The organism is Mesorhizobium sp. M0145, from assembly GCF_040322355.1.
Classification (GTDB): Bacteria; Pseudomonadota; Alphaproteobacteria; order Rhizobiales; family Rhizobiaceae; genus Mesorhizobium.
In genome coordinates, this window is record NZ_JAMYTK010000031.1 from 1 (window position 1) to 55930 (window position 55930).

54 protein-coding genes and 1 pseudogene (1 of these 55 cut by a window edge) are annotated in these 55930 nt (G+C 61.3%); 32 read left to right on the forward strand and 23 right to left on the reverse strand.

What is annotated here, in order from left to right; genetic code table 11:
* A pseudogene (locus NKJ28_RS28815) lies at positions 1-163 on the reverse strand (S-(hydroxymethyl)glutathione dehydrogenase); the annotation flags it as partial.
* Positions 164-403: 240 nt separating this feature from the next.
* On the opposite strand from NKJ28_RS28815, the gene NKJ28_RS28820 reads away from it, so the two are divergent.
* The 5 genes from NKJ28_RS28820 (at position 404) to NKJ28_RS28840 (ending at position 5026) form a co-directional block, all read left to right on the forward strand.
* Positions 404-1654, forward strand: coding sequence for a lanthanide ABC transporter ABC transporter substrate-binding protein PedA1 (locus NKJ28_RS28820; protein ID WP_031212313.1), 1251 nt, complete (start codon positions 404-406; stop codon positions 1652-1654).
* A 21-nt stretch (positions 1655-1675) separates the two neighbouring features.
* Positions 1676-2641 (forward strand): YVTN family beta-propeller repeat protein, encoded by a 966-nt coding sequence (locus NKJ28_RS28825; protein ID WP_352541893.1) that lies wholly within the window; start codon positions 1676-1678, stop codon positions 2639-2641.
* 98 nt (positions 2642-2739) lie between these two features.
* A complete protein-coding gene (locus tag NKJ28_RS28830) occupies positions 2740-3525 on the forward strand; it encodes a lanthanide ABC transporter ATP-binding protein PedB/LutE (protein ID WP_352637970.1) in 786 nt (261 codons plus the stop codon).
* A gap of 11 nt (positions 3526-3536) precedes the next feature.
* On the forward strand, positions 3537-4397 hold the full coding sequence (locus tag NKJ28_RS28835) for a lanthanide ABC transporter permease protein PedC (RefSeq protein ID WP_352638028.1): 861 nt from the start codon (positions 3537-3539) through the stop codon (positions 4395-4397).
* Positions 4397-5026: a hypothetical protein gene (locus tag NKJ28_RS28840; protein WP_352637972.1), complete on the forward strand. Its 630-nt coding sequence runs from the start codon at positions 4397-4399 to the stop codon at positions 5024-5026. Before NKJ28_RS28835 ends, NKJ28_RS28840 begins: the two co-directional genes overlap by 1 nt.
* A gap of 27 nt (positions 5027-5053) precedes the next feature.
* On the opposite strand, the gene NKJ28_RS28845 is transcribed toward NKJ28_RS28840, so the two are convergent.
* The 4 genes from NKJ28_RS28845 to NKJ28_RS28860 all read right to left on the reverse strand — a co-directional run bounded on the left by NKJ28_RS28845 (position 5054) and on the right by NKJ28_RS28860 (position 8326).
* A complete protein-coding gene (locus tag NKJ28_RS28845; RefSeq protein WP_023678847.1) occupies positions 5054-5254 on the reverse strand; it encodes a hypothetical protein in 201 nt (66 codons plus the stop codon).
* A 268-nt stretch (positions 5255-5522) separates the two neighbouring features.
* The gene (locus NKJ28_RS28850) at positions 5523-6338 is read right to left on the reverse strand and encodes an oxidoreductase (protein ID WP_352638029.1); all 816 of its coding nucleotides are present in this window, start codon (positions 6336-6338) and stop codon (positions 5523-5525) included.
* A 67-nt stretch (positions 6339-6405) separates the two neighbouring features.
* Complete coding sequence (fabF, locus tag NKJ28_RS28855) at positions 6406-7710, reverse strand: beta-ketoacyl-ACP synthase II (RefSeq protein WP_352637973.1); 1305 nt, start codon at positions 7708-7710, stop codon at positions 6406-6408.
* Positions 7711-7747: 37 nt separating this feature from the next.
* Complete coding sequence (locus tag NKJ28_RS28860) at positions 7748-8326, reverse strand: TetR/AcrR family transcriptional regulator (protein ID WP_352637974.1); 579 nt, start codon at positions 8324-8326, stop codon at positions 7748-7750.
* A 79-nt stretch (positions 8327-8405) separates the two neighbouring features.
* Here NKJ28_RS28860 and NKJ28_RS28865 point away from each other — a divergent pair, with 79 nt between their 5' ends.
* Positions 8406-8768 (forward strand): hypothetical protein, encoded by a 363-nt coding sequence (locus tag NKJ28_RS28865; RefSeq protein WP_352637975.1) that lies wholly within the window; start codon positions 8406-8408, stop codon positions 8766-8768.
* 111 nt (positions 8769-8879) lie between these two features.
* Complete coding sequence (locus NKJ28_RS28870) at positions 8880-9338, forward strand: nuclear transport factor 2 family protein (protein WP_352637977.1); 459 nt, start codon at positions 8880-8882, stop codon at positions 9336-9338.
* Between the two features lie 210 nt (positions 9339-9548).
* Here the strand turns inward: NKJ28_RS28870 and NKJ28_RS28875 are convergent, their stop codons facing one another.
* Complete coding sequence (locus NKJ28_RS28875) at positions 9549-10508, reverse strand: LysR family transcriptional regulator (RefSeq protein WP_352637978.1); 960 nt, start codon at positions 10506-10508, stop codon at positions 9549-9551.
* 123 nt (positions 10509-10631) lie between these two features.
* Between NKJ28_RS28875 and NKJ28_RS28880 the strand changes: the two genes are divergently transcribed.
* The 10 genes from NKJ28_RS28880 to gph all read left to right on the forward strand — a co-directional run bounded on the left by NKJ28_RS28880 (position 10632) and on the right by gph (position 20619).
* The gene (locus NKJ28_RS28880; RefSeq protein WP_352637980.1) at positions 10632-11678 is read left to right on the forward strand and encodes a class 1 fructose-bisphosphatase; all 1047 of its coding nucleotides are present in this window, start codon (positions 10632-10634) and stop codon (positions 11676-11678) included.
* 5 nt (positions 11679-11683) lie between these two features.
* Positions 11684-12556, forward strand: coding sequence for a phosphoribulokinase (locus tag NKJ28_RS28885; RefSeq protein ID WP_023678839.1), 873 nt, complete (start codon positions 11684-11686; stop codon positions 12554-12556).
* A gap of 10 nt (positions 12557-12566) precedes the next feature.
* Positions 12567-14588 (forward strand): transketolase, encoded by a 2022-nt coding sequence (tkt, locus tag NKJ28_RS28890; protein ID WP_352637981.1) that lies wholly within the window; start codon positions 12567-12569, stop codon positions 14586-14588.
* Positions 14589-14598: 10 nt separating this feature from the next.
* Positions 14599-15678 carry a class II fructose-bisphosphate aldolase gene (gene fba, locus NKJ28_RS28895; RefSeq protein ID WP_352637983.1) on the forward strand — a complete coding sequence of 360 codons (1080 nt, stop codon included), beginning with the start codon at positions 14599-14601 and terminating at the stop codon, positions 15676-15678.
* A 22-nt stretch (positions 15679-15700) separates the two neighbouring features.
* Positions 15701-17194: a ribulose-bisphosphate carboxylase large subunit gene (locus NKJ28_RS28900; RefSeq protein ID WP_502902227.1), complete on the forward strand. Its 1494-nt coding sequence runs from the start codon at positions 15701-15703 to the stop codon at positions 17192-17194.
* Positions 17195-17212: 18 nt separating this feature from the next.
* Positions 17213-17647: a ribulose bisphosphate carboxylase small subunit gene (locus tag NKJ28_RS28905; RefSeq protein ID WP_023678835.1), complete on the forward strand. Its 435-nt coding sequence runs from the start codon at positions 17213-17215 to the stop codon at positions 17645-17647.
* A gap of 7 nt (positions 17648-17654) precedes the next feature.
* Positions 17655-18593, forward strand: coding sequence for a CbbX protein (gene cbbX, locus NKJ28_RS28910; protein WP_352637985.1), 939 nt, complete (start codon positions 17655-17657; stop codon positions 18591-18593).
* A 62-nt stretch (positions 18594-18655) separates the two neighbouring features.
* Complete coding sequence (gene rpe, locus NKJ28_RS28915) at positions 18656-19342, forward strand: ribulose-phosphate 3-epimerase (protein ID WP_352637987.1); 687 nt, start codon at positions 18656-18658, stop codon at positions 19340-19342.
* A gap of 21 nt (positions 19343-19363) precedes the next feature.
* Positions 19364-19921, forward strand: coding sequence for a thioredoxin family protein (locus NKJ28_RS28920; protein ID WP_352637988.1), 558 nt, complete (start codon positions 19364-19366; stop codon positions 19919-19921).
* A complete protein-coding gene (gph, locus tag NKJ28_RS28925) occupies positions 19918-20619 on the forward strand; it encodes a phosphoglycolate phosphatase (RefSeq protein WP_352637989.1) in 702 nt (233 codons plus the stop codon). Before NKJ28_RS28920 ends, gph begins: the two co-directional genes overlap by 4 nt.
* Before the next feature lie 60 nt (positions 20620-20679).
* On the opposite strand, the gene NKJ28_RS28930 is transcribed toward gph, so the two are convergent.
* Entirely contained in the window at positions 20680-21060 is a 381-nt protein-coding gene (locus NKJ28_RS28930) for a c-type cytochrome (RefSeq protein WP_352450669.1), read from the reverse strand.
* Between the two features lie 618 nt (positions 21061-21678).
* Between NKJ28_RS28930 and NKJ28_RS28935 the strand changes: the two genes are divergently transcribed.
* The 3 genes from NKJ28_RS28935 to NKJ28_RS28945 are packed head-to-tail and all read left to right on the forward strand — an operon-like array spanning position 21679 to position 24168.
* On the forward strand, positions 21679-22665 hold the full coding sequence (locus NKJ28_RS28935; protein ID WP_352637991.1) for an ABC transporter substrate-binding protein: 987 nt from the start codon (positions 21679-21681) through the stop codon (positions 22663-22665).
* The gene (locus tag NKJ28_RS28940; protein ID WP_352593998.1) at positions 22662-23459 is read left to right on the forward strand and encodes an ABC transporter permease; all 798 of its coding nucleotides are present in this window, start codon (positions 22662-22664) and stop codon (positions 23457-23459) included. Before NKJ28_RS28935 ends, NKJ28_RS28940 begins: the two co-directional genes overlap by 4 nt.
* Entirely contained in the window at positions 23428-24168 is a 741-nt protein-coding gene (locus NKJ28_RS28945; RefSeq protein WP_352638032.1) for an ABC transporter ATP-binding protein, read from the forward strand. The genes NKJ28_RS28940 and NKJ28_RS28945 overlap by 32 nt, the downstream gene beginning before the upstream one ends.
* A 101-nt stretch (positions 24169-24269) precedes the next feature.
* Here the strand turns inward: NKJ28_RS28945 and NKJ28_RS28950 are convergent, their stop codons facing one another.
* Complete coding sequence (locus NKJ28_RS28950; RefSeq protein ID WP_502899115.1) at positions 24270-24623, reverse strand: hypothetical protein; 354 nt, start codon at positions 24621-24623, stop codon at positions 24270-24272.
* Positions 24624-25294: 671 nt separating this feature from the next.
* Here NKJ28_RS28950 and NKJ28_RS28955 point away from each other — a divergent pair.
* From NKJ28_RS28955 to pqqE, 7 genes are all read left to right on the forward strand, one after another.
* Positions 25295-27196, forward strand: a complete 1902-nt coding sequence (locus NKJ28_RS28955; RefSeq protein ID WP_352455603.1) for a methanol/ethanol family PQQ-dependent dehydrogenase — start codon at positions 25295-25297, stop codon at positions 27194-27196.
* Between the two features lie 154 nt (positions 27197-27350).
* The gene (locus NKJ28_RS28960) at positions 27351-27875 is read left to right on the forward strand and encodes a c-type cytochrome, methanol metabolism-related (protein ID WP_352622911.1); all 525 of its coding nucleotides are present in this window, start codon (positions 27351-27353) and stop codon (positions 27873-27875) included.
* A gap of 1 nt (position 27876) precedes the next feature.
* Positions 27877-28740 carry a substrate-binding domain-containing protein gene (locus NKJ28_RS28965; protein WP_352637995.1) on the forward strand — a complete coding sequence of 288 codons (864 nt, stop codon included), beginning with the start codon at positions 27877-27879 and terminating at the stop codon, positions 28738-28740.
* Positions 28741-29203: 463 nt separating this feature from the next.
* Positions 29204-30142 (forward strand): pyrroloquinoline quinone biosynthesis protein PqqB, encoded by a 939-nt coding sequence (gene pqqB / locus NKJ28_RS28970; protein ID WP_352637997.1) that lies wholly within the window; start codon positions 29204-29206, stop codon positions 30140-30142.
* Complete coding sequence (pqqC, locus tag NKJ28_RS28975) at positions 30139-30897, forward strand: pyrroloquinoline-quinone synthase PqqC (RefSeq protein WP_352637999.1); 759 nt, start codon at positions 30139-30141, stop codon at positions 30895-30897. Before pqqB ends, pqqC begins: the two co-directional genes overlap by 4 nt.
* Positions 30894-31190, forward strand: coding sequence for a pyrroloquinoline quinone biosynthesis peptide chaperone PqqD (gene pqqD / locus NKJ28_RS28980; protein WP_352638000.1), 297 nt, complete (start codon positions 30894-30896; stop codon positions 31188-31190). Before pqqC ends, pqqD begins: the two co-directional genes overlap by 4 nt.
* Positions 31187-32308, forward strand: a complete 1122-nt coding sequence (pqqE, locus tag NKJ28_RS28985) for a pyrroloquinoline quinone biosynthesis protein PqqE (protein WP_352620316.1) — start codon at positions 31187-31189, stop codon at positions 32306-32308. Before pqqD ends, pqqE begins: the two co-directional genes overlap by 4 nt.
* Before the next feature lie 21 nt (positions 32309-32329).
* On the opposite strand, the gene fghA is transcribed toward pqqE, so the two are convergent.
* The 5 genes from fghA to NKJ28_RS29010 form a co-directional block, all read right to left on the reverse strand.
* Positions 32330-33181 (reverse strand): S-formylglutathione hydrolase, encoded by an 852-nt coding sequence (gene fghA / locus NKJ28_RS28990; RefSeq protein WP_352450659.1) that lies wholly within the window; start codon positions 33179-33181, stop codon positions 32330-32332.
* A gap of 457 nt (positions 33182-33638) precedes the next feature.
* Positions 33639-35093: an aldehyde dehydrogenase family protein gene (locus tag NKJ28_RS28995; RefSeq protein ID WP_352638002.1), complete on the reverse strand. Its 1455-nt coding sequence runs from the start codon at positions 35091-35093 to the stop codon at positions 33639-33641.
* Positions 35090-36364 (reverse strand): NAD(P)/FAD-dependent oxidoreductase, encoded by a 1275-nt coding sequence (locus NKJ28_RS29000; RefSeq protein ID WP_352638003.1) that lies wholly within the window; start codon positions 36362-36364, stop codon positions 35090-35092. Before NKJ28_RS29000 ends, NKJ28_RS28995 begins: the two co-directional genes overlap by 4 nt.
* Positions 36365-36420: 56 nt before the next feature.
* The gene (locus tag NKJ28_RS29005; protein WP_352638005.1) at positions 36421-37599 is read right to left on the reverse strand and encodes an alanine racemase; all 1179 of its coding nucleotides are present in this window, start codon (positions 37597-37599) and stop codon (positions 36421-36423) included.
* Positions 37600-37610: 11 nt separating this feature from the next.
* Positions 37611-38648 carry a GNAT family N-acetyltransferase gene (locus NKJ28_RS29010; protein ID WP_352638007.1) on the reverse strand — a complete coding sequence of 346 codons (1038 nt, stop codon included), beginning with the start codon at positions 38646-38648 and terminating at the stop codon, positions 37611-37613.
* A gap of 54 nt (positions 38649-38702) precedes the next feature.
* Here NKJ28_RS29010 and NKJ28_RS29015 point away from each other — a divergent pair, with 54 nt between their 5' ends.
* Complete coding sequence (locus tag NKJ28_RS29015) at positions 38703-39641, forward strand: ornithine cyclodeaminase family protein (protein WP_352638033.1); 939 nt, start codon at positions 38703-38705, stop codon at positions 39639-39641.
* A 146-nt stretch (positions 39642-39787) separates the two neighbouring features.
* On the opposite strand, the gene NKJ28_RS29020 is transcribed toward NKJ28_RS29015, so the two are convergent.
* The 6 genes from NKJ28_RS29020 to NKJ28_RS29045 all read right to left on the reverse strand — a co-directional run bounded on the left by NKJ28_RS29020 (position 39788) and on the right by NKJ28_RS29045 (position 47032).
* Entirely contained in the window at positions 39788-41119 is a 1332-nt protein-coding gene (locus tag NKJ28_RS29020) for an NAD(P)/FAD-dependent oxidoreductase (RefSeq protein WP_502899112.1), read from the reverse strand.
* Between the two features lie 30 nt (positions 41120-41149).
* Positions 41150-42028: an ABC transporter permease gene (locus tag NKJ28_RS29025; RefSeq protein WP_352638010.1), complete on the reverse strand. Its 879-nt coding sequence runs from the start codon at positions 42026-42028 to the stop codon at positions 41150-41152.
* A 32-nt stretch (positions 42029-42060) separates the two neighbouring features.
* Positions 42061-43011, reverse strand: coding sequence for an ABC transporter permease (locus NKJ28_RS29030; protein ID WP_023678808.1), 951 nt, complete (start codon positions 43009-43011; stop codon positions 42061-42063).
* A gap of 84 nt (positions 43012-43095) precedes the next feature.
* Positions 43096-44766, reverse strand: coding sequence for a peptide ABC transporter substrate-binding protein (locus tag NKJ28_RS29035; RefSeq protein WP_352638011.1), 1671 nt, complete (start codon positions 44764-44766; stop codon positions 43096-43098).
* Positions 44767-44789: 23 nt separating this feature from the next.
* Entirely contained in the window at positions 44790-46454 is a 1665-nt protein-coding gene (locus NKJ28_RS29040; RefSeq protein ID WP_352638034.1) for an ABC transporter ATP-binding protein, read from the reverse strand.
* 434 nt (positions 46455-46888) lie between these two features.
* Complete coding sequence (locus tag NKJ28_RS29045) at positions 46889-47032, reverse strand: hypothetical protein (RefSeq protein ID WP_352638012.1); 144 nt, start codon at positions 47030-47032, stop codon at positions 46889-46891.
* Between the two features lie 197 nt (positions 47033-47229).
* On the opposite strand from NKJ28_RS29045, the gene NKJ28_RS29050 reads away from it, so the two are divergent.
* From NKJ28_RS29050 to NKJ28_RS29060, 3 genes are all read left to right on the forward strand, one after another.
* Entirely contained in the window at positions 47230-48555 is a 1326-nt protein-coding gene (locus tag NKJ28_RS29050; RefSeq protein ID WP_352638014.1) for an NAD(P)/FAD-dependent oxidoreductase, read from the forward strand.
* An 84-nt stretch (positions 48556-48639) separates the two neighbouring features.
* On the forward strand, positions 48640-49713 hold the full coding sequence (locus NKJ28_RS29055) for a tartrate dehydrogenase (RefSeq protein ID WP_352638016.1): 1074 nt from the start codon (positions 48640-48642) through the stop codon (positions 49711-49713).
* A 10-nt stretch (positions 49714-49723) separates the two neighbouring features.
* Positions 49724-50200, forward strand: coding sequence for an Lrp/AsnC family transcriptional regulator (locus NKJ28_RS29060; RefSeq protein ID WP_023678802.1), 477 nt, complete (start codon positions 49724-49726; stop codon positions 50198-50200).
* A 305-nt stretch (positions 50201-50505) separates the two neighbouring features.
* On the opposite strand, the gene NKJ28_RS29065 is transcribed toward NKJ28_RS29060, so the two are convergent.
* A complete protein-coding gene (locus tag NKJ28_RS29065) occupies positions 50506-51882 on the reverse strand; it encodes an aspartate aminotransferase family protein (protein WP_352638017.1) in 1377 nt (458 codons plus the stop codon).
* 429 nt (positions 51883-52311) lie between these two features.
* On the opposite strand from NKJ28_RS29065, the gene NKJ28_RS29070 reads away from it, so the two are divergent.
* Positions 52312-53001 (forward strand): haloacid dehalogenase type II, encoded by a 690-nt coding sequence (locus NKJ28_RS29070; RefSeq protein WP_352593978.1) that lies wholly within the window; start codon positions 52312-52314, stop codon positions 52999-53001.
* Positions 53002-53155: 154 nt separating this feature from the next.
* Here the strand turns inward: NKJ28_RS29070 and NKJ28_RS29075 are convergent, their stop codons facing one another.
* The 3 genes from NKJ28_RS29075 to NKJ28_RS29085 all read right to left on the reverse strand — a co-directional run.
* The gene (locus tag NKJ28_RS29075; RefSeq protein WP_352593977.1) at positions 53156-54631 is read right to left on the reverse strand and encodes an NAD-dependent succinate-semialdehyde dehydrogenase; all 1476 of its coding nucleotides are present in this window, start codon (positions 54629-54631) and stop codon (positions 53156-53158) included.
* An 18-nt stretch (positions 54632-54649) separates the two neighbouring features.
* Entirely contained in the window at positions 54650-55693 is a 1044-nt protein-coding gene (locus tag NKJ28_RS29080) for a tartrate dehydrogenase (RefSeq protein WP_352638018.1), read from the reverse strand.
* 171 nt (positions 55694-55864) lie between these two features.
* Positions 55865-55930: the 3' end of a cupin domain-containing protein gene (locus tag NKJ28_RS29085; protein ID WP_023678793.1), read on the reverse strand. 291 nt of this gene lie beyond the right edge of the window; 66 of the gene's 357 nt are visible here — the last part of the coding sequence; its start codon lies off the right edge, out of view — the gene reads right to left on this strand; it ends in the stop codon at positions 55865-55867.

Here is a 55930-nt window from a genome sequence, read left to right on the forward strand (position 1 = left end):
GGCCTTCCGGGTCGGCGCCCGACAGCGTGAACTCGTCGGTGTGGCAGATGCCGGTTGCCTTGATCTCGACCAGCACCTCGCCATCACGCGGACCTTCGAGGTCGACCTCCATGATCTCCAGCGGCTTTCCGGCGGCGACGGCGACAGCGGCGCGCGTTTTCATCAGGCAATCCTCCCATGACGACCCATAGAGTTTCTCATTCCGCCATTGCTGCGGATGAGACCGCAACACGCTCATTCATCGCCGTATCCTCGAAAAGGCATAGGACTAAAGCAGACACGTAAGTCCACTTGCACGGCTTTGATAAATCTTGTGGCGTCCGCTAAGCTCATTGTGGGCACCTTGAATTCGCGCTGGTCCGGGAACAATCGGACTTTAGTGCAAGAATGGGCAGTTTTATCGATGACGAGCGCGGTGCCAGGCACTCTCGCGGCCTTTTTGTGCTTTTTTTTCCAGACCGCCAACGTTACAGGCGTGATGGCCCAGGAAGTGACGGGCAAGCAACCGGTCGCAGCCGACAGGCCGGAAAGAAAGATAACCGAAATCAGAATAGGTTATTTGCGGGCCTACGCGCCGCAACTGGCGCTTTCCCTGCTGGACCTGCCGCCACGCGACGAAGGTGTCGCCGGCGCCAATGTGGCGATCGGCGACAACAACACGACAGGAAAGTTCCTCAGCCAGAAATTCAGCCTCGACATAGCCGAGGTCAAGCCGGACGCCGACGCGGTTCAGGCGTTCAACGATCTGATTGCCAAAGGTGACCGCTATGTTGTCGCTGACCTCTCGGCCAGGCAATTGCTGTCGATCGCCGACATCGCCCGCGACAAGGGCGTTCTGGTCTTCAATGTCGGTGCCACAGACGACAGCCTGCGTGAGGAAGACTGCCGCATAAACATTTTCCATGTGGCGCCGACACGAAGCATGCTGGCTGACGCGCTGGCGCAGTATCTCGTGATAAAGAAATGGCCGAATTGGGTGCTGCTCTATGGTTCGCATGAGCGGGATCATCTCTATGCGGCCGCGTTGCGCCGCGCGGCGGCTCGCTTCGGCGGTCAGATCGTCGCCGAGAAGGAGTTCAAAGACACTGGCACGGCGCGCCGCACCGACACCGGCGCCACACAGATACAGCAGCAGATTTCCGTGTTCACGCAGGATCTGCCGGAGCATGACGTGGTGCTTGTCGCCGATGAGAGCGAGGTGTTCGGAACCTATGTGCCCTACCGCACCTGGACACCGCGGCTGGTCGCTGGCACGGCCGGTCTTGTCGCATCGTCCTGGCATCCCGCGAGCGAGCAATGGGGTGGCATTCAAATGCAAAGCCGTTTCCTGAGGACGACCGGCCGGCGAATGCTGTCCAAGGATATGTCGGCCTGGACGGCGGTGCGGGCGGTGGGCGAAGCCAGCACGCGGACCAATGGCGACGATCCGAAGAAGATCAGCGACTACATCCGCTCGGACGATTTCTCGGTCGCCGCCTTCAAGGGACAGAAGCTGACCTTCCGCAAGTGGAACCATCAGCTTCGCCAGCCAATCCTGCTCGGCGACACCAAATCCGTGGTCTCGACATCGCCACAGGAGGGTTATCTTCACCAAATCTCCGAGCTCGATACGCTCGGCGTCGATCAGCCGGAAACGAAATGCGTCCTTAAGTAGAACCAATCGGGAGGAATTTTCGTGCAGAGACGAGCTTGCGCACTCGCCATTCTCGGCTTCATGGCCAATCCGGCGTGGGCTTACACCGTTTATGTCTCCAACGAGAAAGACAATACGATAACGGTCGTCGACACGGCGACGATGCAAGTGGTGAAGACCGTCGAAGTCGGCCAAAGGCCGCGCGGTATCACCATCTCGCATGACGGCAAGTTCATCTATTTGTGCGCCAGCGATGACGATACGATCGAAATCATCGATACCGCGACGCTGCAGATCGTTGGCACGCTGCCATCAGGCCCCGATCCCGAACTGTTCGTGCTTTCGCCCGACGGCAAGACGCTCTACGTCGCCAACGAGGACGACAATCTCGTCACCGCGATCAACGTCGAGAGCAAGCAGGTCATGACCGAGATTCCTGTTGGGGTGGAGCCTGAAGGCATGGCCGTCAGTCCCGATGGCAAAACCATGGTCAACACCTCCGAAACCACCAGCATGGCGCATTTCATCGACACCGACAGCCATGAGGTGACCGACAACGTCCTGGTCGACACGCGTCCGCGCTTTGCGCAATTCAAGCCCGACGGATCACAGATCTGGGTCAGTGCCGAAATCGGCGGTACCGTCAGCGTCATCGACAGTCTCAAACGCGAGGTGGTGAAGAAGATCCAGTTCGCGATTGCGGGACTGCGGCCCGAGACCATCCAGCCGGTCGGCATCGCAATCAGCGCGGACGGCAAGAAAGCCTATGTCGCGCTCGGCCCAGCGAACCACGTCGCCGTCATCAACACCGAAACCTACGAGGTGGAAAAATACATCCTGGTCGGCCAGCGCGTCTGGCATCTCGACTTCACCCCCGATCAGAAGACGCTGATCACCACCAACGGCAATTCCAACGACATCACCTTCATCGACACGGCGACGGACGAGCCGGTTCAATCGGTTACGGTGGGCCAGCAGCCTTGGGGCGTGGCCATATCGCCCCACTAGACCGCAGCAATGATCAGGGAGGCCGACGTGATGAATATTTGCCGCGGGGATGTTGCAAGTGCACTAAATAACCAGCGCGCCCCGAAGGAGCCAGCGGCATGCAGCATGTGACAAGCGGAGCTGGAGAGGAGGTGGCAGCGCTCGATGTTGCCGGCATCAGCCATTCCTATGGTCCGAAGCGAGCGCTCCAGGACGTCTCATTCTCGATCGCGCCGGGAACTTTCACCGTTCTGCTCGGCCTCAATGGGGCCGGCAAGACAACTTTGTTCTCACTGATCAGCCATCTTTACGGCACCCGCCGCGGATCGATCCGCATCTTCGGCCATGACGTCAGCCGCGCTTCGGGCGAAGCGCTCAGGCGTGTCGGCATCGTATTCCAGGCACGCACGCTCGACCTCGACCTCAGCGTCCACCAGAACCTCTCCTACCACGCCTCGCTGCATGGCATTGGCGGACACCAAGCCCGGCAGCGCATTGCCGCGCTGCTCGATACAGTCAACATGCAGGGCCGTCAGCATGACAAGGCACGCAGTCTTTCCGGCGGCCAAATGCGGCGCATCGAGATCGCGCGGGCGCTGCTCCACCGCCCTTCCCTGCTGCTGCTCGACGAGGCGACGGTCGGTCTCGACATCCAGTCGCGTGCGGGCATTTTGGCCACCATCCGCAAACTCGTCGAAACCGAGGGCATCGGTGTGCTGTGGGCGACGCATCTGATCGATGAGGTCGAAGACGGCGACCATGTCGTCGTGCTGCGGCAGGGCGACCTGGTTGCCAAGGGTCAGGTGGCCGATGTCGTTGCGACGAGCGGTGCCAGTTCGATCCGCGACGCCTTTTCCAGGCTCAACCGCATCGAAACAAGCGGCATCGCGGAGATGTCGCCATGAGCGCTCCCGCAATGCCCGCAAAAGTCGCCGCCCTCACGCCGGTGAAGTTCGAACAGTTTGGGCTCCACCACTACCTCGTTTGCCTCAAAGGGATCGTCGTGCGGGAGTGCCTGCGCTTCCTGCATCAGCGCGAGCGCTTTATATCCTCGCTGGTTCGGCCGCTCGTCTGGCTGTTCATTTTTGCCGCCGGATTCCGGCAGGTGCTCGGCGTATCGATCATCCCGCCCTACAGGACCTACGTGCTCTACGAGGTCTACATCACGCCGGGCCTGTGCGGCATGATTCTGCTGTTTTCGGGCATGCAGTCTTCGCTGTCGATGGTCTATGATCGTGAAATGGGCAACATGCGCACCCTGCTGGTCAGCCCCTTCCCGCGTTGGTTTTTACTGATCTCGAAGATGCTCGCCGGTGTCGCCGTGTCGATCGCGCAGGTTTACGCGTTCCTGATCATTGCCTGGTTCTGGGGCGTCAAGGCGCCGCCGCTTGGCTATCTCACCGTGCTGCCGGCGCTGTTCCTGTCAGGCATGATGCTGTGCGCGCTCGGCATGCTTCTGTCCTCAATGATCAAGCAGCTCGAAAACTTCGCTGGCATCATGAACTTCGTCATCTTTCCCGGCTATTTCGCTTCTCCGGCACTCTATCCCTTGTGGCGTATCCAGGAGGCTAGCCCCCTGCTCTACAAAATCTGCCTCGCCAATCCATTTACTTACGCCGTCGAACTGATCCGCTTTGCCTTCTACGGCCAGGTTGACTGGCTGTCGCTGGGCGTCGTTGCCGGCTGCACGCTGCTGTTCCTTGCCGCCGCCATCATCGCCTACGACCCTTCGCGCGGCCTGATGACCCGCAAACAGGACACGGGAGGAAATGCCTGATGGCGCGAATGATCCATGTTCGCGGTCTGGCTCTGGTCGCCATGCTCGCGCCGGGCGTCAACGCCATGGCAGCCAACCCCGATCCAGACTGGCCCTGCATGCAGCGCAAGGTGCCGCAACTCTCGCTCGGCCAGATCTGGAGCGGACCGGACCTTCCTTCAGCCGCGAAGGACTGGTCGAAGGACCCCACCATCTCCGCCCTGATCGAGGAAGTGGCAGCTCGCCGGATGCCGATTGCGGAAGCTCAAAAGAAGATCAGGGATTTCGCCGCCTCCTTGCCGGCCGAGCAACTTGCACCCAAAATGGCGATGCTGGTGCAAGGCATGTTCGATCACCTGGACGCCGAGCGTTCGCAGGTGATCTCCGGTATTTCCCGCTATGCCCACAAGCAACTCGAAATGGCCGCCGCGTTGCGCAAGGAAGCGTCCGATGTCGATGCATTGCGGGCAAAGCCGGATGCAGATCCCGAAGAGATCGATCGGCGAACCGAACAGCTGAAATTCGCAACGCGAATTTTCAATGAACGCGTCCAATCACTGACCTACGTCTGTGAAGTGCCGACGCTAATCGAGCAGCGGCTTTATCAATTGTCCAAGGCCGTCTCGGAAACGCTCGCCGCGAAGAAATAGAACCTCATTCGATCTTCGCGGCGGATATCACGATCCACGGCCGGGCAGCACGCGCCAGCGCTGAACGAAATAACCGGGATGCGTCTCGATCCACTGGGCTACCAGCGATTGCGCCTGCATGAAGGCGGTCCCGGGATTCATCGCCAGGCCGTCCACCATCTGTTCGCGTTGTTCACAGGTCTGCGGCACATCCGTCAGGCAGACCATCATAACGAGCGTGTAGAGCATTACCCCTTGTCCCCATCGATTCCCGAACCCCATGCCCGGGAGTTTCCGTGATACCGACCAGTCTGCAGGGATCGCACATACGGATCACTTACGGTGTGAAAGGAACGTGGCCCCCGCTCTTTCGCGCCGCAATATAACATGGCGCTAATCTAACGCCAACGACCGCAGGGCGTTCTCCAGAGCAATCGCGTCAGGTTGCGCCGCGCCACCGTGGTGCCGATGTTTCCAGCGTCGATGATTCCGATCTTCACGGTGTTCGTCGATGTCATCAAACCGGGAGCCCGAGTTGCTTTCGCAGGCTTTTGTCGAATGCGGATGCGGGGACGAAACGGCGCAGGAAACTGACCTGGCGCGCCATTTTTCCAGCCGCGTAGCGCCCCTTCGGAGCGGGATCGGTCGCAGCCGCCAAAACGGTCTTGGCCACCACTTCCGGCGCATCGCCTTTTTCCATCGCTTTCCGCACAGCTGCATTCATGCCGGCGCGCGCAGAGTCATAGATGTCAAGCAACTGATCCGGCCTGGCGAGATTTTCTTCAAATGAGGTGCGGGTATAGGCGGGCTCCACCAACACGACGCGAATTCCGAAAGTACGCAGTTCGTGGTCGAGCGATTCGGAGTAGCCCTCAACGGCATGCTTGGTCGACGAATAAAGCGCGAAATAGGGAGCTGGAATGAACCCCTGCACCGAGCTCAAATTGACGATTCTGCCCTTGCCTTGGCGGCGCATTGTCGGCAACACCGCTTTGGTTACTCGCATAACGCCAAAGACGTTCACGTCAAACAACGACCTGGCCTGGGCCATCGAGGACTCCTCCGCGCCACCAAGCAGGCCAAAGCCGGCATTATTGACAAGCAGGTCGATGCGCCCGGTCTCGGCCAGCACGTCCTGGACAAGTTTCGCCACGGACGTGTCATCGGTCACGTCACAGGCCAGCATGGTAACGCCATCGGATCGGTCGACGACCGTGCGACGGCTGGTTCCGAACACGCGAAAGCCCGCGTTCTGCAGGGCTTTGGCCGTTGTGTGCCCGATACCGCTGGATGCCCCCGTCACCAGGGCGACGCCTAGATTGGTCTTGTTCATGGAGGTCACTTCTTTCTTTCGTTTTGGATTGGCGTGGGAGAAGCACGACAGGTCGGAGCGAAAGGCGTCAATCATGAGCGCCTCCGGTACACGCGCCGGCCAGATCATCCGTCCAGCGCCGGAACAGCGCGCTGGCATTAACGCCTCCGAAGCCGAAGCCATTGGCGATTGCATAGCCCATCGCCATCGGCCGGGCCCGGTTTGCGACGAAGTCGATCCCGTCGCCGGCCGGATCGGGAGCGCTCAGATTGAGGGTCGGCGGTGCCATCTGATCCCTGAGCGCCAGGATTGCGAAGATTGCTCCGAGCCCGCCGGCGGCTCCGAGCAGGTGTCCGGTCGCCGATTTCGTTGCACTGACAGCTATCGCGAAACCGCGCCCGAACACGCTCTTGATCGCTTCGATCTCACCCAGGTCGCCCACCGACGTGGAGGTCGCATGGGCATTGAGATGACGAACCTCGCGGGGCGAAATCCCTGCTTGGGCGATTGCGATCTCCATGGCCCGGCGCGCACCGTCGCAGTCCTCGGGACCGGAGGTGACGTGATGAGCATCCGCCGTCGTGCCGTAGCCGACAAGCTCGGCCAGCGGTCTTGCGCCGCGCGCCAGCGCGTGGCTCAATTCCTCGATGACCAGCATGCCGGCTCCTTCGCCCATGACGAAGCCGTCCCGCGACTTGTCGAACGGTCGGGAGGCCTCATCAGGACGGTGATTAAAGGACGTCGAAAGAGAGCGTGCCGCGGCAAACCCACCGAGGCTGACAAGATTCATGCATGCTTCCGTCCCGCCGCACACGGCAATACCGGCCTCGTTGGCGCGGATTAGGCGAGCCGCATCGCCGATCGCCTGAATGCCGGCCGCGCACGCCGTCACGGGTGCACCGAGCGGACCTTTGAAGCCATAGCGGATCGAGACGTGGCCTGCCGCGAGGTTCACCAGGAAGGACGGCACCGTAAAAGGTGATAGACGGCGGACGCCGCGCCGGTCGACCGTGCGCACCGCCTCGGTTATGGCCGGGAACCCGCCGACGCCCGAGGCGATGATCGTGGCCGTGCGCAAGCGATCCGCTTCCGAGACGGGGGCCCATCTTGCTTGGGCGAGCGCCTCTTGTGCCGCGGCCAGCGCAAAGAGAATGAACCGGTCTACCTTGCGCTGATCCTTCGGCGGAAGGATGGCTTCCGGATCGAAACCAGAGTTCGGATCTTCTTCTGTGGAGGGCACCACCCCGCCGACCTTCGCCGGCAGGTCGCACACCACATCATCCGCAAGCCTCCGGATGCCCGAGCGGCCGGCCAGGAGACGCGACCAGGACGTTTCAACATCGGCAGCAAGGGGCGTAACCGCTCCCATGCCCGTAACAACAATCCGTCGCATCTATTTTCCTGTCAGTTCGGGCGCGCCGCCACGCCGTTCAAGCGCCGGCTGATTCACGAACCTGATTGGCCGCCGCATCCAGAAAGGCCTGCGCGAGGTCAGGATTGTTGATGACGCGCGATAACATCAGCGCACCGACCATCGTCGAGAGAATGGCCATGGCCCTGCCATCGAACTCCCCGCCACTGGTCTCAGCAATGAAACGGCCGAGGATCTCGAGATGCTCCTTGATTCCGGCTTCGAACGGCGCTTTCACGTCCTTGCCCTGTCTGGCGGCATCCGAGCCGAGCGCCACGATCGGGCAGCCGTCCATCTTTTCTCCGCGATGGTCCATACTGAGGTAGAACGCGATCACCGCGCCAAGCGGATCATCAGGGTTTGCCGCAGTCGCGGCCGACCATCGACGGGTGGCGCTCTCCATCGCCCGCCTGGACGCCTGCGCCGCCAGGTCGTCCTTGGATGCGAACTGCTTGTAAAACGCGCCTTGGGTCAGTCCGGCACCCTTCATCAGATCCTTAAGGCCGATACCATCAAAGCCGCGCTCCCGAAAAAGGCGGCTTGCCACGTTGATGACGGTTTCTCGGTTTTCCGCTGCCTGAGTACGACTTACGCGCATTGTTGACCTCTTTTTTAGATTGCGTTCGTAATCTATAGCCTATATAGAGTTTGAACGCAATCTAAAAAGGAGATGCGAAATGATCCGCAAAACCCTGAGCGCATCGCTCCTGGCCGCGCTGTTTCTTGCGACCCCGGCTTTTGCCGAGGGAGCCACCATCGGACGCCCGATCGAGGGCGGCAGCCTGCACGAGGGACACCTTGACATGGTTGTCTACTACGTTCCGGTCGACGGCGGCCTCCTGGAGGTCACCGCCACCTTCGCGCCGAAGACCGGGGGCGATCCGCTGCGCGTCGTCATGGGCCTCGCCGACGACGACTCCGTGGCATTTTCCATGCCGGGCCACCAGGACTCGCTCTACGCGTTCTCAAGGTCCGGGGATGAGGTGACGGTCTCGACCGAGACGAACATGCATCTGCGAGCCGACGCGACAATACGCTGAGCCGAAGTTCAGACCGCAGCCGGCGTGCTGCTGGCCGTGTGCTCTCGCGTCCGCTCGGCTCGCCACACGGTGCCTCGATCACGCCATCGAATAAGTTTGGGGAGAGGTCAAATGCTATACAGTTATTTTGTCGAGAAATCGATCCGAGAGAGCTTCGACCACGTCAACAACCATCGCTGGGATGAGGCGGTGAAGGCACTCGCGCTGCATGTCCATCACCGCGTTTCCGGCGCCCACGCACTTGGTGGTGAGCGCCGCGACAAAGAAGCCATGCGCCGCTGGTTTGAGCGCCTCGGCCGCGTCCTGCCCAATCTCCATCTCACGGTCAACCACATCTGGGTGAAGGGCTGGCCGTGGCATACCACCGTGTTTGCCCAGTGGGACGGTACCGCAACGCTGCTCAATGGCGACGCGTCGTACGTCAACCGTGGTCTCCACGTGTTCACCCTGCGGTGGGGCAGAGTCTATGCACTTGAGGAATTTTACGATTCACAAGCAGCGGCCCGCGGTCTTGCCGCCCAAGCGGCAGCTGGCCTCGAAGAAGCTGTCGCCGAACCAATTGTAGGCTAGCAGACGCTCAGTCAGAGCCCACCCGTTCCGTACGCGGGGGCGCTACCGCGTGGGCCAGCGCTTGGAGGGCGGTCGCCTCGGCTCCGCAAATGCGTGCCACCAGCGATGCCTCCCTATCCTCGGCTCGTGGACGTCGGTCTGGAGATCACAGCCGATCAGCCGCTGATACACACCATCGTTTATCTGAAGCGTTTGCCTGGACCGCGCGCCCTAACTCGCGCGACCTCTACTGTTCAGTTCCTCGTGCGGATAGAGCTTGCCGAACAGTGGCAGGTACATCGCGCCCTTGCGCATCAGAAAATCGTGGAAGGTCGCCATCGCCGGCGAGATCGCGTGATCGCTGCGCATCACCGAAAACCATTGCCGGCGGATCGGCATGCCGACGACGTCGAGGATGACCAGCCGGCCGGCTTCGGTTTCGGCAGCGATGGTGTGGGCAGAGATGAACGCGATGCCGAGCCCGGCCATCACCGCCTGCTTGATGGTCTCGTTCGAGCCCATCTCGACGCCCAGATCGTCGATGCGGCCAGGCACGTCGCTCAAAAATATTTCCAGCGAGATGCGCGTTCCGGAGCCGGGCTCGCGAATGAGGAAATGCTCCTCGGCGATCCGCTCCTTGGAAATGTCGCGTGCCGACGCCAGCGGGTGGTCGGGCGGTGCGATGATGACCAGCGGGTGATCGCCGAAGACCGAAGCACGCACCGGGACTTCCTTGGCCGGGCGTCCCATCAGCGCGATATCGATGTCGTGGTTCTTCAGATTGTCGATCGTCTCGGCGCGGTTGCCGATGGCAAGGCGCATGTCGATATCGGGATGTTCCTTCATGAAGGCGGCCATCAGCCGCGGCGCGAAATATTTGGCCGTGGAAACGACGCCGAGCCGCAAGCTGCCGGCGCGCACGCCCTTGATCGCATCCATCTTGTCTTCGAGCAGACGAAGCCGTTCCTCGATGGCCTGTGCCGTCTCGACGAAGGCCAGACCTGCGGCAGTGGGACGCATGCCGTCCGATGTCCGGTCGAACAAGGCCAGTTGGAACTCTTCCTCCACCTGCCGCAACTGAATCGTCACCGCTGGAGGAGACAGGCCTAACACTTTGGCCGCACTGACGATTCTCCCGTGGGCGACGATTGCCTGAACGGTCTTGAACTGCTTGAGCGTGAGATTTCTCATACAGCATACTAAAATTTTTTAAGTGCCTGAGTAAAGTTATTGAATTTTACTTATCCAGCATCGTTTGTTCTCCTTTCCCAATCCGGCCGACCCGAGGAGAGGCGGCTGGATCGGGAGGTTACGATGCCAGCGGCAACGCTCGACGCTTTTCTGAACTCCTATCTTGGCGAGCCGGACGAACTGCGCTCCGCCGTCGTAGCGACCATCCGTCAGCTGACGCAGGCGGCCACCACGATCCGCAACACCATCAATCAAGGGGTGCTCGGCACGGCCTTTGCGGGAACCCGCGGCGCCAATGCTGACGGCGACATCCAGAAGGATCTCGATGTCTTCGCCGATGACATCTTCCTCAACGCCATGCGCCACGCTCCGATCGCGCTCTACGCTTCCGAGGAACTGGAGCAGCCGGTGCTGCTCGACAGGCAAGCGCCTCTTGCCATCGCCATCGACCCGCTCGACGGCTCATCCAACATCGACACCAACGTGTCGATCGGAACGGTCTTCTCGCTCCTCCCTGCAATTGGTGCGCCGGATGGGAATCCGGCCGCCTCGTTTTTGCAGGCAGGCGTGAACCAGCTGGGCGCCGGTTTCTTCATCTACGGGCCGCAGCTGGCGCTGGTTCTGTCGCTCGGCAGCGGCACCCATGTCTTCGTTCTCTCGACCCGGCTCGGCACCTTCGTCCAGGCCTACGAGAGCCGGATCATCCCACAGCGAACCCAGGAGTTCGCCATCAACGCCGCCAACTACCGGCATTGGGACGAGGCGGTGCGGCTCTACATCGACGACTGCCTTGAAGGCACCGAAGGCCCACGCGAGAAGGACTTCAACATGCGCTGGATCGCCTCCCTGGTCGCGGACTGCTACCGCATATTGATGCGCGGCGGCGTATTCCTGTATCCAGGCGACAAGCGCAAGACTTACCGCCAGGGGCGACTGCGCCTCGTCTATGAGGCCAACCCGATCGCCTATCTCGTCGAACAGGCGGGCGGTGCCGCCACCGATACGATCACCCGCATCCTCGAAATCAAACCAGAGAACCTTCACCAGCGCGTGCCCATGGTTTTCGGATCGGCGCGCGAAGTCGCGCGCATCACCCGCTACCACACCGAGCCGAGCGCCATCGGCGAACGCGCGCCGCTTTTCAGCCGCCGCGGCCTTTTCAGGGCCTGAAGACCATGTCGGCAAAGCACCCCATCATTACCATCACCGGGTCGTCGGGCGCAGGCACTACCTCTGTCAAGCGCATCTTCGAACTGATCTTCCGGCGCGAGAACATCGGGGCCGCCTTCATCGAAGGCGATGCTTTCCATCGCTACGACCGCGCCACGATGAAGGCGAAGGTGGCCGAGGAGGAAAAGGCGGGCAATCCGAACTTCACCCACTTCCATGCCGAGGCCAATGAACTGGCAATCCTCGAAGAGGTATTCGAGGAATATGGCCGCCGGGGAACCGGAAAGACCCGCACCTACATCCATGATGAGGATGAGGAGAAGCAGTACGGCACGCCGCCGGGACATTTCACCGAATGGCGCGAATTTCCGCCGAGCGACCTGCTCTTCTACGAGGGCCTGCATGGCTGCGTCGTCACCGACAAGATCAACCTGGCCAGGCACGCGGATCTCAAGATCGGCGTGGTGCCGGTCATAAATCTCGAATGGATCCAGAAGATCCATCGCGACCGCGCAACGCGCGGCTATTCCACCGAGGCGGTGATGGACGTGATCCTGCGTCGCATGCCGGACTATGTCCGCTACATCGTCCCGCAGTTTTCGCAGACCGCCATCAACTTCCAGCGCGTGCCGATCGTCGACACGTCCAATCCATTCATTGCGCGCTGGATACCGACGCCCGACGAATCGATGCTGGTTATCCGCTTCGCCAATCCCCGCGGCATCGATTTCCCCTACCTGCTTTCGATGATCCACGACTCGTTCATGTCGCGGCCGAATTCCATAGTGGTGCCCGGCAACAAGCTCGACCTTGCCATGCAGCTGATCCTGACGCCCCTCATCCTGCAATTGATCGAACGCAAGAACCGTGTGTCGTGAGGAGGACGCCATGAACAGCCAAGCAGCAGCACTGACGCCCGTCGCCGCCGTCTCGGAGCGCGACATGGCCAACGCCATTCGCGCACTGGCGATGGACAGCGTCCAAAAGGCCAATTCCGGTCATCCGGGCATGCCGATGGGCATGGCCGATGTCGCAACGGTGCTGTTCAGGCGCTTCATCAATATCGATCCGTCGGCCCCCAACTGGCCCGATCGTGACCGCTTCGTGCTGTCGGCCGGGCACGGCTCGATGCTGCAGTATGCGCTGCATTACCTGCTAGGCTTTGAAGACATGCCTATCGAAGAATTGCAGCGGTTTCGCCAGCTGGGCAGCCGCACCGCCGGACATCCGGAATATGGCCATGCGCTTGGCATCGAGACGACGACCGGCCCGCTTGGACAAGGCATTTCGACCGCTGTCGGCATGGCGCTGGCGGAGCGCATGCTTGCGGCCCGCCACGGCGCCGATCTCGTCGACCATTTCACCTACGCGATCGCCGGCGACGGCTGCCTGCAGGAAGGCATCAGCCACGAGGCGATCGATCTTGCCGGTCACCTGAAGCTCTCCCGGCTGATCGTCTTTTGGGACGACAATGCGATCTCGATCGACGGGCCCACTTCCCTGTCGACATCGATGGACCAGCCGGCGCGGTTCAAAGCCGCTGGATGGCATGTCCAGTCGGTGAACGGCCACGACACCGAAACCGTTGCGGCGGCAATCGAAGCGGCGCAGCAATCGGACCAGCCGTCTCTGATCGCCTGCCGCACGGTGATCGGCAAGGGAGCGCCCAATCTGGGCGGTTCGGAAAAGACGCATGGCGCGCCGCTGGGCGATGCGGAGATCGCCGCGACGCGCGAAAACATCGGCTGGGCCTTCGCGCCGTTCGAGGTGCCGGACGATATCCTTTTCGCCTGGCGCGAGATTGCCGGCCGCGGTCAAGCGGCACGCCGCGCCTGGGAGCAGCGGCTTGCCGCCTCGCCGCGGCGCCAGGCCTTCGAGGGCGCGGTCGCCGGCGCCCTGCCCGACGCGGTCTTCGAAGCGCTCGGCGCCTTCCGTAAGGAACATGTCGGGAAGGCCACCAAGGTTGCAACGCGAAAAGCCTCGGAAATGGCACTCGCTGCGATCAATGGCGCAACCGAACTGACCGTCGGCGGCTCCGCCGATCTGACGCATTCGAACCTGACGATCACCAAGGGTATGAACCGCATCGCGCCGGGTGACTACGGCGGCCGCTACATCCACTATGGAATCCGCGAGCACGGCATGGCCGCAGCCATGAACGGCATCGCACTGCATGGCGGCTTCGTGCCTTATGGCGGCACGTTCCTGTGCTTCGCCGACTACGCGCGCGGCGCGATGCGGCTCTCGGCGCTCATGGCCCAGCGCGTCATCTATGTGATGACGCATGATTCCATTGGTCTCGGCGAGGACGGCCCGACCCACCAGCCGGTCGAGCACCTGGCGATGCTGCGGGCGACGCCAAACCTCAACGTCTTCCGTCCGGCCGACATCATCGAAACGGCGGAGTGCTGGGAACTGGCGCTGAAGAGCGAGAAGCGGCCAAGCGTGCTGGTGCTCTCGCGCCAGAACCTGCCGATGCTGCGCCAAGCACCTAGCGACGAGCCACACAGCGACGAGAACCGGTCGAGCCGGGGCGCCTACATCCTGCGCGAGCCAGCCGGGCACCGCGCGGTGACGCTGATCGCCACCGGCTCGGAGGTCGAAATCGCGGTTGCCGCCGCCCTACGGCTGGAGACCGAGCACGGCGTCGCCGCCGCGATTGTCTCGATGCCGTGCTGGGAGCTTTTCGAGGAGCAGGACGCCGGCACCCGCAAGGCCGTCCTCGGCTCGGCGCCCCGCATTGCCATCGAAGCCGCAGCACGGCTCGGCTGGGACCGCTGGATCGGCGACACCGGCACTTTCGTCGGCATGGCCGGTTTCGGCGCCAGCGCCCCTGCCCCGGACCTTTACCGGCATTTCGACATCACGCCCGAAGCCGTCGCGGCAGCGGCGCTGAAGCTCATCATCTAGGAGGACGACCATGGCCCGCATCACCCTTCGCCAGCTTCTCGACCATGCCGCCGAGCACGGCTACGGGGTGCCGGCATTCAACATCAACAACATGGAACAGGGCCTCGCCATCATGGAGGCCGCCAGGGCCTGCGATGCGCCGGTTATCATCCAGGCCTCGCGCGGCGCCCGTTCCTATGCCAATGACATCATGCTGGCCAAGATGATGGAGGCGTTGACCGAAATCCATCCGGCCGTTCCGCTATGCATCCATCAGGATCACGGCAACAACGAGGCCACCTGCCTGTCGGCGATCCGCCACGGCTTCACCTCGGTGATGATGGACGGATCGCTGATGGCGGATGCCAAGACACCGGCGAGCTACGATTACAACGTCGCCATCACCGAACGTGTCGCACGCATGGCACATTGGGTCGGCGCTTCGGTCGAAGGCGAGCTCGGCGTGCTCGGCTCGCTGGAAACCGGCCAGGGCGAGGCCGAGGACGGGCACGGCGCCGAAGGTGCGCTTTCCCATGACCAGCTTTTGACCGATCCCGATCAGGCGGTCGACTTCGTGACCGCCACCCGGGTCGACGCGCTGGCGATCGCCTGCGGTACCTCGCACGGCGCCTATAAATTCAGCCGCAAGCCTGACGGCGGTATCCTGGCCATGCAGGTGATCGAGGCGATTCACGAAAAGCTGCCCAACACGCATCTGGTCATGCACGGGTCTTCCTCCGTGCCGCAGGAACTGCAGGACATCATCAACAACTATGGCGGCGAGATGCCCCAGACCTTTGGCGTCCCGGTCGAGGAAATCGAGCGCGGCATCCGCTACGGCGTGCGCAAGGTCAACATCGACACCGATTGCCGAATGGCCATGGCCGGGCAGTTCCGCCGCGTTGCGACGGAGGACCCGCGCGAATTCGATCCGCGTAAATTCCTGAAACCCGCCATGGACGCCCTGCGCGACCTTTGCCGCGATCGCTTCGAACGCTTCGGCACCGCAGGCCACGCGTCGAAGATCAGGGTGATCGCCATGGATGAGATGGCGAAACGTTACGCTGCAGGAAAGCTCGACCCCCATATCGCAACCGCGAAAGCCGCCTGAGCGGCAAACAGGAGACCTGCCCATGAACAAGATCGACATGCCCTCAGCAGGCACGCTCAAGGAAGGCAAGGAACGCTACAGGTCGGGCGTCATCCCCTACAAGAAGATGGGCTACTGGGAGCCGGACTACCGGCCCAAGGAGACCGACCTGATCGCCATGTTTCGGATCACGCCGCAGCCCGGCGTCGACCACGAGGAGGCGGCCGCCGCCATCGCCGGTGAATCCTCTACCGCGACATGGACCGTGGTGTGGACCGACAGGCTGACCGCCTGCGAGCTCTACCGCGCCAAGGCATTCAAATCCGAGCCGGTGCCGAACACAGGTCCAGGCACCAGGATCGAGCAACAGTACTTCGCCTATATCGCCTACGACCTCGACCTGTTCGAGCCCGGCTCCATCGCCAACCTGACAGCATCGATCATCGGCAACGTGTTCGGCTTCAAGGCCGTCAAGGCCTTGCGGCTCGAGGACATGCGCATCCCGGTGGCTTACCTCAAGACCTTCCAGGGCCCGGCGACCGGCATCGTGGTGGAACGCGAGCGGCTCGACAAGTTCGGCCGGCCGCTGCTCGGCGCGACGACGAAGCCGAAACTTGGCCTGTCCGGCCGCAACTACGGCCGCGTCGTCTACGAGGCGCTGAAGGGTGGCCTCGACTTCGTCAAGGACGACGAGAACATCAACTCACAGCCCTTCATGCATTGGCGCGACCGTTTCCTCTACTGCATGGAGGCAGTGAACAAGGCGTCGGCCGCCACCGGCGAAGTCAAGGGCCATTATCTCAACGTCACCGCCGGCACGATGGAGGAGATGTACGAGCGCGCCGAATTTGCAAAACAGCTTGGCTCCTGCATCGTCATGATCGACCTCGTCATCGGTTACACGGCGATCCAGTCGATGGCCAAGTGGGCACGCCGCAACGACATGATCCTGCACCTCCACCGGGCCGGCAACTCGACCTATTCGCGCCAGAAGAACCACGGCATGAATTTTCGCGTCATCTGCAAATGGATGCGGATGGCCGGCGTCGATCACGTCCATGCCGGCACGGTGGTCGGCAAGCTGGAAGGCGACCCGCTTATGATCAAGGGGTTTTATGACACGCTGCGCGAGGAGCGCACGCCGCAGAACCTCGAAACCGGGCTGTTCTTCGATCAGGACTGGGCCTCGCTCAACAAGGTGATGCCCGTCGCCTCCGGTGGCATCCATGCCGGCCAGATGCACCAGTTGATCCATTATCTCGGCGAGGACGTCATCCTGCAGTTCGGCGGCGGCACGATCGGCCATCCGGACGGCATCCAGGCCGGCGCGACGGCCAATCGCGTCGCGTTGGAGGCGATGATCCTCGCCCGCAACGAGGGCCGCGACTATCTGCGCGAAGGGACCAAAATCCTCGAACAGGCGGCCAGATGGTGCACGCCGCTCAAGGCGGCCCTGGAGACGTGGAAGGACGTCACCTTCAACTACGAATCGACCGACACGGCCGACTTTGTGCCAACCGCAACGCCGAGCTTCTAGACGAAAGGAACCGTCGCCATGATGACCAATCCCGGAAACAAGGTCACGCAGGGACAGTTTTCGTTCCTGCCCGAGCTAACCGATGAGCAGATTTCGGCGCAGATCAAATACGCACTGAAAAACCACTGGGCGGTCAGCGTCGAGTACACGGACGATCCACACCCGCGAAACACCTATTGGGAAATGTACGGCAACCCGATGTTCGACCTGAGGGACCCGGCGGGCATCCTGCTTGAAGTCAACAATTGCCGGAAAGCTATGCCCAACATGTATGTCCGGGTCACCGCCTTCGATTCGACCAAGGGCTGGGAAGCACCGCGCATGTCATTCATCGTCAACCGGCCACCCAATGAACCCGGGTTCCGGCTGCTGCGCCAAGAGCGTGACGGCCGCAGTCAGGGCTATTCGATCGTGCCTTATGCGACCGACAGGCCCGAAGGCGAACGGAGCTAGGCGAACCATGCTGGACGCGATAGCAAAGAGCGCTGCCGCGCAGGGCGAATCGGTTGATCTACAGGCCGAGTTCGAGGCGTCCAACATCGACGAGGTGATGGACAAGCTCGACCGCGAACTCGTCGGCCTGAAGCCCATCAAGAACCGCATCCGCGAGATCGCTGCGCTGCTCCTGGTCGACCGGCTTCGCCGCAAGTTCGGGCTGACCTCGGGCGCGCCGACGCTGCACATGAACTTTACGGGGAATCCCGGTACCGGAAAGACCACCGTGGCGCTCAGAATGGCCGAAATCCTGCATCGTCTCGGCTATGTCCGCGAAGGGCACATGGTCGCGGTGACGCGCGACGATCTCGTCGGCCAGTATGTGGGCCACACCGCGCCCAAAACCCGCGAAGTGATCAAGCGCGCCATGGGCGGGGTGCTTTTCATCGATGAGGCCTACTATCTCTACAAGCCCGAGAACGAACGCGACTACGGCCAGGAATCGATCGAAATCCTGCTGCAGTGCATGGAAAACAACCGTGACGATCTGGTTGTGATTCTTGCCGGCTACAAGGACAAGATGGACCGCTTCTTCGACAGCAATCCCGGCATGCGCTCGCGCATCGCCCACCACCTCGATTTTCCGGACTACGGCGTCAGCGAACTCAAATCAATCGCCGAGATCATGCTGGCGGAACAGAATTACCGTCTCAGCAAAGCGGCGGCCAAGGCGCTCGAAGAGTATCTCCCGATCCGCATGCGGCTGCCGCATTTCTCCAACGCCCGCTCCGTTCGCAATAGCCTCGACCGGGCGCGGCTTCGCCAGGCCAGCCGGCTTTTCGCATCGCGCGACCGGGCGTTGACGAAAATCGATCTTATCACCATCGAGGAATCCGATATTCGCGGCAGCCGCGTGTTCGCGGAAGGTAAGCTCGAAGGCGAACCGGAGACGAAGGCGCGCTGACAAGATGACGGCGGTTGGTGTGCAGCGACCGGAAACGGACGACAGAATGGGAGCCGACGACCATGGATACCAAGACAATCATCGCGCCCTCGGTGCTTTCCGCGGACTTCTCGCGGCTCGGCGACGAGGTCGAAGCGGTCGTCCGGGCGGGTGCCGATTGGATCCATCTCGATGTGATGGATGGCCATTTCGTGCCCAACCTCACCTTCGGTCCGCCGGTGGTCAAGGCGATCCGTAATCGAACGGACAAGGTGTTCGACTGCCACCTGATGATCGCGCCGGCCGACGCCTATCTCGGCGCCTTCGCCGATGCCGGCTGCGACATCATTACGGTGCATGCCGAGGCCGGACCGCATCTCGACCGTTCGCTGCAGGCAATCAGAAATCTCGGCAAGAAGGCCGGCGTGTCGCTGAACCCGTCAACGCCGGAAAGCGTCATCGAATATGTACTTGACCGGCTCGATCTGGTGCTTCTGATGACGGTCAATCCGGGTTTCGGCGGCCAGGCCTTCATTGCGGCGGTCGTCGACAAGGTCAGGCGGGTCAAGGCGCTGGTCGGCCATCGTCCGATCGACATAGAGATCGACGGCGGCGTCACGCCCGAAACCGCTCCGCTGGTCACCGCGGCCGGTGCCAATGTGCTGGTCGCCGGCTCGGCCATCTTTAAGGGCGGCACCGAGGCTGCCTATCGCGCCAATATCGGCACCATCAGGCAGGCGGCCGACGGGGCGATCCGGAAAGCGGCGTAAACCATTTCATCGGAGGAAATCTTGGCGGCAATCCCACCTGTCTGCGATTTCGGCTGGCAAGCCACTGATGCCGTTTTGCCCGGCGTCGACGGCACATCGCATTCGATCTTAAGCCACGCCGGCCCGAACGGGCTGGTGGTGGCCTTCATCTGCAACCACTGCCCCTATGTGAAGGCGGTGATTTCACGCATGGTGCGCGACGCCAATGACCTCAAGGCCGAAGGCATCGGCTTTGTCGCGATCAACTCCAACGATGCCGACGCCTATCCAGATGATTCCTTCGACAACATGAAGCTCTTTGCCAGGACGAACGGCTTCACTTTCCCCTATCTCCATGACGAGCACCAGACGGTGGCGCGTGCCTATGGAGCCGTTTGCACCCCGGATTTCTTCGGGCTCAACAGCGAGTTGACGCTGCAATATCGCGGCCGGCTGGACGCGTCGCGACGCGACGCCGAATTGCCCGGGCTGAGACGCGACCTGTTCGAGGCGATGAAGCAAGTTGCCCGAACCGGCGACGGACCGCTTGACCAGATCGCTTCGATCGGCTGTTCGATCAAGTGGAAGGGTGCCGCATGAACGTCGCCGCAGGCAGGCCGTTTCGCTCGCCCAAGGCGATCCTGTTCGATCTCGACGGCACACTGGTCGATTCGGCGCCTGATATAGCGGCCGCCGTCAACGAATTGCTGGCCGGACGCGATCTGCCGCCGCTGCGGCTGGATCAGGTCAAGGCCATGATCGGCGGCGGCATCAGGAAACTGGTCGAACGAGCCTTCGCGGCTTCCGGCACGCCGCTCCTCGGCAGCGCGCTCGATGAGGCCAACCGCGTCATGGCGCCGATCTATCGCAGGCATCTGACCGGCCGCACGAGGCTGATGCCTGGCGTCAGGGAGGTTCTCACGCACTTGCATTTGAGCGGAATAGCCTTGGGCATGGTGACCAACAAGCCGCAGCTGGCAGCTCGCGAAATCCTGCTGCATTTTCGGCTGACGGAATATCTCGGCGCGATCGTCGGCGGAGACGCGGTGACATCATTGAAACCGGCGCCAGACGCGCTGTTGCTGGCGCTCGACCTGCTTCAGGTCGAACCTCGTGACACGCTGATGGTCGGAGACAGCAGCGCCGACGTGGCCGCCGCCCGCGCCGCCGGCATGGCCGTCATTCTGCTGCGTGGCGGATACAGCCAAATTCCCGTTGAAGAGCTTTGCGCCGACCTCGTTTGCGACAGCCTGTTCGATCTGCCGTCAGCGATGCGAAGGCTGCAAGACGCTGCGTGACACATGCGCAAAGCCGAGCCAACGCCGGCCGAGCGCAGTCCAACGGCCGGCGGTACCGCGTTATTTTGAGAATTGCTTCAGATAAGCAATGACGTTGGCGATGTCCTCGTCTTTCTTGAGGCCGACAAACGCCATCTTGGTTCCTTTGACCATCGCCTTGGGATCGCGAAGGTAGGTCGTCAGCGTCGCCTCATCCCATTTGACGCCGGACTTGCCGGCCTCGGTCATGGCCTTGGAATAGCTGAACCCCGGGTGCGTCCCGGCCGTTCGGCCGATAACGCCGTTCAAGGACGGACCGACCTTGTTCTGGTCCTTGTCTGCGACGTGGCAGACCTTGCATTTGGCGAAGACCTTCTCACCCGCCGCGGCATCCTGTGCCTGAGACTGGGTAGTGACAAAGGTGGCGACGGACACGGCGGCGAAAAATGCGACTGCGCGCATGGCATTTCCTCATTGATCGTGTGAGTGCCGGGGACACTTTACGCGTGTCGATGCCTTGATCGCCGGCATTCGTTTTAAAGCGGGAGAGCGAACTATTCGTCCTTCCTCCCCGGACTGGCAGCACCTGCACGCCTCGAAAAAGCTAGACTGCCGATGAAGGAAGTCAATCGTACAAAGGTCCTGTTTCGTTTCCCGACTGCGCGAAGGGAGGTGTGTAGCGACACGCAGTCCACATCATTGACGCCTGTTGGCCGAACGCGTAGCCTCACTCCAACCGGTTTGCTGTTTGGGCACCTTCAGGAATCCGCGCAACTCCAAAGCACGAACTCTGGAGAGTTCGCCGCGCAGGCGACGATAAGTGCCAAATGGACATGGTCGATCTCATATTAACGGTGTGCCTTAGCGCCAATCCGGGCAATTGCCGAGATGAACATCTCTATTTCGAAAGCCGCGGCTCTCTGTTCCAATGCATGTTCCTAGCGCCTGCCGAGATCGCAAAATGGTCTCAGGAACATCGGAGTCTCAAGGTCGTGCGCTGGAAATGTGCCGTTCCGAGCAAGGAACGAGCGATTTGATCGACATTCCTGGTTCGTCGACGACCCTAAAAGAGGAGACGCCATGATGATTTCGCGGCGCACGACGCTGCGCTTGGCGGCTCTGGGGGCCATCCTCGCCTCAAAGCCGGTTGCCGTCTTTGCGAAAGCTAAGGTCCGAATTGGTGTCCTGAAGTTCGGCACCGTGAGCTGGGAACTCGATACGTTGAAACGCCACAAGCTCGACGAGGCCAACAGGATCGATCTGGAAATCGTCTACTTCGCCGGGGAGGATGCGACCAACGTCGCGCTGCTGGCCGGCGCGATCGACATGATCGTGACCGACTGGCTGTGGGTCTCGCGCCAGCGCTCCGAGGGCGGCGACCTTACATTGGCCCCTTATTCGACCGCCGTAGGGGCAATCATGGTGAAGGAGGAATCGCCGATCCGGACGCTCGCCGACCTCAAGGAAAAGAAAATCGGTGTCGCCGACGGCCCGCTCGACAAGAGCTGGCTACTGGTCCAGGCGCTGGCCAGACGCGATCACGGCCTCGACCTGCCGACAGCCTGTGACGTCGTCTTTGGCGCGCCGCCGCTGATTTCTGAAAAGGCGATGCAAGGCGAACTCGATGCCGTGCTCAATTTCTGGCATTTCTGCGCCCGGCTCGAGGCCAACGGCTTTCGTCGGTTGATCGGCGCGGATGATGCGGCGAAAGCGCTTGGTGCCTCGGGCCCCTTATCGGCGCTCGGCTACGTCTTCCACGACCAATGGGCGAACGACAATCCGGATGCCGCCCGGGGCTTCGTCAAGGCCTCCAAGCAGGCCAAGGAGTTGCTGGCCAGATCCGATGAAGAATGGCTGCGCCTGGCGCCGCTCATTCGCGCAGAAGGCAAGGAGCTGGAAAAACTGCGCGACCGCTATCGCCAGGGCATCCCAAGACGGCCGGTCGCCGAAGAAGCGGCCGATGCGGGCAAACTCTATCACGTGCTGGCCGCGATAGGCGGCGAGAAGCTGGTTGGCAGGGCGCCCGAGATGGCGCCCGGCACGTTCTGGCCGGAACTCGCGAAATGACCGCAACGGAAGACAAGTCGGGTCGATCCGGCTTTGCGACGCCGCTGACACCAGCGCTGACGGTAACGGTTTCCCTGATTGGACTTTGCCTGCTGTGGGGCCTCGCGGCTCATCTGTGGCAAAGCCGTGCTTTCCCCCCACCAGGGCAGGTCTGGCAGGTACTGCTCAGGGAAGCGGCGAGCGGTGACCTTTTTTATCATCTTGGCGCCACGCTCGGACGGGTTGCTGCGGCGTACGTCGCCGCAATGATTATCGGCTCGGTCATCGGCGTCATCCTCGGGAGCTACCGCGGTGCGGACCGGTTCTTCAGTCCGTGGGTGGTCCTGTTTCTCAACATTCCCGCGCTGGTGGTCATCGTGCTCGCCTATATCTGGTTCGGCCTCAACGAGGCGGCGGCGATTGGCGCAGTTGCCGTGAACAAGATCCCCAATGTCGTGGTGACGATGCGCGAAGGCGCCAGGGCGTTTGATCCGCGTTATGCCGAAATGGCCGCCGTCTACCGCTTCGCCCCACTCGAGCGCATCCGCCATGTCCTGCTGCCGCAACTGCAGCCCTATTTTGCCGCGGCCTCGCGGTCCGGCATCGCCCTCATATGGAAGATCGTCCTGGTGGTCGAACTGCTCGGCCGCTCCAATGGCGTCGGTTTCCAGATCTATCTCTATTTCCAGCTCTTCGACGTCGCCGCCATTCTCGCGTACACGCTGGCTTTCGTGGCGGTGATGCTTGTCATCGAACTTCTCCTGGTGCAGCCCATTGAACGACATGCAACCCGTTGGCGCCGCCGTCCCGCTTAGGGTCGACATCGCCGACAAGACCTTCAGGTCCGCGCAAGGTGTGTCGATCACGGCGCTTCAGGGTCTGTCCTTCGAGGTCCGGCCGGGCGAATTCGCTTGCCTGTTTGGGCCGTCGGGCTGCGGCAAGACCACGACGTTGCGCATCCTGCTTGGACTGGACAAAGACTTTTCCGGCTCTTTCCAACTGCCGCAAGGCGGCTCGAACCGCATCGCCGCCGTGTTCCAGGAGCCTACTTTGCTGCCATGGCGGACGGTGGAGCAGAATGTCAGGCTGGCGCTGCCGAAAAGCCTAAGAGCGAAGAGTCTCGACGAGCTGTTTGACACTCTCGGCCTCGCCGGCATGCGCTCGCTCTATCCGGCGGAGCTTTCGCTCGGCCTTGCGCGCAGGGCAGCGCTTGCCAGGGCCTTCGCCACCGAACCGGCGGTACTTTTCCTGGACGAACCCTTTGCCTCGATCGACGAACAGACCGCCGAGCGGCTTCGGCAATTGCTTTTGACCGTCTGGTCAGCGCGGCCTACGACCGCCTTGATGGTAACCCACAATCTGCGCGAGGCACTGATGCTGTCGGACCGCATCATCGTGCTTGCGCAGCGCCCTGCCCATGTGCTCGGCATGTTCGACGTAGGCTTGCCGCGGCAACATCGCAACCCACAGGTGATGAGCGACCTTTTGCTGTCGTTCCAGCAAAAATTTCCGGGCGTGGCCTGATCGCCTTACGGCTCGAATGCGGATTGCAAGGTATTTCGCAGCCAATGGCCAATAAAACGGCGAGACTGTGAGGCACCGCCACGCGCGCCTGTTTCGCCTGATTAAAAGCAACGTACGTCGGCTTCAGCCTGCGCGCGTTTCAGTTCCGTGCGCGCCGCCTTCGCTGGCGCGCTTTCGCGAAACAACCCTGCGGCCTCCCCTGTCGTCAGCGACATGCTTTTGAAGGTCTCCGCCCTCTCATAGTGATCGTAAGGAAGGATCGAGGCGATAACATCGATCGAGCAGGAACAGCTTTCAAGCGCCTGACGTGTCTGGCCATTTGTTTGCATGCAGCCGAGCACGTAGTCGGCAATCGTTGCCGTCGGGTAGTCTCCCGCGGCGCTGGCCAAGTTCGCAAAGGCCAGCGTCGCCGCAAAGGCCACCGGCAAGGTGAGAGATTCAACAGACCTTATCATGAGGAACCTCCAGTTGGCCTGGACACCATGCATCCAGACGGGATCATCGCTCCAATTGGCGACGTGCCGCAAAGCCAGTCAAGCTCCCATGGCCTGCGTATACGACCAAAGGAGGAATGCCCTATCGACCGACAAGAGCCAGCTTCATGACCCCCTGCGCGCCCTCTTTCACGCGTTCATTTCATGCGTCGCTCACTATCGGCAGCCAGCGAGATGCACGCATACTTACTCCGAGGTGCCTCGTAGAATATATCGAAATAAAGTCAAATGTGTATCACCTTGAGAATACGGGAACAATATGGCTGCTATATATGTCGCAGCTGGCGGCCATCCTCTTATTAGTTTTTTACCCGATGCTTATTTTACTTGTTTCTAAATATTGCATCGCACCATAATCGATATTGCAGCGCAACGACGCATTGTAGGTTTTTGCTTGCCTGGTCTTTTACGATGACATAGCTTTTCCCTGTTTCCGGCTTCAAGAGCGCCACCGTCATCAGGGAGCGGCGGCAGTCTTTCGAAGACCAAGGGGGGCGGGCGGTAACGGTGCCCTCTGCTTCGGGGTAGGTCGTGACAGCTGCCGGAAAATAACTTCCCAACATGAATTGCTTGGGCAGGCCCCTGTGGGGCTTGACGGTCGATTCTTCACTGTGAACCCGGGAGGATTTTGGATGCGTGTACTTGCGAAAACTACCTACATACTGACGACCGCGGCGTTTTTATCGCTCGGCGCTGCCTATACGGCTTCGGCCAATGAAGACCTTGCAAAGCTCGCATCGGATGCGAAGAACTGGGCGATGCAGACGGGTGACTACGCCAACACCCGCTATTCCAAACTCAACCAGATCACTGCGGACAATGTGAAGAACCTGCAGGTCAAATGGAGCTTTTCCACCGGCGTGCTGCGTGGTCACGAAGGCGGGCCGCTGATCATCGGCGACGTGATGTATGTCCATACGCCTTTCCCAAACAACGTCTTTGCTCTCGACCTCAAGAATGACGGCAAGATCCTGTGGAAATACGAGCCCAAGCAGGACTCGAACGTCATTCCGATCATGTGCTGCGACACGGTCAATCGCGGTGTCGCCTATGGCGACGGCAAGATCATTCTCAACCAGGCCGACACCACCGTCGTCGCGCTCGATGCCAAGACCGGCAAGGTCGTCTGGTCTGTCAAGAACGGCGACCAGACCGACGGCGGAAAAGGCGAATCCGGCACGTCGGCACCCGTAGTCATCAAGGACAAGGTGCTCGTGGGCGTCTCCGGTGCTGAATTCGGTGTTCGCGGCTGGCTGGCCGCCTACAATCTGAAAGACGGCAAGCTCGCCTGGAAAGCCTATTCGGAAGGTCCTGATGCAGACACCCTTCTCGATCCCGAGAAGACGACTCATCTCGGCAAGCCTGTCGGAAAGGATTCCGGCACGAACACCTGGGAAGGCGAACAGTGGAAGACGGGCGGCGGCACGACATGGGGATGGTATTCCTATGATCCCAAGCTGAACCTGGTTTATTACGGCACTGGCAATCCCTCGACGTGGAATCCGGTCCAGCGCCCAGGCGATAATCGCTGGTCCATGACAATCATGGCTCGCGATGCGGATACCGGTGTTGCCAAATGGCTCTACCAGATGACCCCGCATGATGAGTGGGACTATGACGGCATCAACGAGATGATTCTCGTCGATGGCATGGAAGTCAACGGCGCCAAGCACGACGTGCTGGTGCATTTCGACCGCAACGGCTTTGCCTACACAATGGATCGCGCCACCGGCGAACTTCTCGTCGCCAAAAAATACGATCCGGCAGTGAACTGGGCGACGGAAGTCAACATGGATCCCAAGAGCGACCAGTATGGCCGCCCGCAGGTCGTCGCCAAGTATTCGACCCAGCAGAACGGCGAAGACACCAACTCGACCGGTATCTGCCCGGCCGCGCTTGGAACCAAGGACCAGCAGCCGGCCGCCTACTCGCCGAAGACCGGGTTGTTCTACGTGCCGACCAACCATGTCTGCATGGACTATGAGCCTTACAAAGTGAGCTACACCGCCGGTCAGCCCTATGTGGGCGCCACCGTGTCGATGTATGCGGCGCCCGGCGGTGACGGCAACATGGGCAACTTCATTGCCTGGGATGCAGCCAAGGGTGAGATCGTCTGGTCGAAGCCCGAGCAGTTCTCGGTTTGGTCGGGCGCATTGGCGACAGATGGCGACGTCGTCTTTTACGGTACCCTCGAAGGCTACATCAAGGCGGTCGATAAGGACGGCAAGGAACTTTACAAGTTCAAGACCCCGTCCGGCATCATCGGCAACATCACGACCTATGAGCATGACGGCAAGCAGTACGTCGCCGTTCTGTCCGGCGTCGGTGGATGGGCCGGTATCGGTCTGGCAGGTGGCCTGCTTTCGCCCGATAACGCCGCTGCCTGGCATGGCGCCGTCGATCAGGGCCGTGCGCAGGGCGACGAGACCGCGGTCGTTGGAACCGCTGGTCTGGGTGCCGTCGGCGGTTACGCGGCACTTGCCGACTATACGACGCTGGGTGGTCAGCTCACCGTCTTCGGCCTCCCGGACTGATAACCGGGAAGAGCCTTACGACTAGGTTCGAAAACGAGAGCCCGGGTCACCCGAAGCCGGGAACTGGGCTCTCGATTACGCGCGCACCCAAACACCGATCAATGCCGCTGCACGACGGCAGCCAGTGTCCCTGGCGAATGAAGGAAGAGTCTGAATGATCGTTCGCATTGCAGTTTCCGCTCTCGCCCTGGTCCTGCTGCCTCTGGCCAGCTCAAGTCTGGCACGGGCCGAAGACAGCATGGAAAAAGCCAAGGCGGTGAAGCAAGAAGGAGGCAAATATCTAGATGCGGACGGAAATCCGACCTACAAGATCGAAAACGGAACCGTCGATTGGTACACGTTCAGCGGGTACCGCCGGTATCACTCCGATTGCCATGTCTGTCACGGACAGGACGCAACAGGTTCGAGCTATGCGCCTGCCCTGGTCAATAGTCTGAAAACCATGGATTACGCCACGTTCCTGTCGATCGTCGCCGAGGGCCGCAAGAATGTCGGCGGCGGCAAGGAAAACGTCATGCCTGCCTTTGGCGACAACAAGAACGTCTATTGTTACCTGGACGATCTCTACGTCTATCTGCGCGCGCGCGCCGATGGCGCGGCACCCCGCGGCAGGCCGCCCAAGCACGAAAACAAGGCTCAGGCAGCCAAGGATGCCGAAGCATCCTGCATGGGTGGATGATATGATCGGCTGCACCACATCGAAGCTGCGCGTCGTTCTGCTGATCCTCGGCGCGCTCGCCTTGCTGCCGTCGAACGTTCTGGCGCAAAATGCCGGGCTTGGCGCTGCGGGCGAACTGGTCGATCCCGACATTCTGCGAGTCTGCGCCGATCCCTCGAATATGCCCTTTACCGACAAGAACGGCCAAGGCTTCGAAAACAAGCTGGCTGAACTGGTTGCCAAGAAGACGGGGCGGAAATCAGTCGCTTACACGTGGTTTCCCACTGTCACCGGCTTTGTGCGAAACACGCTGGGGGCCAACCGATGCGACATCATCATGGGCTACGCCCAAGGCGATGAACTGGTGCAGAACACCAACGCCTACTATCGCTCCGCCTATGTGCTCGTATACCCCAAAGGCAACGGCATGGACGGCATCGAGACGATCGAAGACCCGATACTTTCCGGCAAGAGAATCGGCGTCGTCGAAAGCACGCCGCCAACCGCCAACATGGCGGCCAACAAGCTTCTGCGGACCGCCAAGATCTATCCACTCGCGGTGGATACGCGCATCACTCCGTCCATGGGGGAGGTCATGATCAAGGACATGCTCGCCGGCAAGATCGACGCGGCGGTCCTGTGGGGGCCGATGGCAGGTTACTATGCCAGGGAACTCGGAGCCGATGTCACCATTGTTCCGCTGTTGAAGGAAAAAACCGGCTCGCGCATGTCCTACCGCATCACCATGGGCGTACGTCCGTCCGACCAGGAATGGAAACGGACGCTCAACCGGGTGATCAGGGAAAACCAGCCGGAGATCACCAAGCTCCTGCTGGGTTACAATGTGCCGCTGATCGACGAGCACGACAATCCGATCACGCAATAGTTGGGATGGGTCAGGAGGAGGAAAAACCTACGCGATGAACAATTGAAGAGAAGACTACAGCTACTTTCGATAGTTTTGTTTTTCGGCCTTTCAAAACCTTGTGTTTCATTTGTCCATTTGAGAACGTGATGGACGAGCCATTGCTTCGGTGCCCTGCAATGGTTGGCTAACCACCGGATCGGCCCCTTCGGGCTGGTAGAAGAGGAGAAATGTTATGAAGAAGAGCTGGACAAAACCGACCATGTGTCAGGTTGCTGCGGGCTTTGAAATTTCGCGGTATCTGCCTGCTGAAATTACTCCCAAGAAGTAGGCCGCAGAGGTGCGTGTCCCTGGCAACAGGGGCACGCATCCCCTTGCCGCATGGGATTTTCGTGAAAGATTTTGAGGCACGCGAAGCGAGCGGGACGTTTTTCGCGGCTGCAAATTGGCTGCTGGTCAGAGAAGCCGCGGGGCGGGCTTTTTCATGCGCTTGAGAATCATCGGATCGGCAGCCGGCGGTGGCTTTCCGCAATGGAACTGCAATTATCGTCTGAGCCGTGCGGCTCGCACTGGGATGGCTGGCGTGCATTCACGAACCCAATCAAGTGTCGCCGCGTCGGCGGATGGGCTCGGCTGGGTTCTGTTCAACGCGTCACCCGACATTCGCCAGCAGATCGCGGCAACGCCTGAATTGCAGCCCGCGCACGATGCGCCGCTGCGCTCGACGCCCATTCGCGCGGTGGTGCTGACCAATGCCGATGTCGATCATGTGGCCGGCCTGCTCAGCCTGCGTGAGCGGCAGCCTTTCGCTATCTATGCAACGACACAGGTTCTGGCGACGCTGAAGGCGAATTCGATTTTCAATGTCCTCGATCCGGCGCTCGTGCCGCGACGCATCTTGCCGCCGGCGCAAGAACTGTCGATCTGCGACGCAGACGGCCACGACACCGGGGTGGTTGTCGAGAGCTTTCCCGTGCCCGGGAAGATAGCCCTCTATCTCGAAGAAAGAGGCCAGCCGGATGCCAATTTCAGCTCCGATGCCGGCGACACGATCGGCGTCCGTATCGCCGGTGCCGGCAGTCGCGGCTCTATCTTCTACATTCCCGGCTGCGCCCGCATCGATGCGACCCTGCGCACGCGTCTAGCCGATGCCGCATGCCTTCTGTTCGACGGCACGGTCTTCACCGACGACGAGATGATTGCTGCCGGCGTCGGCCAAAAGACCGGTGCGCGCATGGGGCATCTGGCAATGTCGGGAGACGCAGGGTCGATCGCCAGCTTGGCCGATGTGAGGATCGGCCGCCGTGTCTTCGTCCACATCAACAACACCAATCCTGTTCTGGACGAGAATTCTGCCGAGCAGGCAGCAGTCAAAGCGGCTGGTTGGGAAGTGGCCCGCGACGGGATGGAGATGGACCTTTGAGTGATTTCCACGACGCAGCCAGCAACGGCCTGTCCTCAAGCGAGCTCGAAGCCGTGCTGCGGCAGGTCGGTGCCGAGCGCTATCACAACCGCCATCCTTTCCATCACAGGATGACCAGCGGTGCGCTGTCGAGGACGGAGATGCAGGCCTGGGCGCTGAACCGCTATTGCTATCAGGCTGTCATTCCGCGCAAGGACGCCATGATCCTCGCGCATGCCGAGGATCCAGCGTTTCGCGCCGCCTGGCGCAAACGCATCGAGGATCATGACGGCGAGGACGGCTGGAGCGGCGGTATTGCGCGCTGGTTGCACCTGGCGACCTCGCTCGGTCTCGATGCGGACGCGGTGAAGAGCGAGAGGCTGGCCCTGCCGGCGACACGTTTTGCGGTTGGCGCTTACCTCTCCTTTTGCACGAACCGGACCCTGCTGGAGGCGGTCGCGTCGTCGCTGACCGAGATGTTCTCGCCGCTCATCATCGGCGAGCGGGTACCCGCGATGCTGGCCAGATACGATTATATCACCGGGGACACGCTGGCCTATTTCACCCGACGGCCCGAACAGGCCTCGCGCGACGCCGACTTCGCGCTCGCCTATGTGCTCGAACATGCCGACACGGCGGAACGTCAGCAGCAGGTGATCGATGCACTGGTGTTCAAATGCGATATACTCTGGGCCATGCTCGACGCGCTTCAACACGCCTATGGCGAGCGGGGCAATATCCCGCCCGGCGCCTTCCGTCCGGAGGCAGCCCAATGATGGCACTGCGCGAAAGAGCCATGGTGTCGCTGCAGTCGGTTCCATCGCTGCCGAAGCACGTGCGCATACAGTATGACCCCGTGCGCCAGGCGTTAGCCGTGCTGTCGCCCGAAAAGGTGTTCTGGCCAAACGACATCAGCCTCGACATATTGCGCCGCTGCGATGGGCGGTCCACGGTCGGCCACATCATTGCTGGCCTTGCCGCAGATTATGATGCCGAACAGGAGGCTGTGGCAGCCGATGTCGTCGCCTTCCTGCAGGAATGGTCGGACAAGCTGCTGGTCAAGATATGAGCGAGCCCCCTCTCCCCCCGATCGGCATGCTGGCGGAACTGACGCATCGCTGCCCGCTGCAATGCCCCTATTGCTCCAATCCGCTCGAATTGCTGAAGGCTAATCGCGAACTCGACACGCAGAGCTGGCTCGACCTATTCTCGCAGGCCGCCGATCTTGGCGTTCTCCAGGTCCATCTGTCCGGCGGTGAACCGACGCTGCGTCGCGATCTCGAGCAATTGATCGCCGGGCTTTCGGCGCGCGGCGTCTACACCAACCTGATCACCGCCGGTGTCGGCATTGCGGATGGCCGCATCGAGGCATTTGCCGAAGCCGGGCTCGACCATCTGCAACTGAGCTTTCAAGGTGCACGGCCGGCGACCACCGAGCGCATCGGCAATCACAGGGGCAGCCACGAAAAGAAGCTGGAAACGGCACGCCGCACTCGCGCGGCCGGCTTGCCGCTTACCATCAACGCGCCGATCCATCGCCACAACATCGAGGAGGTACCGGAATTCATCGATCTGGCCCTTTCGCTGGGTGCGGAGCGTCTCGAGATCGCCAACGTGCAGTACGCCGGCTGGGCGCTGACCAATCGCGATCAACTGATGCCCGAGCGTGCTGCCGTCGACCGCCAGGCGGAGATCGTCGCGGCGGCGCGCGAACGGCTCACCGGCATCATGAACATCGATTTCGTCACGCCGGATTATTTCGCCATCTATCCCAAGCCGTGCATGGGCGGCTGGGCGCGCGACGCCTTCATGGTGACGCCAGACGGCACCGTACTGCCATGCCATGCCGCCCAGACCATACCGTCGCTCGGCTTCGAGCGTTTTGGATCACGCAGCCTGGCCGCGATCTGGACCGATTCCCCGGCATTTAATGCCTTTCGAGGCACGGACTGGATGCAGGAGCCCTGCCGCAACTGTGAGCGGCGCGAGATCGACTGGGGCGGCTGTCGCTGCCAGGCGATGGCAATCGCCGGCGATGCCGCCGCGACGGACCCGGCTTGCGCGAAATCGCCGATCCATGCGCGCATGGCAATGCTGATCGACGAGGCCCAGCGCGCTGCGACGGTTCCTTCGAAGGACGAACCATTCGTCTACCGGCGCATCGGCGTCGTCACCGAGCCCGCCTGATTGCCGACCTATTCCTACGGCCTACCCTCGTGAAAGCCGTTCGGCATGCCACGTCATATGGTCATGCATGAATGTCGAAATGAAAAAATAGGAGTGATCGTATTCGTCCTGCATCCGCAATTTCAACGGAATGCCTGCCTTGGAGCAGGCGTCTTCGAGCAGCCAAGGCCTGAGGCCCTCCTGGAGGAAACCGTCTGACGTTCCCTGATCGACCAGGAATTCCGGGAAACGGTGTCCGTCCTCGATGAGCGAAGTGGCATCGTAGCGCCGCCACGAGGCCTCATCCAGGCCGAGATATTTTTCGAAAGCCGGCTTCGACCAGCCGGCTGTGCTTGGCTGCACGATCGGCGCAAAGGCCGAGCAACTTCTGAAACGCGCGGGATTGTTCAGTGCGATCGTCAGCGCGCCATGCCCGCCCATCGAATGGCCGAAGATCGACTGGCGCGCCATATCGGCGGGAAATTCGCGCCCGATGACGGCTGGCAGCTCCTCGACGATATAGGAATACATGCGATAGTTCTTGGCATACGGCTCTTGCGTCGCGTCGAGGTAGAAACCGGCGCCGCTGCCGAACTGCCAATTGTCCTTTTCATCCGGAATGTCGGCACCACGCGGGCTGGTGTCGGGACAGACAACGATCAAGCCAAGTTCGGCGGCAATACGTCTGTATTCGCCTTTTTCCATTACATTCGCATGGGTGCAGCTGAGCCCGGAGAGGTACCACACCACGGGGCAACGGCTTTCCCGTGCCTGCGGAGGCACGAAAATGGCAAACGTCATTTCGCACGAGCAGCTCGTCGAAAGATGAGAGTAAACATGCTGGGCGCCGCCATGCGACTTGGCAGTCGAGACGAGTTTCGGGTGCTCTGGCATATATTCTTCTCCACCAATTGCCGCCGACCGTAGGCTCTACGACATCAAGGGTGATCGCGGCAACCTTGGTGGGCCGGCTGGCGCGCGGCGCTCTTGATCGGAGCCGGGATGGCCTGCCTTCGCCGACCGTCTTGGCGCAGCAAGGCGCGAGAGGCCACTCGCTGGCGCAGCGTTGCCCAGCAAGCCATACGGGCCAGGCTGGGCGATTGTTGGCGATGCTGGCTATAACAAGGACGCACTCACTGCGCAGGCATCGGCGATGCTTCCGGGACGCCGAACTCTGCGCAAATGCACTTGCCCTGGCTTTCAGTGGCGACAGCCGCTTCGACGCGGCTATGGCGGACGAGCACGCACGCGTCATCGCGTGGGCTCGCAGCAAGCGCGCCAGGGTACCGAGCAAGAACTTGTGAGCCGACGGCTATTCCCGACCGTCGAAAGCCACGGACAGGCCCAGGGCCTAGAAATAGCCGAGTATGGATTTTACCTCGAGATACTCCAACATGCCCTCGATCCCATATTCGCGTCCGTTTCCGGACTGCTTGAAACCGCCAAACGGGGCGTGCGGATCCCAGGCCGGGTAGTTGAGATGCACCTGACCGGAGCGGATCCGCGAGGCCACGTCCCTGACGGCGTCCACATCCTGGCCCTGCACATGGGCCCCCAGACCGTAGACCGTGTCGTTGGCGATGGTGACGGCCTCCTCGATTGTGTCGTAGGGGATGATGCAGAGAACTGGCCCGAAGACCTCTTCCTGGGCAATGCGCATGGTCGTGCGCACGTCGGAAAAGATGGTCGGCCTCACATAGAACCCGACGTTCAGATCGTGCGCACGGCCCGGTCCGCCGGTGAGAAGCCTGGCGCCCTCAGAAATGCCGACGCCGATCATGGTTTGGATGCGGTCGAATTGGGCACGGTTTGCGATTGCACCATGAGTTGTGGCTTCGCAAAGCGGATCGCCAATGACGATCTGGGCTGCGGCCCTTTTGGCGATTGCCTCGATCTCGGAGAGCAGCGAGCGTGGCACGATCATGCGCGTCGGGGCGCTGCATGACTGGCCGAGATTGCGGAAGGCGGCGGCTACGCCCAGAGAAACGGCGCGATCGAGATCTGCGTCCGGCAGGATCACGTTCGGCGACTTGCCGCCCAGCTCCTGCGCGACACGCTTGACCGTCGTCGCTGCCGCCTGGGCCACCGCAATGCCCGCGCGGGTGGACCCGGTAATGGAGATCATGTCGACATCCGGATGGGAGGCGAGACCCATACCCACGCCTGGACCATCACCTTGCAGGAGGTTGAAAACCCCGGCAGGGAAGCCGGCTTCCTCGATTGCCTCGGCGAACAGCAGGGCGTCCAAGGGAGAAAGCTCACTCGGCTTCAGCACGACCGTGCAGCCTGCAGCGAGCGCCGGCGAAACCTTGGCGGTGATCTGGTAAAGTGGCCAGTTCCACGGAGTGATCAAGGCACAGACACCGATCGGTTCGTGGGTGACGGCGGTTTGCCCCCGTTGTTTGACGAAGCGAAAGTCTGTCAGCACATCGCGAGCGACCTTAACATGCGTGATCGCCAGCGGCACCTGGGCGCTGCGCGCATAGCCGATCGCCGCGCCCATTTCGAGGCTCAGGCATTGAGCCAGCAGTTCGCCGCGCGCCTCGAGCAGCGCTTGCAGGCGATCGAGCAGACCCGCGCGGTCTTCTGGCGTGGTCCGACTCCAGGAGGCGAATGCCCTGCGAGCCGCTGCAACGGCCGCGTCAACGTCCTCGCCATTTCCAAGCGGAAACTGGCTCACAACCTCTTCTGTGGCGGGATTGACGACGACGCCCGTCGCGGTGCCGCTCGGCTCAACCCATTGACCGTCGAAGAAGAACTTGTCCAGGTGGCCGTTGCGGGCCAGGTGTTCGAGGGGCGTCATCACCCTACAAGGTCCTTCATGCGGTAATAGGCGCCGAGAATCGGCAGGAACCAGGGGCGCCCGAAATAACCGGGGATCGCTGGCCAGTCGAAATCCTTCCAGGGATTGAGCTCGGGGCGCCCGTCCATGACGTCGGCCATGATGGTGCCCATCAACGTCGACATCTGGGTCCCGTGTCCGCTATAGCCCACCGAGTAATAGATGCCATCGCGCTCTCCGGCGCGCGGCAGGCGATCGCGGGTCATATCGACCATGCCGCCCCAGCAGTAGTCGATGCGGGTGCCGGCCAGTTCCGGAAAGACCTCGACCATCGCCGCCTTGAGTATCCGGCCGCTTTTTTCGTCGGATTGAGGGTTGGACACGGCAAAGCGCGCCCTCCCGCCGAACAGAAGGCGATTGTCCGGCGTGAGCCGCCAGTAGACAACGAGATTGCGCGTGTCGACGACCATGCGCCCAGTCGGCATGAGACGCCTAAGGTGGTCGGGCGACAGCGGCTCGGTCACGATCAGAAATGCGCCGACCGGGATCATGCGCCGGCGGATCCAGCCGAGCGGGCCAACCTGGGAAATGCCGCTTGCCAACAGGACCTGCCGCGCGACGATCTTGCCCTTTGGCGTCGTTACCTCATGCCCGCCTGAAACCTTGCGCATCGCCATGACGGGCGAGCGTTCATGGACCTCTGCGCCACGCCGGGCAGCGGCGGTCGCGAGGCCCCGGACGAACCGGCCGACATGCATGCCCGCGCTCTTGGGAAAGAGCAGCCCGCCATGGTAGCGGTTGGTGCCGACTTCGGTTCGCAGGTCCTCGCGCGCGATCATCCTGGTGTCGGGATCGACATTGGCAGCCAGTAGTTCCTGGCTGCGCGCCAGCATGGCGTAGTGCTCGGGCTTGGCGGCAAGCTTGAGCTTGCCGACGCGGGAGAAGCTGCAGTCGATCTTCTCTTCCTGCACCAGCCGCTCGACCATATCGACGCCGGCGTCAAAAGCCTTGTAGAGCGCATTTGCGGCCGGCTTGCCGTGCTTGCCAGCCATGATTGCATAGTTCTGGGCAAAGCCGTTGTTGCACATGCCGCCATTGCGGCCGGACGCGGCATTGCCGATCGTTTCGGCCTCCAACAGGGCAACCCGGGCGCCCTTTTTGGCAAGGGCCAGCGCGGCGGAGGAGCCGGTCAAGCCGCCGCCCACAATCGCCACGTCGTAGTGGCCTTCGAGCGGTTTGGACGACCCTTCATTGAACGGCTGAGACGTATCCAGCCAGTAAGAGGTAAACTTCATTTTCTTGACCACCAGTGTTGATTTGAGTGGGGCGACATCCGAGCGTAGTCGCGCGCCTACCAGCCGCGCATCCGCTCCCAACGCGCTTCAATCTTGGGGCTGTCCCCGTTGACGACGCTGTAGAAATCATGCTGGGCGGCCATCGCACACGCATGGTTGGGCAGAATGCGGACCCGAGTCCCGAGCGGCAACTCGGGCATGGACTTTCCAGAGCCGGCACGAATGGCGAGAATACCATGTTCCTGGCTGGCCTGGGCCACGATCACATCTTCAAGCACCCGCCCCTTTTCGTCGCAGACTACGCCGTAACCCTGGTCGATCTGCTGGTTTGCGGTTCCCCGGTCCCGCGAAAGCGCCATCCATCCAGCGTCAACCAGCACCCATCCCTTTTCCGGCTTGGACCCGATCACCGTGGCCAATACGGAAATCGCGATGTCGTCGAGTTCGCACACCCCAACGCCGTGCTGGACCAGGTCGAAGAACATGTAGACCCCGGCGCGCAGCTCCGTGACCCCCTCAAGATTGCTGGCGAAATGCGCTGTCGGCGTCGAGCCGACGCTGACGATCGGGCAGGCATGGCCATGGGCGCGCAGGATTTCAGCCGCGCGCACCGTGGCTGAACGCTCGTTCTCGCCTGCCTTGACCAGCGCATCGGGCGTGTTCAAGCCATAGGATTCGCCTGCATGGGCGAGAACGCCGACGAGTTTGGCACTGGCCGCGACGACACTGCCGGCCACGTCAAGCAACTTCGGGTCGTCCGGCCTCAAACCACCGCGATGGTCATCGCAGTCCAGTTCGATGAAAACAGATGGGGTCATACCGGTGTTTTCGCGGACGCTGGCCAGGGCATCGGCCTGCCCGACCGAATCGAGCAACAGCTTCACATCAGCGCCGGTGCGGCGACAAAGCTCCATGGCCCGCGTGGCCGAGGCCGGCGAAATGCCGACCGCGTAGGTCATGTCTCGAAAGCCATGGCCCGCGAAATACTCCGCCTCGGCGATGGTCGAGACCGTGATCGGACCGCGTTCGCGATGGAACGCGCATCGGGCGACATCGATGCTCTTGGCCGTCTTCATATGCGGGCGCAGCACCACGCCAAGCTTCCTGGCGCGCTCAGCCAGACCCTTGATGTTGTGCTCGAGCCGGCCACGGTCTAGAAGCAGCGTCGGGGTGACCAAGGCGTCGATCGTCCTAGCCGTCTCGCTCACCGCCAAGCTTGCCGCCAGCTTATTCATAGTCTCGTTTCCTAAGTGAACGACTGGTTTGCCAACGCATACATATGGGCTGGCCCCTCGGCGACGGGTCGTTGTCCTTTGACCATGGCGGTCGCACTGCCGGACCGCTGCAGGCCAAGGCTCGCAAGCCAGTCGCCCAATCCATCCTCGGCATAGACGTCGATGCGAACGAATTGATTGTGAAGCTTCGAAAGCTGGGCCAGGATCAGAAGCCGCGCGTCGTGGTCGCTCTCGGCTGCACAAGGGCCGACGACATAGCCGCGGCCAAACCTCCTCGCGACAGCGTAGCCTGCAATCCGTCCCCTGCGCTCAATGACCAATGCGTTGCCCACATCGGCGAGCGCAGCCACCATCGGCAGCCGGGGCATGCCCGTGGCCCGTTCGTCGAAGGCCTGGATTGCCGCGAGGTCAGAGGCTGTCGCTTGACGGATGTCGTCGCGGGTACTCCGCGTCACGGCGACAGCCAGCGAGCCCTGGTGCTGAAGCACCGTGCTCCATGCAGTGAAGCCGCGTCGCTTGTAGAGCGCCAGCCCCTCTTCGGTTGAGTTGAGCAGCAGGTTGCGACCGTGTGTCGCCTCAAGCAATCCATCAAAGAGCCGGGCGCCGTTGCCACCGCCTTGCGCGGAGCCAGTAACTATGATCATCCCGACCGAGGCATAGGACTGTCCGTAATTCCAGGACATGGCCGTGCCAATCACCTGTCCTGCCCGCTCAAGGACCAGGCCATTGCCGACCATCAGGGCAAATTCCCAATCCTCCTGACGGTAGGGCCAGGCCATCTCCTGCGACAGCTTCAGTGCGCCCGGCAAATGGCGGGTTTCCAATTTCATCAGCTCGATCGGGGCGCTGACGATATCTCTGTCATGCTCAAAGGCCATAAGGTGCAACGCTGTCAGTTGATCCAGAGTCGGATTGAAGTCGGATCTTAGAGTCGCGCCCGGCGGACAGATTTCGCTGCTGTTTTGCCCCTTCAAATCAGCGGTATTATTCGTTTTATGCAGTTCCTCGGCATGCCAAATCGTGCAGATCGGGCGAGGAATACCTGGCACCTTGAATCGCCGCTTCGTGGTTGCCCGATCGGCGATGCCCAGGAGGAATTTTGGATGATCTACATCAGCGAAGAGGAGTCAGCCGCCCTCGTCACGCATGAACTTGCTTTCGAGGCGGCGCGCGAGGCTCTCGTGGCGGCAGCATCGCGGCAGAGCTGGGTCTTTCCGGCTGTTCTCGGGCGCACACAGGAGGTGACCAATACCTTCTCAATCAAATCCGGTTCGTCGGGCGAGCTGACCGGCGTGAAAATTGGCTCCTTCTGGTCGGGCAACCCGGCACGTGGCCTTCCCCGCCACAACTCGACCATCGTGCTGCTCGATCAGCACACAGGTCGGCTCGGCGCCGTAGTCGAGGCCGGGAAGGTCAACGCCTACAGGACGGCCGCCGCCGACGCGGTTGCGGCCGATCTTCTTGCGCGCAAGCAAGCCAAGGTTCTGGCGATCTTCGGGGCCGGCAACCAGGCGAGCTTCGAAGTGATGGCGCTGGCACGCATCCGCCCAGTCGAAACCGTGCTGGTCGTGGCCCGGCCTTCGCCGCGGCGCGACGCTTTTGTCGATCAGATCGGCGAAAGGGGACTGAAGGCGTGCGCTGCCTTGCCGGAAGAAGCCGTGCGCGCGGCCGACATCGTGGTGACGGCGACACCCGCACGCGAACCGCTGTTCGATGCCGCTTGGGTGGGACCCGGAACCCATATCGTCAGCATCGGGTCGGATGCTCGGGGTAAACGCGAATTGCCGAGCGAGTTATTTCCCAAGGCACGTCTGTTTTGTGATCTGCTTTCCCAGTCCGTCCAGATCGGCGAGTTCCAATACGTGCGCGACGAAATCGACGCCGGCGTGCTCGCGGTAACACCAATCGGCGACGTTATTGAAAGGCGTGCGCTCGGCCGCCGCTTCGACAATGAGATCACGGTCTTCGACAGTTCCGGCATCTCCCTGCAGGACCTCTACATGGCCGACGCGCTGATCCGCGCAAAGGCGTCCCACCGCTGATCAGTTTCGCACCAGGCCCCAGTCCCGACGGATTTTTCGGCACTCTCCGGCAACAAGGTGACCCCGCGCGATCCTGCAGTCGTGTCAGCGGCGGGCGCGCCAAAGGGTTGCCCGCATGAACCACGGATCGCCCCCGATGTCGGCGACTAGCGTCTGGCGCGCCAGAAGGCGAGACGGTCCTGCAACCGATAGCCCTGGATAATCGCCGGCATGAACCACGGATTGCCACGATAGAGCGGGACGGCCGAAGGCGGTCGAAAGTCGAACGCAGTGCGCGACTGCTCGCCATGCCCCATCAACTTGTGGGCCGCACGCATGCCAATCCATGGCGCCCAGACCACGCCCGAACCGCAGAAGCCAGTTGCATAGACCACGCCGTCCTTCTCGAAGATGCGGGGCAGCATGTCTCGGTTCATCGCCACATTGCCGAACCAGCAATGCGAAAGGCGCACGTTCTCCAACTCCGGGAAAAGGTTCACCAGGCCCTTGCGAAGGAGAAGTTTCGGCGCCGCCGGATCGCCGACGCGGGAACTGTCACGGCCCCCCAGCAGGATACGTTTTCCGTCGGGCGAGGGACGATAATAGAAACCGAGTTGCCGGTTCTCGGAGATCGTCATCAGCTTCGGCATCAGCCGCGCGATGATATCGGGCGCAAGTTCTTCGGTCACGATGATCCGGCTGCGGACCGGAACGAGGCGGCGGCGCAGGAAGGGAGCGGCGCCGTCGGTATAGCCGTTGGTACAGACCAGAACCTGCCGTGCATCCACCGTCCCTGCCGAAGTCGCGACACGGAAGCCCGAACCGTTCCTCTCGATCGACTTAACCACTGTATGCGAATGGACCGTCAACCCGGATGCGAGCGCCACCCGCAGGAGCTCAGCATGGAATTTTGCGGGGTGCAGCCCGCCAATGTCCATCCGAACGGTTCCGCCGCGGTAGAAGTCGGTGCCGATATAATTTCGCTGCTCGGCATGCGGAACCGCGTAGGACTCGATCCCCAGTTTCTTCGCCAGCGTCTCGGCGCCGCGCGCCATCTTCTCATACTGTTCATATCCGAAAGCGCCTTTGAATTGGCCAACCAGTCGGAAGTCGCAGTCGAGCCCTTCGGTCTTGATGAAGTCGTAGAGGAAATCGCGTGCGACCTTGCCCTCGGCCTCGATCGCCATGGCCTTCTCTTCCCCGAAGCGCCGGGTGATCGTGGCATAGTCCGGCCGGATGGTCCCGCTCGTAATCCCGCCGTTGCGGGTGGAAGCACCCTCGCCCGGATTCATCGCATCAAAGGCTGCGACCGAGCGTCCTTCGCGCGCCAGCGCAAGCCCGGCCGAAAGCCCGGCATAACCGGCGCCGACAATTGCCACGTCAAGGTTCTTTGCGACCGGCTGTCGCGGCCGCGGCATGACGGGCGCTGCTTCCCACCAGTAGGGTGTGTTCTTGTCGGCGATATGAGGCTCTTGCACGTGGCTGACTTCTCGCTGCATTGCAGGGGTAATCTACGGTCGGTGAAACTTTCAGATGTGGTCGTCTCGGACGTCGAGCGCATCACGCAGCCCGTCACCGATGAAATTGAAACTGGTTACCGCGATGGTGATTGCAGCTCCGGGAATGATTGCCAGCCAAGGTGCGCTGCCCAGATATTGCTGGGCGCCATTGAGCATGTTGCCCCAGCTGGGCAGTGGCGGCTGGATCCCGTAGCCGAGGAAACTGATGTAGGCTTCCATGAGAATGGCGCGCGCGACCGTCAAGGTGGAAGCGACGATAATCGGCCCCATGGCGTTGGGCAGTATCTCGCGGAACATGATGTGGGTGCCGCTCAATCCCAGCATTCGCCCGGCTAGGACGAACTCGCGTTCGCGTAACGAGCGGACTTCCGCTTCGACTATGCGGGCAACCTCCATCCAACTGGTGAGGGCGATAATGACGGTGATCATCACAGGACTGGGCTTCAGTGCGGCAGCCAGCGCCAGCAGCAGAAAGATCGATGGGAATGACAGGAATCCATCGACCGTGCGCATCAGCGTGGCCCCGACCCAGCCGCCGCGATAGCCGGCAATTACGCCGACCAGGGTGCCGATGAGTGTCGACAAAACCATGGCAAAGAAACCCACCAGCAGCGAGATTCGTCCCGCCATGAAAAGCCTTGCCGCCACGTCGCGGCCAAGCGGATCGGTACCTAGAAAGTGGTAGCCCGTCAGCGGAGGGGCAAAGCGGGCCCGCAGATCGATATACAGTGAGTCATAAGGCAGGAGATGGGGGCCGAGGACGCAAGCGAGGCTCAGGAAGATGATCATCGCCAGCCCGAGCAGCGCCAAGCGATGACGCATGAAACGACGTGCCGCGCGGTTGTTTCTCCATCGGCTTGGAGCTGCATTTGCGGTGAAAGCGGTCATATCGGCTGTCTCCTGTCGGGGAAGTTGCGCGCTCAAGCGAGACGAATGCGCGGATCGACAATAGCGACGACAATGTCGGCGATCAGGTTTCCAAGCAGAACGAGGATGGCGGAGAACATCAGCAGCCCCATCACAACCGGATAGTCGCTGTAACCAAGGCTATCGAGGAACAACCGTCCCATTCCTGGCCAGGTAAAGACGGTTTCGGTCACGAGCGCGCCAGTGAGGACACTGGGAAGCTGCATCCCGGCCAAGGTAATCATCGGCAAAAGTGCGTTGCCGACGACATGCTTCATCAGAATCCGGCGTTCACTCAACCCCTTGGCCCGAGCCGTCTTGACGAAGTCCTGGCTAATGGCGTCGAGAGTGGCCGTCCGCATGTAGCGGCTCCAGATCGCGACATGGACCAGCGACAGCACGATACTTGGCAGGATCAGATGGTGGAGGTACCCCAGGATCGAGGCATCGCCGATCTCGGACATATTACCCGCAGGCAGCCAACCCAACTTGAGGGAAAAGACGTAGATGCCGACGAGTCCGAACCAGAAGGTGGGGACCGACAGCGCAACCATCGCCCCGACAGTTGCAAGATAATCGAACAGCGAGTAGCGGCGCGTGGCGCCTCGGATTCCAATCCAGGCGCCAATGGAGATCGCAATTGCGGTTGAGGACCCCATCAGCAGCAGCGTGGCAAAGAGATGGCTGCCGATCACCTCCAATACCGGCGCTCCGTCGCGGAAGGAGTGACCCCAGTCGCCCCGCACCAGTCGCCATGCCCAGTCCAGATATTGGATCCATATGGGTCGATCGAGGCCCAGCAGCCCCTTGAGACGCTCGATATCCTGCTGGGTCATTCCGGGATCGAGCCCGAATTGCGCCAGCGGGCCGCCGGGAAGGAGGTTCAGAATGCCGAAGCCGATGATCGAAACGATCACAAGCAGCACCAGGCTCTGCGAGAGGCGATTTAGCAGGAAGCCGCGCATTCGAGTCCCTCCATTGTGGGTTGATGATTTTAGTCTGTTGCCGCCGCCGCGGCGGAATCGGCGGGGCGGCGGCAACTGCGTGGATTAGGCCTTCCACTGCCAGGCTGCGGCATCCCACGACGCGGTGCGGGTGTTGGCGTTGGGCTCGAAGCCGTCCAACCCCTTCTTGCGCCCGAGGACGATTGTGTACGCGAACAGCGGCAGGAAGGGCAGATCATGGCGCACCACTTCCTGCACGCGATTATAGATCCCGCGTCGTTCTTCCGGATCGAAGCTGCGAGCGCCCTTTTCGAGCAGGGCATCGACCTCAGGGTTGGAATATTGCCCGGTGTTCGAACCGTGTCCGCCTTGAGCGGCGATTGCCTTCGTATGGAGCCGGTTTGTGGCGTCGGGGTCCGCGGCAATCAGATAGGTGACGCCCACCATGGCGGTGTCGAATTGCGACTTCAGCCAGAACTCGCCCCACATAACTGCAGCCGGCAAATTCGAGATCGTCATCTCGACGCCGATCTCGGCAAACGTCTGCTGCAGGAACTGCTGCGTCTGCTCGCGGAGGTTGTTGCCAGAAGTTGTCGAGTTGGAGAAGGACAGTCGCACCCCATCCTTGGCGCGGATTCCATCCTGCCCCGGCGCCCAGCCGGCCTCATCAAGGATTTGGCGCGCCCGGTCCAGATTGAACTCCTGAACCGGCAGGTTCGGGTCGTAGTAGTAGGACTCCTTCGGCATGAAGGTCTCGGTGAGGGTGCCCACGCCGTAATAGATCGTGTCGACGATCGCTTTCCTGTCCAAGGCGGCGTAGAGCGCCTGGCGCACTGCCAACTCCTTGAACTGCGGGCGGCCCAAATTGAGGTAGATCGACTCCAGGGATGACCCGGTCTCAAGTGTCACCACGCGGTCTGCTAGTTCGCGGGCTTCAGTATAATGGTCGGCGGTGATGTACGACTGATCGACCAGGTCCACGTCGCCGCTCTTGAATTGCGTGTAGAGCACCGTCATGTCGGGGATGTATTTGAAGATGAGCTGCTCGACATAGGGGCCTTCGCCCGCGTACTCAGGATTGGCGACGAGCTCGATGTGATCACCTGCGACGCGCTGGCTCCATTTGAATGCGCCGGTGCCGACCGGCGCCTGGTTGAAGGCGGCTGTATTCGGATCGGCCTCTTTCTCCAGAATGTGCTTGGGCACGATGAACGTTTCGGCCAAGAACGAAAGATAGGGCGCAAAAGCCTCCTTCATCCGCCATGTGATCTCGGTGGGCGAAACCACTGTGATGTCCTGCACGAGCGAATGGCCGCTCGTGCGCCAAGCGCGAAACTTCGGGTTCGTGATGAGTTCAAGGGTGAATTTCACGTCCTCGGCCGTGAAGGGCTCACCGTCGTGCCAGCGGGCATTGTCACGCAACCGGATGCGCCAGTTGAGACCGTCCTCCGAAATGCCGCCGTTCTTTTGGCTTGGCACCTCGGCTGCGAGGTTTGGATGTAGGCCACCTTGGGGATCCATGCGGACCAGCGCGTCGAAAACCGAAAAATGGACCGCGTCATCGACTTCGATATGCGCCATCAGCGGATTGAACACGGTCGGCTCTTGGGAGAGGCCGACGATGACGCGACCGGCCGGGCCTGCAGGAGGGGTCTTGGCGAAGGCGGGCTTGCCCAACAGATTGGGCGCGATGAGGCCTGCAACCCCACCTATCGCCATCAGTCGCAACGCTTCGCGCCTCGAGTAGTTGGACGTAGTCGATGAATTTTTGGTCATGGTAGTTCCTCTCTTGTTATTTCTTATGCGTTTGCTGCTACTGGACGGGCATTGCCCGGCCGCTCTCCTGGAATTGCCGCTACCAGTTGGCGCGTGTAGGCTGCTTGCGGGTTCAGGAATATTTGCGAGGGCGGTCCGCGCTCGACGATCCGGCCCTTCTGCATCACCGCGATTTCGTCGCAGATCTGGCTGGCAACGCGCAGGTCGTGCGTGATGAAGACCATCGACACGCCCGTCTCGCGCTGGATCTGGTCCAGAAGCTGCAGGATCTGCGCCTGGATCGACACGTCTAGTGCGGAGACCGCCTCGTCGGCAATCAACAGCTTCGGCTTGAACATCAGCGCACGAGCGATGCCGATGCGCTGGCGTTGCCCACCCGAGAACTCGTGCGGGTAGCGGCCAAAAGCGCCGGCATCGAGACCGACATGGGCCAGAAGCGCACGCGCTTCATCGCGCGCTTGGATATACGGCATCCCGTGCGCCATCGGGCCTACAGTCATGATGTGGCCGACGGTTGAGCGTGGGTTCAGAGAAGCGAAGGGATCCTGGAAGATCATCTGGATCCGCGGTCGAAGCGGGCGGAACTTCGCTTCGGAAAGCTTGGCTATGTCACAGCCCTCGAACAAGATCCCGCCGCCGTCACTGTCCAGCAGCTTGATCAGGAGTCGGCCCAGCGAGGATTTTCCCGAACCGCTCTCGCCTACGACCCCCAGCGTGCGGCCGGGCGCCAGTTCGAACGACACCTCGTTGACCGCTGTCACAACTCGTTGCGCGCCGAACAGCGCGCTGCCGCCGCGATAGGTCTTCACCAGACCCTCAACCTTCAGGATCGGCTCCTTGCTGGCAGCCTCCGGACGAGGGCGATCTTCGCCGGTCAAATGCGGTACGGCAGCAATCAGGCGCTGGGTATAAGAGTGCTTGGGCGACTTCAGCACCTGTTCGGCGCTGCCCTGTTCGACGACATTGCCCTTTTCCATCACCACGACGCTGTCGGCGATCTCGGCCACCACGCCGAAATCGTGGGTGATGAACATCACGCTCATGCCCTTCCGCCGCTGAATGTCACGGATCAGTTGCAGGATCTGAGCCTGGGTGGTGACGTCGAGCGCGGTGGTTGGTTCATCCGCAATCAGCACCGTCGGCTCGAGCGCCAACGCCATGGCGATCATGACGCGCTGCCGCTGCCCGCCCGAAAGCCGGAAAGGGTACTGGTGATACATGAGTTCGGGATCTGGCAGGCCTACTTCAGTGAGCAGCCCGATAGCGCGTTTTCGACAGATTTGTGGCGTGCCGAAGCCATGCGCTGCCATGACCTCGTCAATCTGCGCGCCCACCGTCATCAGGGGATTGAGCGCCGAGAGCGGGTCCTGAAAGATCATTGACACGACCCGTCCACGCAGGTTGCGCAGCTTGTCGGGCGACATGCCGATGATGTTCATCCCCTCCAGCTGGATTATTCCCGATGAGAGGCGGATCACCTTGGGCAGTAGCCCCATGATCGCGTTCGCCGTGACCGACTTACCCGATCCGGACTCGCCTATGATGCAGAGTATCTGGCCGCGTTTCAGATCGAAGGAAATGTCCTTGACAGCATGGGTCCGTTCCATGCCTTGCGGCAAATTCACCGTGAGGTCGCGCACCGAAAGCGCCACATCGTGGGGGGCTACAGCCTGGATGCTTGCGACCATCGAGATCACCTCCCCTTTCAACCGAGCGCGTCCACCCTGTTGCGGACCGCTTCATCGCCCTTTGAGCAGAAGCGCCTCACCGTAGCGGCCGTAGCCTGGCCTTCTCGGCGCTTCGCGCGCTGAGGCTGCGAGAGACGGGTTCTGCTCATCCTGGCGGTTCCCTTATGAAATCCGGTCCGTGTACCGGACCCTGTTCCCTTTTTTTCTTGGAGAACTCTCCGAAGGGGCAAGCCCTGCCTATCGAATGTCCTCTGGAGCCTGCCTGCCATAAGGAAGGGTTGCTCCGTTCTTCCAGCCAGTTTGACTGTTCTGTTTCCGCAGAGTCTTCGAAACTTGGCCCTCGCGCGGCAGGAACTTCTGAAAAGAACATCCAGTTCGGCATTTCACTCTGTTCCCGTTTCGACGCGGAAACCGGGATCAAGCAACCATATCCTTCACCCGGCAATACGCGCCCATGAGGAATAGGACCACGGCTTTCCGGTGTACATCGGCACCATGTCCAGGCTGCCGCCGAGCGGATTGGTGACCGTGCGGCCCATCGCAATGTCGGCAAAGGCGCTGCCGATCAAGGTCGACAACTGCGCCGTGTGCCGCCCATACCGCAGATGAGCGACTGCATGAAGTGTACTCCTGCTTGGCTCGCAGCGAGCTTTTCGCGCAATAATTGCCTGTCCTGGAGGCTGCTAAACGCAGGAAATTCCGTCCAGGCACAAACTCCGCAGCCTGCATTTGCGGGCGGCAGGTTAGGATGCTTCAAATTACCGGAGTCCCATCCATGCCCGCGCCGCTCATGCACATCGACTGCAGCCCTTCCCTCCCTCGCGAGGCGGACGTCGTCGTCATCGGCGGCGGCGTGGTGGGCGTGTTCAGCGCATACTATCTGGCGCGCCGCGGCCTCAAGGTCGCCCTGGTCGAGAAGGGGCGCATCGCGGCCGAGCAGTCCAGCCGCAACTGGGGCTGGTGCCGCCAGCAGAACCGCGATGCGCGTGAGCTGCCGATGGCGACCAAGAGCCTCGACCTCTGGGAGAAGGTGGCACAGGAGACTGGCGAGGATACTGGATTTCGCCGTTGCGGTCTCCTCTATCTCTCACAGGACGAAAATGAGCTGGCAGGCTGGGCAAAGTGGCGCGATTTTGCGAGAACGGTCGGGGTCACCACGCACATGCTGAGCGCGGAAGAAGCCACCGAACGGGGCAAAGCGACGGGCCGCAAATGGAAAGGTGGCGTGTTCTCGCCAACTGACGGAACGGCGGACCCTTCCAAGGCAGTGCCGGTTGCCGCGCGCGGCATTGTGGCGACGGGCGGCACCGTACATCAGCATTGCGCGGCGCGCGGGCTGGAGCTGAGCGCCGGCCGGGTGAGCGCTGTGGTGACCGAAGCCGGCACCATCCAGACAAAGACCGTTGTCATGGCCGGAGGCGCCTGGGCCTCATCCTTCTGCAATCAGCTCGGTATTCGTTTTCCGCAAGCTGCCGTGCGTTCGTCCATTCTGGCCGTGGCACCCGGTGCAAACAGCCTGCCGGATGCCCTGCATACCACGCGCGTCTCTCTGACGCGGCGCAGCAACGGTGGATACGCGCTGGCGATCAGCGGGCGGGCGCGTGTCGATCCAACGCCGCAGCAGTTCAGGTTCGGCCGCGAGTTTGTACCTATGTTCGCCCGCCGCTGGCGCAATATCGCCCCGGGCGCCTTAGAGGGCTGGCGTCAAGGCCATGAAAGCCTGCGCAAATGGGCCCTCGACGACATCACGCCAATGGAACGGAACCGCATTCTCGACCCTAAGCCCGACATGGGACAGATTCGGCTGACATATCGAAGAGCCTGCGAATTGATCCCCGAACTCCAACGCGTCGCGATCTCCGATGTGTGGGCGGGTTATATCGACAGTACACCCGATGGCATTCCCGCAGTCGGCGAAGTGGAGGGGATTCCGGGCTTCATCCTGGCGGCGGGATTCAGCGGTCACGGCTTCGGGATTGGCCCCGGCGCGGGGCATATGATCGCCGACATCATTACAGGCAGCGAGCCTATCGTCGATCCGCGTCCTTATAGGCCCGAGCGCCTGAAGACTGCTGCGTGGGGCAAGGTCGCTGAATTCTGAGAAGACCGTCTTGCCAACATACAATCGATCGCACACGAGATTGAGGTCACGAGGCGGCCAGCACCAAAAAACAGGGAAGTGACGATGCGCGAATATGAGATTGCCGCCATTCCGGCCGACGGGATCGGCCCGGAGGTGATTGCCGCAGGTCTCCAGGCGCTTGAGGCGCTGCAGCAGCGCTGCGGCGACTTCAAGCTCCGCGTCCAGCACTTCGACTGGGGCTCAGACTATTACAAGGCCCATGGTCGGATGATGCCCGAAGATGGGGTGGCGCAACTGAAGCGCTTCGACGCCATCTTCTTTGGCGCGGTCGGCGCTCCCGACCTGCCCGACGATATCACGCTCTGGGGCCTCCGGCTGCCGATTTGCCAAGGCTTTGATCAATACGCCAACGTGCGGCCGACAAGAATATTGCCCGGGATTGTTTCGCCGCTGGCGGGCGTTGGCCCTGGCGATCTGGATTGGGTGATCGTGCGGGAGAATTCCGAGGGTGAGTATTCGGGCCACGGCGGCCGCGCCCATCGCGGACTCCCCGAGGAGGTCGGAACCGAGGTCGCGATCTTCACGCGCGTCGGCGTCACCCGCATCATGCGCTATGCATTCCGGCTGGCGCAGTCACGGCCACGAAAGCTCCTGACAGTTGTTACGAAATCCAACGCGCAGCGTCACGGCATGGTAATGTGGGACGAAATCGCAGCCGAGGTGGCGCGGGAATTCCCGGACGTCGCGTGGGACAAGATGCTAGTCGATGCTATGACAGTGCGTATGACGTTGAAACCTCGGAGCCTCGATACGATCGTCGCCACCAATCTTCACGCCGACATATTGTCGGACCTTGCAGGCGCGCTCGCGGGCAGTCTCGGCGTTGCACCGACCGCCAACATTGATCCCGAGCGGCGCTATCCCTCGATGTTCGAGCCAATTCACGGCTCGGCATTCGACATCGCCGGCAAAGGTATTGCCAACCCGGTCGCCTCCTTCTGGACCGCTGCCCAGATGCTCGAACATCTGGGCGAGAGCGCAGCGGCCGTGCGGTTGATGAGCGCTGTGGAAGCGGTGACGAGTGAAGGCGTGCTGACGCCGGACGTAGGAGGGACAGCGACCACGCAGGAGGTGACGGACGCCGTCTGTCGGGCGATCCGCGGTTCGAACGTCTGACAGGTTTCCAATGAAGCTCGACAGGATCGACATCAAGATCTTATCCCAACTGCAAAAGAACGGGCGGGTCACGAATGTCGAGCTTGCCGACCTGGTCAACCTTTCGCCGAGCCCTTGCCTGATGCGGGTGAAGAAGCTTCAGGCGGAAGGCTTCATCACCGGCTATTCCGCCCAGATCGATGTGTCCAAGCTCGGACAGACTCTAACGATCTTCACCGAAGTCACGCTCAAGCACCATCAACAGAACGACTTCGCGAGATTTCTCACCGCTATTCAGAAAGTCGATTCTGTCATCGAATGCCATCTGGTTTCAGGCGGCTACGACTATCTTGTGAAGTTTGTCACAGCGGGCATCAGCGAGTACCAGACAATCATGGAGCGGATGATCGAATTGGATATCGGAATCGACAAATATTTCAGCTTCGTCGTGCTGAAGTCACCGATCGTGAAATCCCATTTGCCTCTCGACATCATTTTCGACAAATGAAGCTGCTCCGCAGTCTTGGCCCTGGAGAGCCGCGCGCCAGCATTCCCTCTTGCTGTTTTCGCTGCGCTTGTGCAACGGCATGCGATTCCACATACCGGCAAATGCTTGGCACTTGGCAGACGGCGGCATCACCTGAGGATTTGTTTCGGGGCCGCTAAAGCGCGTCGCGTTCGACCGGCCTCATGCGACGCGCTTTAGGTTCTTGTTTTGATGCATGTCGTTATCGCAAAACCGCTGCACACTTTTGCGCGACATGCATTAGGCGTCTACCGCATTGACCGAGGTCGCTTCGGCGATGCCAATGATCATCCCTGCATCGCTGACCGCACGTCCTTGTCTTCGAGCGTTTGATCCAGCGTCATTCGGGTACGTTCGAGGATTCCATCAATATCGTCCTCGGTGCAGCAGAGCGGCGGCGCAAAGCCGAGGATGCCGCTGTTGAAGGCGCGGATGACAAGGCCGTTCGCCCACGCGCGCTCGAAGATGCGGCGCCCCGGATCGGCCGCCGCCGGCAGCGGCGTTTTGCGCTCCTTGTCGGTGACCAACTCGATTGCTGCCAGCATACCGCGACCGCGGATGTCGCCAACCAGCGGGTGGTCGGCGAGCGAGCGAAGGCCTTGCATCAGGCGCTTCCCGGCCTTGCGCCCATTCTCGAGCAAGCCATCTTCATAGAGACGCAGGCATTCGAGCCCAACTGCCGCGCTCACGGGATGGGCCGAATAAGTATAGCCATGGCCGACGGCCGCTTTGCCGGCTCCGTCCGCGATCGTATTGTACACGTGGTCCGACATGAAGACGGCGCCCATCGGCACGTAGCCCGAGGTCAGTCCCTTCGCTGTGGTTATGAAATCCGGCACGACGTCGTCTTCCTCACACGCGAAGAGCGGGCCGGTACGGCCAAAGGCAGTGATAACTTCGTCGGCAACGAACAGAATGTCGTGTTCCTTGCACACGGCGTGCAGAGCCTTCAGCCAACCTGTCGGTGGAACGAGGACACCGCCCGAACCCTGGATGGGTTCGGCGTAGAAAGCTGCAACCCGGCCGGCGCCGAGTTCCGCGATTTTGGCCCGCAGGGCCGCGACCGATGCATCGATGATCGACTGCGGGTCAGAACCGACCGGATTGCGATAGGCGTAGTGCGAGGGAATCTTGTGCTGCCAGTCGTATGGCACACCGAAACCAGCATGGAAAGCCGCGATCGCTGTCAGACCTGACCCTGCCGTCGAGGATCCATGGTAGCCATACTCAACCGAGATGAACTGGTCTTTTTGCGGCGTACCCTTGGCATGGTAGTAATAGCGAATAAAGCGGATCGTACTGTCGACTGCGTCGGAGCCGCCAAGCGTGAAATAGACATGGTTCAAATCGCCGGGCGCCAGTTCGGCAAGCCTGGCGGCAAGGCGAATGGCAGGCTCGGATCCCAGCCCGAAATATCCCGTCGCATAGGGAAGCTCTCTTAGCTGCTTTGCGGCTGCTTCAACGACGCTTTCCTGGCCGTATCCGATGTTGACACACCATAGACCGGCGAATCCGTCCAGCAGGGTTTTCCCGCTTGCATCGGTCACGGTTGCGCCTTTGGCGGATTTGAGCACCCGCACGCCCGTGTCCTCGTGGCCCCGATAGCATGAAAACGGGTGAACCAGATGTGCGCGATCGAGTTCGATCAGTGAGTTTGCCAGCATTTCTTCCTCCGATTCAGCGCAGTGCCTGACTTACGAGAGCATTAAGTCCGGTGTGGTGTGGTTTCGTGCTTCAGCTCGTTTTCCAGCGTGATCTGCTGCGCGGTCATGGTTCATTCCGGGCCTGAATTCTCTAGGCCCAAGATAGGCTGCTGCGGACAGCAGTTCTTCCCGACCAGAACCTGAGCGATAGGCGTTTTGACTTTGCTTTGCCGCCGGCGCCGCATTTTATGCCGACGCACGGCTGAAGGATCGCGCTCCCGCCGAAGCCCGAAACGAACTCAGGCGCAACTCTCTGCCAAAGCTCTCACCCAATACAAAACAATCTGCTTCAGGGCGCATCGAATGCGGCGACTAGCCTTCTCCGGTCCTCATTATGATCCTTGCTGTAAAAGGCACGCAGTGCCGACAGGATCGGAAGGATCGACGCCCATGACCCAGTTCAGACCGAAATACATCACCTTCGACTGCTATGGCACGCTGACCAACTTCGACATGGCCGGCGCGGCGAGACGCATATACGGCGCGCAGCTCTCCCCAGCTGGGATGGCGCAGTTCATCAAGGATTTCTCGGCCTGTCGCCTCGATGAGGTCCTTGGCGCCTGGAAGCCCTATGTCGAGGTCGTGCACAGTGCCGTGGAACGGACCTGCAAGCGCAACGGCGTCGCATTCCGGCCCGAGGATGCCCAGCGCATCTATGCGGAAGTGCCGACATGGGGTCCGCACCCGGATGTCCCGGTGGGCCTGGCCAAGGTGGCCAAGGAGATTCCGCTGGTGATCCTGTCGAACTCCATGAAGAGCCTGATCATGTCGAACGTGGAGAAACTCGGCGCGCCCTTTCACATGGTCATCACGGCCGAAGAGACGGGCGCCTACAAGCCGCAGATGAAGGGCTTCGAATATATGTTCGACAAACTAGGCTGCGGCCCGGAGGACATTACGCACGTGTCGTCCTCATTTCGCTACGATCTCATGACCGCCTATGATCTCGGTATCAAGAGCAAGGTCTGGGTGAACCGCGGCCACGAGCCTGCGAACCCCTTCTACGAATATACCGAAATCAAGGATATCGGCGGTCTGGCCGGCGCCGTCGGACTGGAGCCCGTTCGGGAATTCGCCTGAACGTCTGTTTGCTGGCGCAGTCACACCAGACTGAGGCGCTCCCAAAACGTTAATGCTCACTGGTCGCAATAGAGAAAGGGGCGGTTTTCACCGCCCCTTTCTTGTGGTTCCAACGCTTTAGGGCTGCAAGTGTTTCCACCTGCGTGCAAGATAACTAGTTAAGCCCGCCAACATGAAGCGCCTTGACCTCGAGATATTCCTCGATGCCGAGCTGCGATCCTTCGCGCCCCACTCCCGACTGCTTGACACCGCCGAAAGGCGCAACCTCGGTCGAGATCATGCCCGTGTTGAGCCCGACCATACCGAACTCCAGCGCCTCGGCAACACGCCATGAGCGCTTGAGGTTGTCGGTGTAGAAGTAGGCGGCAAGGCCGAACGGCGTACCGTTCGCAATGGCGATGGCCTCTTCCTCCGTCTCGAAGCGAAAAAGCGGCGCCACCGGACCGAACGTCTCTTCCGATGCCAGGAGCATCCCCGTAGTAGCTTCTCCCAGCACGACGGGCCGTGCATATTGCTTACCCTCCGGCATCGTCTCGCTTTGGGCGATGATCTGCGCACCTTTCGCCCGTGCATCCGCGATGTGACGCTCGATCTTGTCGATCGCGGCCGCGTTGATCATCGGGCCGATCTCAGTGCCCTCGTCGGTCCCTGCGCCAACCTTCATCCGCGTGACGCGCTGGCTCAGCTTTTCGGCGAAAGCATCGTAAACGCCTTCCTGCACGAGAATCCGGTTCGCGCAGACGCAGGTTTGACCGCCATTGCGGAACTTGGATGCGATCACCCCTTCAACTGCCTTATCCAGATCGGCGTCGTCAAAGACGATAAAGGGTGCGTTGCCGCCAAGCTCCAGGCTCAGCCGCTTGATGCTATCGGCCGCGCCACGCATGAGTAGCGCACCGACGCGGGTCGAACCGGTGAACGAGATCTTGCGCACCGTCTCGTTGGCCATCAGTTCGTTGCCGATTTCGATGGGCATGCCGGTTACAATATTGATCACGCCGGCAGGGATACCTGCCCGTTCCGCCAGAACGCCGAGCGCCAGCGCCGAGAATGGCGTAAATTCCGACGGCTTGATGACAACCGTACAACCTGCGGCCAGCGCCGGTGCCACTTTGCGTGCGATCATCGCGTTGGGAAAATTCCACGGCGTGATGATGGCGCAGACGCCGACAGGTTCTTTCAGCACCAGAATGCGGCGATCGGCCGTGGGTGACGGAATGGTCGAGCCACCGATCCGGCGCGCCTCCTCCGCAAACCATTTCACAAAAGATGCGCCGTAGCGGATTTCATCCACCGCCTCGGCAAGCGGCTTGCCCTGTTCCAGCGTAAGCAGGAGCGCGAGATCCTGTTCGTGCTGACGAATGAGGTCGTGCCAGCGCTCCAGAAGTCCTGCACGCTCGGCATGGGTCTTCTTCTTCCAGCTTTTGAAGGCCTCAGCCGCGGCGCCGATTGCGGCTCTCGTCTCGTTCTCCCCCATTGCGGGAACGGTGCCGAGAACACTTTGGCTGGCAGGGTCAATGACATCGACCACGCCCTTCGTTTCGCCATCCCGCCAGACACCGCCAATCAGCGCCTGCTGGCGGAAAAGGTCGGAATCGTTGAACATGCCAATCTTCGTCATCGCATTCATGGTCTTTCCTCTGCTTTTTCAGATCAATCCTGCCAGCACGGCCTGCGTGATTGTTTCAGTCCTGTCCTTGCCTGCGATCGTGCCAATCCCTCGCGCGGTTGCGGACTCGATTGCCGACATCACTTCGGCCGCAGTCTGCCCCTCACCCAGATGCTCGAGCATCATCGCACCGGACCAGATCGCGGCGATCGGATTGGCGACACCGAGATGCGCGATGTCGGGCGCCGAACCATGGACCGGCTCGAACATGGAAGGCGCGCTGCGATCGGGATTGATATTGGCGGAGGCGGCGTAACCCAGCCCGCCCTGAATGGCCGCTCCAATATCCGTGAGGATGTCGCCGAAAAGGTTCGATGCGACGATTACGTCGAGGCTTTCCGGCGCCAGGACCAGACGGGCGGCAATGGCGTCGATGTGGTAGTGCGAGACCTCCACATCGGCATAGTCTTTCGCCACCTCGCGCGTGACCTCATCCCAGAAAACCATGGAGTGTTTTTGCGCGTTGGATTTGGTGACAGATGCGAGCTTCCTGCGACGCGCCCGCGCCTGTTCGAAACCGAAACGGATGATCCGTTCGACACCCGTACGCGTGAAAATCGCGGTCTCTACCGCGACCTCATCGGCCGTGCCGGAATGAACGCGCCCACCGGCGCCGGAATATTCGCCTTCCGTATTCTCGCGGATGCACAGGATATCGAAACCATCGGAGCGGAGGGGCCCCTGAACGCCCGGCAACAGCCGGTGCGGTCGTATGTTGGCGTACTGCGTGAACCCTTTCCGGATCGGCAGGAGCAGTCCGTGAAGCGATACTGAGTCGGGCACTTCCGCGGACCAGCCCACAGCGCCGAGATAGATCGCATCGAATTTTCGAAGTGTCTCGATGCCGTCTGACGGCATCATTGCACCGGTCTCCAGGTAGTAGGCGCACGACCACGGGAATCTTGTGTCATCAAGGGCGAAACCGCCCTGCTTAGCCGCCGCCTGCAGCACCTGCCATGCCGCCTGCGTCACGTCCTTGCCGATGCCGTCGCCGGGGATCAGCGCTATCTTGTAGGTCTTCATTGATGGAGGTCCTCATTCGCACTGGCGTCACCGGAACAGTAGTCGACCGCCCGCCGCATTTTCCGTCGAGGTTGAGCTCTCCGACGGCGTCGAATCGCGTCAGGCGGAACCTGGAAAGCCGATTGTTCTGGAACCGCCGCGCGCTATTCGGCCGGACCTTGAGCACTGAACTCAGTCATAAACGCAGACGTAGATTTTGCGCACGGTCTCGATAGTGCGCCAGACGCCGACGAAACC

What these genes read in the sequence shown, in the direction of transcription:
- NKJ28_RS28960 (WP_352622911.1), top strand. Translation starts at nt 27,351, where the DNA reads ATGATCGTTCGCATTGCAGTTTCCGCTCTCGCCCTGGTCCTGCTGCCT.
- NKJ28_RS28955 (WP_352455603.1), top strand. Translation starts at nt 25,295, where the DNA reads ATGCGTGTACTTGCGAAAACTACCTACATACTGACGACCGCGGCGTTT.
- NKJ28_RS28820 (WP_031212313.1), top strand. Translation starts at nt 404, where the DNA reads ATGACGAGCGCGGTGCCAGGCACTCTCGCGGCCTTTTTGTGCTTTTTT.
- NKJ28_RS28835 (WP_352638028.1), top strand. Translation starts at nt 3,537, where the DNA reads ATGCCCGCAAAAGTCGCCGCCCTCACGCCGGTGAAGTTCGAACAGTTT.
- NKJ28_RS28840 (WP_352637972.1), top strand. Translation starts at nt 4,397, where the DNA reads ATGGCGCGAATGATCCATGTTCGCGGTCTGGCTCTGGTCGCCATGCTC.
- NKJ28_RS28830 (WP_352637970.1), top strand. Translation starts at nt 2,740, where the DNA reads ATGCAGCATGTGACAAGCGGAGCTGGAGAGGAGGTGGCAGCGCTCGAT.
- NKJ28_RS29060 (WP_023678802.1), top strand. Translation starts at nt 49,724, where the DNA reads ATGAAGCTCGACAGGATCGACATCAAGATCTTATCCCAACTGCAAAAG.
- NKJ28_RS29005 (WP_352638005.1), bottom strand. Translation starts at nt 37,599, where the DNA reads ATGAATAAGCTGGCGGCAAGCTTGGCGGTGAGCGAGACGGCTAGGACG.
- NKJ28_RS28900 (WP_502902227.1), top strand. Translation starts at nt 15,701, where the DNA reads ATGAACAAGATCGACATGCCCTCAGCAGGCACGCTCAAGGAAGGCAAG.
- NKJ28_RS28875 (WP_352637978.1), bottom strand. Translation starts at nt 10,508, where the DNA reads ATGAGAAATCTCACGCTCAAGCAGTTCAAGACCGTTCAGGCAATCGTC.
- NKJ28_RS28950 (WP_502899115.1), bottom strand. Translation starts at nt 24,623, where the DNA reads ATGATAAGGTCTGTTGAATCTCTCACCTTGCCGGTGGCCTTTGCGGCG.
- NKJ28_RS28845 (WP_023678847.1), bottom strand. Translation starts at nt 5,254, where the DNA reads ATGCTCTACACGCTCGTTATGATGGTCTGCCTGACGGATGTGCCGCAG.
- NKJ28_RS29035 (WP_352638011.1), bottom strand. Translation starts at nt 44,766, where the DNA reads ATGACCAAAAATTCATCGACTACGTCCAACTACTCGAGGCGCGAAGCG.
- NKJ28_RS29030 (WP_023678808.1), bottom strand. Translation starts at nt 43,011, where the DNA reads ATGCGCGGCTTCCTGCTAAATCGCCTCTCGCAGAGCCTGGTGCTGCTT.
- rpe (WP_352637987.1), top strand. Translation starts at nt 18,656, where the DNA reads ATGGATACCAAGACAATCATCGCGCCCTCGGTGCTTTCCGCGGACTTC.
- NKJ28_RS28885 (WP_023678839.1), top strand. Translation starts at nt 11,684, where the DNA reads ATGTCGGCAAAGCACCCCATCATTACCATCACCGGGTCGTCGGGCGCA.
- pqqE (WP_352620316.1), top strand. Translation starts at nt 31,187, where the DNA reads ATGAGCGAGCCCCCTCTCCCCCCGATCGGCATGCTGGCGGAACTGACG.
- NKJ28_RS28905 (WP_023678835.1), top strand. Translation starts at nt 17,213, where the DNA reads ATGATGACCAATCCCGGAAACAAGGTCACGCAGGGACAGTTTTCGTTC.
- cbbX (WP_352637985.1), top strand. Translation starts at nt 17,655, where the DNA reads ATGCTGGACGCGATAGCAAAGAGCGCTGCCGCGCAGGGCGAATCGGTT.
- fabF (WP_352637973.1), bottom strand. Translation starts at nt 7,710, where the DNA reads ATGCGACGGATTGTTGTTACGGGCATGGGAGCGGTTACGCCCCTTGCT.
- NKJ28_RS28870 (WP_352637977.1), top strand. Translation starts at nt 8,880, where the DNA reads ATGCTATACAGTTATTTTGTCGAGAAATCGATCCGAGAGAGCTTCGAC.
- NKJ28_RS28860 (WP_352637974.1), bottom strand. Translation starts at nt 8,326, where the DNA reads ATGCGCGTAAGTCGTACTCAGGCAGCGGAAAACCGAGAAACCGTCATC.
- NKJ28_RS28850 (WP_352638029.1), bottom strand. Translation starts at nt 6,338, where the DNA reads ATGAACAAGACCAATCTAGGCGTCGCCCTGGTGACGGGGGCATCCAGC.
- NKJ28_RS28930 (WP_352450669.1), bottom strand. Translation starts at nt 21,060, where the DNA reads ATGCGCGCAGTCGCATTTTTCGCCGCCGTGTCCGTCGCCACCTTTGTC.
- pqqD (WP_352638000.1), top strand. Translation starts at nt 30,894, where the DNA reads ATGATGGCACTGCGCGAAAGAGCCATGGTGTCGCTGCAGTCGGTTCCA.
- NKJ28_RS28865 (WP_352637975.1), top strand. Translation starts at nt 8,406, where the DNA reads ATGATCCGCAAAACCCTGAGCGCATCGCTCCTGGCCGCGCTGTTTCTT.
- NKJ28_RS29040 (WP_352638034.1), bottom strand. Translation starts at nt 46,454, where the DNA reads ATGGTCGCAAGCATCCAGGCTGTAGCCCCCCACGATGTGGCGCTTTCG.
- NKJ28_RS29070 (WP_352593978.1), top strand. Translation starts at nt 52,312, where the DNA reads ATGACCCAGTTCAGACCGAAATACATCACCTTCGACTGCTATGGCACG.
- NKJ28_RS29025 (WP_352638010.1), bottom strand. Translation starts at nt 42,028, where the DNA reads ATGACCGCTTTCACCGCAAATGCAGCTCCAAGCCGATGGAGAAACAAC.
- NKJ28_RS28940 (WP_352593998.1), top strand. Translation starts at nt 22,662, where the DNA reads ATGACCGCAACGGAAGACAAGTCGGGTCGATCCGGCTTTGCGACGCCG.
- NKJ28_RS29050 (WP_352638014.1), top strand. Translation starts at nt 47,230, where the DNA reads ATGCCCGCGCCGCTCATGCACATCGACTGCAGCCCTTCCCTCCCTCGC.
- fba (WP_352637983.1), top strand. Translation starts at nt 14,599, where the DNA reads ATGGCCCGCATCACCCTTCGCCAGCTTCTCGACCATGCCGCCGAGCAC.
- tkt (WP_352637981.1), top strand. Translation starts at nt 12,567, where the DNA reads ATGAACAGCCAAGCAGCAGCACTGACGCCCGTCGCCGCCGTCTCGGAG.
- NKJ28_RS28880 (WP_352637980.1), top strand. Translation starts at nt 10,632, where the DNA reads ATGCCAGCGGCAACGCTCGACGCTTTTCTGAACTCCTATCTTGGCGAG.
- NKJ28_RS29075 (WP_352593977.1), bottom strand. Translation starts at nt 54,631, where the DNA reads ATGAATGCGATGACGAAGATTGGCATGTTCAACGATTCCGACCTTTTC.
- NKJ28_RS29000 (WP_352638003.1), bottom strand. Translation starts at nt 36,364, where the DNA reads ATGAAGTTTACCTCTTACTGGCTGGATACGTCTCAGCCGTTCAATGAA.
- NKJ28_RS28935 (WP_352637991.1), top strand. Translation starts at nt 21,679, where the DNA reads ATGATGATTTCGCGGCGCACGACGCTGCGCTTGGCGGCTCTGGGGGCC.
- pqqB (WP_352637997.1), top strand. Translation starts at nt 29,204, where the DNA reads ATGCGCTTGAGAATCATCGGATCGGCAGCCGGCGGTGGCTTTCCGCAA.
- NKJ28_RS29020 (WP_502899112.1), bottom strand. Translation starts at nt 41,119, where the DNA reads ATGCAGCGAGAAGTCAGCCACGTGCAAGAGCCTCATATCGCCGACAAG.
- gph (WP_352637989.1), top strand. Translation starts at nt 19,918, where the DNA reads ATGAACGTCGCCGCAGGCAGGCCGTTTCGCTCGCCCAAGGCGATCCTG.
- NKJ28_RS29080 (WP_352638018.1), bottom strand. Translation starts at nt 55,693, where the DNA reads ATGAAGACCTACAAGATAGCGCTGATCCCCGGCGACGGCATCGGCAAG.
- NKJ28_RS29055 (WP_352638016.1), top strand. Translation starts at nt 48,640, where the DNA reads ATGCGCGAATATGAGATTGCCGCCATTCCGGCCGACGGGATCGGCCCG.
- NKJ28_RS29015 (WP_352638033.1), top strand. Translation starts at nt 38,703, where the DNA reads ATGATCTACATCAGCGAAGAGGAGTCAGCCGCCCTCGTCACGCATGAA.
- NKJ28_RS29065 (WP_352638017.1), bottom strand. Translation starts at nt 51,882, where the DNA reads ATGCTGGCAAACTCACTGATCGAACTCGATCGCGCACATCTGGTTCAC.
- NKJ28_RS28965 (WP_352637995.1), top strand. Translation starts at nt 27,877, where the DNA reads ATGATCGGCTGCACCACATCGAAGCTGCGCGTCGTTCTGCTGATCCTC.
- fghA (WP_352450659.1), bottom strand. Translation starts at nt 33,181, where the DNA reads ATGCCAGAGCACCCGAAACTCGTCTCGACTGCCAAGTCGCATGGCGGC.
- NKJ28_RS28945 (WP_352638032.1), top strand. Translation starts at nt 23,428, where the DNA reads ATGCAACCCGTTGGCGCCGCCGTCCCGCTTAGGGTCGACATCGCCGAC.